At 71.3% G+C, this 41,138-nt stretch carries 38 protein-coding genes and 6 pseudogenes; 22 read left to right on the forward strand and 22 right to left on the reverse strand.

Annotation, left to right across the window (positions count from 1 at the left end):
• Positions 1-1,064, reverse strand: a 1,064-nt coding sequence (locus HUN59_RS11865) for a glycoside hydrolase family 6 protein (protein ID WP_174778463.1), incomplete at its 3' end; no start/stop codon positions are given.
• Positions 1,065-1,216: 152 nt separating this feature from the next.
• Between HUN59_RS11865 and HUN59_RS11870 the strand changes: the two genes are divergently transcribed.
• The 4 genes and pseudogenes from HUN59_RS11870 to pdxS (HUN59_RS11885) all read left to right on the forward strand — a co-directional run.
• On the forward strand, positions 1,217-1,759 hold the full coding sequence (locus HUN59_RS11870; RefSeq protein ID WP_058743030.1) for an adenine phosphoribosyltransferase: 543 nt from the start codon (positions 1,217-1,219) through the stop codon (positions 1,757-1,759).
• A gap of 94 nt (positions 1,760-1,853) precedes the next feature.
• Positions 1,854-3,842, forward strand: coding sequence for a threonine--tRNA ligase (thrS, locus tag HUN59_RS11875; protein ID WP_174779474.1), 1,989 nt, complete (start codon positions 1,854-1,856; stop codon positions 3,840-3,842).
• Positions 3,842-4,468, forward strand: a complete 627-nt coding sequence (locus HUN59_RS11880) for an HIT family protein (RefSeq protein WP_083520116.1) — start codon at positions 3,842-3,844, stop codon at positions 4,466-4,468. The genes thrS (HUN59_RS11875) and HUN59_RS11880 overlap by 1 nt, the downstream gene beginning before the upstream one ends.
• A gap of 13 nt (positions 4,469-4,481) precedes the next feature.
• Positions 4,482-5,393: pseudogene (gene pdxS, locus HUN59_RS11885) on the forward strand (pyridoxal 5'-phosphate synthase lyase subunit PdxS); the annotation flags it as partial.
• Here pdxS (HUN59_RS11885) and HUN59_RS19735 read toward each other — a convergent pair.
• Positions 5,382-5,624: pseudogene (locus HUN59_RS19735) on the reverse strand (pyridoxal 5'-phosphate synthase glutaminase subunit PdxT); the annotation flags it as partial. The pseudogenes pdxS (HUN59_RS11885) and HUN59_RS19735 sit on opposite strands and share 12 nt — an antisense overlap.
• Here HUN59_RS19735 and HUN59_RS11895 point away from each other — a divergent pair.
• The 10 genes and pseudogenes from HUN59_RS11895 to HUN59_RS11940 all read left to right on the forward strand — a co-directional run.
• Positions 5,617-5,910: pseudogene (locus tag HUN59_RS11895) on the forward strand (pyridoxal 5'-phosphate synthase glutaminase subunit PdxT); the annotation flags it as partial. The pseudogenes HUN59_RS19735 and HUN59_RS11895 overlap by 8 nt on opposite strands.
• A 115-nt stretch (positions 5,911-6,025) precedes the next feature.
• Positions 6,026-6,790 (forward strand): YebC/PmpR family DNA-binding transcriptional regulator, encoded by a 765-nt coding sequence (locus HUN59_RS11900; protein WP_058743032.1) that lies wholly within the window; start codon positions 6,026-6,028, stop codon positions 6,788-6,790.
• A 4-nt stretch (positions 6,791-6,794) separates the two neighbouring features.
• Entirely contained in the window at positions 6,795-7,463 is a 669-nt protein-coding gene (gene ruvC, locus HUN59_RS11905; RefSeq protein WP_083520117.1) for a crossover junction endodeoxyribonuclease RuvC, read from the forward strand.
• A 9-nt stretch (positions 7,464-7,472) separates the two neighbouring features.
• Positions 7,473-8,096: a Holliday junction branch migration protein RuvA gene (gene ruvA / locus HUN59_RS11910; protein ID WP_174778464.1), complete on the forward strand. Its 624-nt coding sequence runs from the start codon at positions 7,473-7,475 to the stop codon at positions 8,094-8,096.
• Complete coding sequence (gene ruvB / locus HUN59_RS11915) at positions 8,093-9,124, forward strand: Holliday junction branch migration DNA helicase RuvB (protein ID WP_058743034.1); 1,032 nt, start codon at positions 8,093-8,095, stop codon at positions 9,122-9,124. The genes ruvA (HUN59_RS11910) and ruvB (HUN59_RS11915) overlap by 4 nt, the downstream gene beginning before the upstream one ends.
• 127 nt (positions 9,125-9,251) lie before the next feature.
• The gene (locus HUN59_RS11920; RefSeq protein ID WP_058743035.1) at positions 9,252-9,662 is read left to right on the forward strand and encodes a preprotein translocase subunit YajC; all 411 of its coding nucleotides are present in this window, start codon (positions 9,252-9,254) and stop codon (positions 9,660-9,662) included.
• A 91-nt stretch (positions 9,663-9,753) separates the two neighbouring features.
• Positions 9,754-11,508 carry a protein translocase subunit SecD gene (secD, locus tag HUN59_RS11925; protein ID WP_174778465.1) on the forward strand — a complete coding sequence of 585 codons (1,755 nt, stop codon included), beginning with the start codon at positions 9,754-9,756 and terminating at the stop codon, positions 11,506-11,508.
• Positions 11,508-12,512, forward strand: coding sequence for a protein translocase subunit SecF (gene secF, locus HUN59_RS11930; protein WP_174778466.1), 1,005 nt, complete (start codon positions 11,508-11,510; stop codon positions 12,510-12,512). Before secD (HUN59_RS11925) ends, secF (HUN59_RS11930) begins: the two co-directional genes overlap by 1 nt.
• Entirely contained in the window at positions 12,512-12,877 is a 366-nt protein-coding gene (locus tag HUN59_RS11935; RefSeq protein ID WP_114851181.1) for a rhodanese-like domain-containing protein, read from the forward strand. The genes secF (HUN59_RS11930) and HUN59_RS11935 overlap by 1 nt, the downstream gene beginning before the upstream one ends.
• Before the next feature lie 57 nt (positions 12,878-12,934).
• Positions 12,935-15,274, forward strand: coding sequence for a RelA/SpoT family protein (locus tag HUN59_RS11940; RefSeq protein WP_231050742.1), 2,340 nt, complete (start codon positions 12,935-12,937; stop codon positions 15,272-15,274).
• 15 nt (positions 15,275-15,289) lie between these two features.
• Here the strand turns inward: HUN59_RS11940 and HUN59_RS11945 are convergent, their stop codons facing one another.
• Positions 15,290-15,844: a hypothetical protein gene (locus tag HUN59_RS11945; RefSeq protein ID WP_174778467.1), complete on the reverse strand. Its 555-nt coding sequence runs from the start codon at positions 15,842-15,844 to the stop codon at positions 15,290-15,292.
• 213 nt (positions 15,845-16,057) lie between these two features.
• Between HUN59_RS11945 and HUN59_RS11950 the strand changes: the two genes are divergently transcribed.
• The gene (locus tag HUN59_RS11950) at positions 16,058-16,552 is read left to right on the forward strand and encodes a hypothetical protein (protein ID WP_174778468.1); all 495 of its coding nucleotides are present in this window, start codon (positions 16,058-16,060) and stop codon (positions 16,550-16,552) included.
• A 15-nt stretch (positions 16,553-16,567) separates the two neighbouring features.
• On the opposite strand, the gene HUN59_RS11955 is transcribed toward HUN59_RS11950, so the two are convergent.
• The 10 genes and pseudogenes from HUN59_RS11955 to HUN59_RS12000 all read right to left on the reverse strand — a co-directional run.
• Entirely contained in the window at positions 16,568-18,907 is a 2,340-nt protein-coding gene (locus tag HUN59_RS11955) for a RelA/SpoT family protein (protein WP_231050742.1), read from the reverse strand.
• Between the two features lie 57 nt (positions 18,908-18,964).
• Positions 18,965-19,330 (reverse strand): rhodanese-like domain-containing protein, encoded by a 366-nt coding sequence (locus tag HUN59_RS11960; RefSeq protein ID WP_114851181.1) that lies wholly within the window; start codon positions 19,328-19,330, stop codon positions 18,965-18,967.
• The gene (gene secF / locus HUN59_RS11965) at positions 19,330-20,334 is read right to left on the reverse strand and encodes a protein translocase subunit SecF (protein WP_174778466.1); all 1,005 of its coding nucleotides are present in this window, start codon (positions 20,332-20,334) and stop codon (positions 19,330-19,332) included. Before secF (HUN59_RS11965) ends, HUN59_RS11960 begins: the two co-directional genes overlap by 1 nt.
• On the reverse strand, positions 20,334-22,088 hold the full coding sequence (gene secD, locus HUN59_RS11970) for a protein translocase subunit SecD (RefSeq protein ID WP_174778465.1): 1,755 nt from the start codon (positions 22,086-22,088) through the stop codon (positions 20,334-20,336). Before secD (HUN59_RS11970) ends, secF (HUN59_RS11965) begins: the two co-directional genes overlap by 1 nt.
• Before the next feature lie 91 nt (positions 22,089-22,179).
• Positions 22,180-22,590 (reverse strand): preprotein translocase subunit YajC, encoded by a 411-nt coding sequence (locus HUN59_RS11975; protein ID WP_058743035.1) that lies wholly within the window; start codon positions 22,588-22,590, stop codon positions 22,180-22,182.
• Between the two features lie 127 nt (positions 22,591-22,717).
• Positions 22,718-23,749: a Holliday junction branch migration DNA helicase RuvB gene (gene ruvB / locus HUN59_RS11980; protein ID WP_058743034.1), complete on the reverse strand. Its 1,032-nt coding sequence runs from the start codon at positions 23,747-23,749 to the stop codon at positions 22,718-22,720.
• Complete coding sequence (gene ruvA, locus HUN59_RS11985) at positions 23,746-24,369, reverse strand: Holliday junction branch migration protein RuvA (RefSeq protein ID WP_174778464.1); 624 nt, start codon at positions 24,367-24,369, stop codon at positions 23,746-23,748. Before ruvA (HUN59_RS11985) ends, ruvB (HUN59_RS11980) begins: the two co-directional genes overlap by 4 nt.
• A gap of 9 nt (positions 24,370-24,378) precedes the next feature.
• Complete coding sequence (gene ruvC / locus HUN59_RS11990; RefSeq protein ID WP_083520117.1) at positions 24,379-25,047, reverse strand: crossover junction endodeoxyribonuclease RuvC; 669 nt, start codon at positions 25,045-25,047, stop codon at positions 24,379-24,381.
• Positions 25,048-25,051: 4 nt separating this feature from the next.
• Complete coding sequence (locus HUN59_RS11995) at positions 25,052-25,816, reverse strand: YebC/PmpR family DNA-binding transcriptional regulator (RefSeq protein ID WP_058743032.1); 765 nt, start codon at positions 25,814-25,816, stop codon at positions 25,052-25,054.
• A 115-nt stretch (positions 25,817-25,931) separates the two neighbouring features.
• A pseudogene (locus tag HUN59_RS12000) lies at positions 25,932-26,225 on the reverse strand (pyridoxal 5'-phosphate synthase glutaminase subunit PdxT); the annotation flags it as partial.
• Here HUN59_RS12000 and HUN59_RS19740 point away from each other — a divergent pair.
• Positions 26,218-26,460 (forward strand): annotated as a pseudogene (locus tag HUN59_RS19740) (pyridoxal 5'-phosphate synthase glutaminase subunit PdxT); the annotation flags it as partial. The pseudogenes HUN59_RS12000 and HUN59_RS19740 overlap by 8 nt on opposite strands.
• Here HUN59_RS19740 and pdxS (HUN59_RS12010) read toward each other — a convergent pair.
• From pdxS (HUN59_RS12010) to HUN59_RS12025, 4 genes and pseudogenes are all read right to left on the reverse strand, one after another.
• Positions 26,449-27,360 (reverse strand): annotated as a pseudogene (gene pdxS, locus HUN59_RS12010) (pyridoxal 5'-phosphate synthase lyase subunit PdxS); the annotation flags it as partial. The pseudogenes HUN59_RS19740 and pdxS (HUN59_RS12010) sit on opposite strands and share 12 nt — an antisense overlap.
• Positions 27,361-27,373: 13 nt before the next feature.
• Complete coding sequence (locus HUN59_RS12015) at positions 27,374-28,000, reverse strand: HIT family protein (RefSeq protein WP_083520116.1); 627 nt, start codon at positions 27,998-28,000, stop codon at positions 27,374-27,376.
• Complete coding sequence (gene thrS / locus HUN59_RS12020; RefSeq protein WP_174779474.1) at positions 28,000-29,988, reverse strand: threonine--tRNA ligase; 1,989 nt, start codon at positions 29,986-29,988, stop codon at positions 28,000-28,002. Before thrS (HUN59_RS12020) ends, HUN59_RS12015 begins: the two co-directional genes overlap by 1 nt.
• Before the next feature lie 94 nt (positions 29,989-30,082).
• Positions 30,083-30,625 carry an adenine phosphoribosyltransferase gene (locus HUN59_RS12025; protein ID WP_058743030.1) on the reverse strand — a complete coding sequence of 181 codons (543 nt, stop codon included), beginning with the start codon at positions 30,623-30,625 and terminating at the stop codon, positions 30,083-30,085.
• Between the two features lie 152 nt (positions 30,626-30,777).
• Between HUN59_RS12025 and HUN59_RS12030 the strand changes: the two genes are divergently transcribed.
• Positions 30,778-31,797, forward strand: a complete 1,020-nt coding sequence (locus HUN59_RS12030; RefSeq protein ID WP_058743029.1) for a glycoside hydrolase family 6 protein — start codon at positions 30,778-30,780, stop codon at positions 31,795-31,797.
• Between the two features lie 125 nt (positions 31,798-31,922).
• Here HUN59_RS12030 and HUN59_RS12035 read toward each other — a convergent pair whose 3' ends face one another.
• From HUN59_RS12035 to ybaK, 3 genes are all read right to left on the reverse strand, one after another.
• Positions 31,923-32,156 carry a hypothetical protein gene (locus HUN59_RS12035; RefSeq protein ID WP_058743028.1) on the reverse strand — a complete coding sequence of 78 codons (234 nt, stop codon included), beginning with the start codon at positions 32,154-32,156 and terminating at the stop codon, positions 31,923-31,925.
• Positions 32,157-32,785: 629 nt separating this feature from the next.
• Positions 32,786-35,374 carry an ATP-dependent Clp protease ATP-binding subunit gene (locus tag HUN59_RS12040; RefSeq protein WP_174778469.1) on the reverse strand — a complete coding sequence of 863 codons (2,589 nt, stop codon included), beginning with the start codon at positions 35,372-35,374 and terminating at the stop codon, positions 32,786-32,788.
• A gap of 95 nt (positions 35,375-35,469) precedes the next feature.
• Positions 35,470-35,955, reverse strand: coding sequence for a Cys-tRNA(Pro) deacylase (gene ybaK, locus HUN59_RS12045; RefSeq protein WP_174778470.1), 486 nt, complete (start codon positions 35,953-35,955; stop codon positions 35,470-35,472).
• A 64-nt stretch (positions 35,956-36,019) separates the two neighbouring features.
• Between ybaK and HUN59_RS12050 the strand changes: the two genes are divergently transcribed.
• Positions 36,020-36,310: a hypothetical protein gene (locus HUN59_RS12050; protein WP_174778471.1), complete on the forward strand. Its 291-nt coding sequence runs from the start codon at positions 36,020-36,022 to the stop codon at positions 36,308-36,310.
• Positions 36,311-36,382: 72 nt separating this feature from the next.
• Entirely contained in the window at positions 36,383-37,123 is a 741-nt protein-coding gene (locus tag HUN59_RS12055; RefSeq protein WP_141861540.1) for a YidC/Oxa1 family membrane protein insertase, read from the forward strand.
• Here HUN59_RS12055 and HUN59_RS12060 read toward each other — a convergent pair.
• Positions 37,120-37,368, reverse strand: a complete 249-nt coding sequence (locus HUN59_RS12060; RefSeq protein ID WP_058743025.1) for a hypothetical protein — start codon at positions 37,366-37,368, stop codon at positions 37,120-37,122. The two genes, HUN59_RS12055 and HUN59_RS12060, sit on opposite strands and share 4 nt — an antisense overlap.
• Before the next feature lie 109 nt (positions 37,369-37,477).
• On the opposite strand from HUN59_RS12060, the gene HUN59_RS12065 reads away from it, so the two are divergent.
• Complete coding sequence (locus HUN59_RS12065) at positions 37,478-38,323, forward strand: hypothetical protein (protein ID WP_174778472.1); 846 nt, start codon at positions 37,478-37,480, stop codon at positions 38,321-38,323.
• A gap of 245 nt (positions 38,324-38,568) precedes the next feature.
• Entirely contained in the window at positions 38,569-39,930 is a 1,362-nt protein-coding gene (locus HUN59_RS12070; RefSeq protein WP_174778473.1) for an MFS transporter, read from the forward strand.
• Positions 39,931-40,094: 164 nt separating this feature from the next.
• Here HUN59_RS12070 and HUN59_RS12075 read toward each other — a convergent pair whose 3' ends face one another.
• Positions 40,095-40,568, reverse strand: coding sequence for a carboxypeptidase regulatory-like domain-containing protein (locus tag HUN59_RS12075; protein WP_174778474.1), 474 nt, complete (start codon positions 40,566-40,568; stop codon positions 40,095-40,097).
• A 72-nt stretch (positions 40,569-40,640) separates the two neighbouring features.
• Between HUN59_RS12075 and HUN59_RS12080 the strand changes: the two genes are divergently transcribed.
• The coding region (locus HUN59_RS12080; protein WP_174778475.1) for a carboxypeptidase-like regulatory domain-containing protein at positions 40,641-41,138 on the forward strand (498 nt) is incomplete at its 3' end.

Raw genomic sequence — 41,138 nt, forward strand, 5'->3', positions numbered from 1 at the left:
GGCGGGATGCCTGGTTCGACGTCGCGTTCGTGGTTCGGAGCGACGGCAGCCGGCGGCCGGCGGCCGCGACCGCGGGGCTCAGCGCCACATGCGCATGACGGCGCTGTGCACGAGCAGGTCCACCTCGCGCTGGCGCCGGGGGTCTTCACCCACAGCAGGGCGTCGAGCCGCGTGGTCCCGGCGGTGACCCGCGGCGACTGCCCGAGTCCGGCGCCCGTCGGGTTGCACCACGTGCCGCGCCACCCGCGGCCGTTCCGTGACACGTCGATCACGTAGCGCGCGCCGCCGACCAGTGCGCTGAGACGGTCGGCGTAGGCGCGCTCCCCGTCGACACCGTAGAAGTTCGCCACGTTCGTGTAGAAACCCCGTGCTCGGTCGATGCCCGCGCGCTGCAGCAGCGCCGCCTGCACGGCCGGCGGGTTCCAGTCCTCGTTCCCGCCGTCCAGGTAGGCGGGGACCCCGGCGTCGGCGAACGCACGGACCGCCGAGGCCACCAGTGCGGGACGGGTCGCGCTCTCGGACACGCACGAGGTCAGGTGGGACAGCGAGTCCGGTTCGACGAGGACGACGGCGCGGTGGCCGCGGAGCATCGTCGCGATCCGCTGGTTCCACACGGGGTACTCCGCTGCGCTGAGTCCGCCGGCCGAGTACCCACCGCAGTCCCGGTTCGGGATCGCGTAGGTCACGAACACCGGGGTCGTCCCGCTCTTCTCGGCCGCGGCGAGGTTGCGGGCCACGACGCGGTCCAGCTGGTCGCCGCGGAGCCAGTCGCCCAGCCAGGTGGCGATGGGCTGCGCGGCGATCGTCCGAGCAGCTGCCGCGTCGGCGGTCCTGCCCTGGGCGGCGAGTGCCGCGGCCGCGGCGGCGGGTTGGTTGTCCGGCTGCACGGTCAGTCCGCCGGCGAACACCGCACTCGCGGGTGCCGTCCTGATGGTGCCCGCCGCGATCGGCGCGCGGGCCGTCCGTGTGGCAGCCGTCGCACTGCTCGGCGCGACCGACAGGCCGACGACCACGATTGCCGCCGTGAAGGCGGCGGTGGCCAGGGTGCTGACGCGGTGGTGCACGGTTCCTCCCGACCAGGAGGGCGCCCCGTGCACCCGGTCGACCGGTCCTCGTCCAATGGGAACCCCTCACGGGCCCGCGCGTCGAGCACCAGAACGAGGGGCAGGGACCGCCCTCGGCGTGGTCCGCCCACGCGGTCGACTACCGTTGTGCGGTGACCGAAACCGCTGCTGCCCTCGTCGAACGTCTCACCGCGATCGTGCCGGACTTCCCGAAGCCCGGCATCCTGTTCCGCGACGTGACCCCGGTGTTCTCCGACCCCGTCGCGTTCGGCCGCGTCTGCGAGGCCCTCGCCGCACCGTTCGCCGTCGGCGCCGGGTTCCAGGCGGTCGCCGGCATCGAGGCCCGCGGGTTCGCCCTCGCCGGCGGGATCGCCGCGCAGCACCAGGTCGGCGTCCTGACCGTTCGCAAGGCGGGGAAGCTCCCCGGCGAGGTCCTCAGCGAGCAGTACGCGCTGGAGTACGGCGAGGCGGAGCTCGAGCTCCGCCCGGGCCAGCTGCCGCAGGGGACCCGGGTGCTCGTCGTCGACGACGTCCTGGCGACCGGTGGCACGGCGGCGGCCACCGTCACGCTGCTCGAGCGTGCCGGCTACGAGGCGATCGGCTTCGCGTCGCTCCTCGAGCTCGACGGCCTGGCCGGGCGCGAGCGCCTCGAGCCGCGCCTGCCGGTCACCACGCTCGGGCGCGTGCCCGCCTGAACCGGCGTGACCGCGCACTAGTCTTGACCCACCCCTGAACCAACCGAGGAGCACCACGATCGTGACCGACGCAGTCGCACCCGAGCCCGCAGACCTGCCCCAGGCACCCGAGCCCCGCACCGCGACGACGGCCACGACGGGCACCGAGCTCTTCGACGGCGAGCGCGGCGTCGTCGCCATCCGCGTCGGCGGTGTCCTGAAGGACCTCGACGCGGCCGTGCAGGACGGCGAGACCGCCGAGGCGGTGACGCTGCAGGAGCAGGACGGCCTCGACATCCTCCGGCACTCGGCCGCGCACGTGCTCGCACAGGCGGTCCAGCAGATCAACCCGGAGGCCAAGCTCGGCATCGGCCCGCCCGTCACCGACGGCTACTACTACGACTTCGACGTCGCCGAGCCGTTCACGCCCGAGGACCTCAAGGCGATCGAGAAGGGCATGGACCGGATCATCCGTCAGGCCCAGCGCTTCCGCCGCGTCGTCGTCACCGACGACGAAGCCCGTGAGCGCATGGCGGGGGAGCCCTACAAGCAGGAGCTCATCGGCCTCAAGGGCGCAGCGGCCGACGGCGACTCCGGTGAGAGTGTCGAGGTCGGCGCCGGCGAGCTCACCGTCTACGAGAACGTCGACCCGAAGTCCGGCAAGGTCGTCTGGCAGGACCTCTGCCGCGGTCCTCACGTGCCGCACACCCGCTGGATCGGCAACGCGTCGAAGCTCATGCGCGTGGCGGCGGCCTACTGGCGCGGCTCCGAGAAGAACCCGCAGCTGCAGCGCGTCTACGGCACGGCGTGGCCGGACAAGGAGCAGCTCAAGGCGTACCAGCTCCGGCTCGAGGAGGCAGCGAAGCGCGACCACCGCAAGCTCGGTGCCGAGCTCGACCTGTTCTCGTTCCCCGACGAGATCGGCTCGGGCCTGGCGATCTTCCACCCGAAGGGCGGCATCATCCGCCGCGAGATGGAGGACTACTCGCGCCGCCGGCACGAACAGGAGGGCTACTCCTTCGTCTACACGCCGCACATCACCAAGGGCGACCTGTTTGAGCAGTCGGGCCACCTCGGTTGGTACAAGGACGGCATGTTCCCGGCCATGCACATGGACCAGGCGACGGACGAGGACGGCAACGTCACGCGGCAGGGGGCGGACTACTACCTCAAGCCGATGAACTGCCCGATGCACATCTTGGCGTACCGCTCGCAGGCCCGCTCCTACCGCGACCTGCCGCTGCGGATGTTCGAGTTCGGCACGGTCTACCGCAACGAGAAGTCCGGCGTCATCCACGGACTCACGCGCGTCCGCGGCATGACCCAGGACGACGCCCACATCTTCACCACGCAGGAGAAGATGAAGGAGGAGCTCACCACGACGCTGCAGTTCGTGCTCTCGCTGCTCCGCGACTACGGCCTCGACGACTTCTACCTCGAGCTCTCCACGAAGGACCCGGAGAAGTACGTCGGCGACGACGAGGTGTGGGAGGTCGCGACGAACACCCTGCGCGAGGTCGCCGAGGAGTCCGGGCTCGAGCTCGTCCCGGACCCGGCGGGCGCGGCGTTCTACGGCCCGAAGATCTCGGTGCAGGCGCGTGACGCCATCGGCCGCACGTGGCAGATGTCGACCGTGCAGCTCGACTTCAACCTGCCGGAGCGCTTCGGCCTCGAGTACACGGCGCCGGACGGCTCGCGTCAGCGCCCGGTGATGATCCACCGCGCCCTGTTCGGCTCGATCGAGCGCTTCTTCGGCGTCCTCACCGAGCACTACGCGGGCGCGTTCCCGGCGTGGCTGTCCCCGGTCCAGGTCGTCGCGATCCCGGTCGCCGCCGAGTACGGCGACTACCTCGACGAGGTCGTCGCGAAGCTCCGCTCGCACGGGGTCCGCGCCGAGGTCGACCACTCGGACGACCGCATGCAGAAGAAGATCCGCACGCACACCAAGGCGAAGGTGCCGTTCCAGCTCATCGCCGGCGGCGACGACCGCGACGCCGGCGCCGTGAGCTTCCGCTTCCGCGACGGCCGCCAGGACAACGGCGTGCCCGTGGACGAGGCGGTCGAACGCATCCTCACCGCGATCCGCGACCGCACGCAGGTCTGATGGTCGCCGAGCAGCCGGGAGGCACGCCGTCGGTCCCCGGGACCGGTCACGTCGACGACGTGGTCGGTCCCGACCCGCTGGTCATCCGGGACGCCGCGACCGGCGCGGCCGTCCCGGACGCCTTCCAGCGGCTCTGGAACCCGCACCGGATGGCGTACATCGATGCCGGTCGAGAGGGGAAGGGCCGCGGGCACGAGGACGACTGCCCGTTCTGTGAGGCGCCCCGGAAGTCCGACGAGGACGCCCTCATCGTCGCCCGCGGCGAGCACGCCTACGTCCTGCTCAACCTGTTCCCGTACAACAACGGCCACCTGCTCGTCTGCCCGTACCGGCACGTCCCGCTCTACGACGAGGCGACGCCGGACGAGACCCGCGAGATGGCGGAGCTGACCCAGACGGCGATGCGCGTGCTGCGTGCCGTGTCGCACTGCGACGGCTTCAACATCGGCATGAACCAGGGCGAGATCGCGGGCGCCGGGGTGGCCGGGCACCTGCACCAGCACGTCGTCCCGCGGTGGGCCTCGGACTCGAACTTCTTCCCGATCATCGCCCGGACGAAGTCGATGTCCCAGCTGCTGGGGGACACCCGCCGACTCGTCGCGGAAGGCTGGCCGACGGCGCACTAGAGTGGAGGGCATCATGAGCGACAGCACCAGCACCTCGGGCACCAACGGCACCTCGATCACCGGCTCCGACCGCGTCAAGCGCGGTCTCGCCGAGATGCTCAAGGGCGGCGTGATCATGGACGTCGTCGACGCCGAGCAGGCCCGCATCGCGGAGGAAGCCGGCGCGACCGCCGTCATGGCCCTCGAGCGCGTCCCCGCCGACATCCGTGCGCAGGGCGGCGTCGCCCGCATGTCCGACCCGTCGATGATCGAGGAGATCATCGCCTCGGTGTCGATCCCCGTCATGGCGAAGGCCCGCATCGGCCACTTCGTCGAGGCACAGGTGCTCCAGGAGCTCGGCGTCGACTACATCGACGAGTCCGAGGTCCTGTCGCCCGCCGACTACGTCAACCACATCGACAAGTGGAACTTCACCACGCCGTTCGTCTGCGGCGCCACCAACCTGGGCGAGGCACTCCGTCGCATCACCGAGGGTGCCGCGATGATCCGCTCCAAGGGCGAGGCCGGCACCGGTGACGTGTCCGAGGCGACGAAGCACATCCGCACCATCTCGAAGGAGATCGCGGCGCTCCGGTACCTCAAGGAGGACGAGCTCTACGTCGCCGCGAAGGAGCTCCAGGCGCCGTTCGACGTCGTGAAGGAGGTCGCGCAGACAGGCAAGCTCCCGGTCGTGCTCTTCACCGCGGGCGGTGTCGCCACCCCGGCCGACGCCGCGATGATGATGCAGCTCGGTGCCGACGGCGTGTTCGTCGGGTCCGGCATCTTCAAGTCCGGCGACCCCGCGAAGCGCGCCGCCGCCATCGTCAAGGCCGTCACCTTCCACGACGACCCCAAGGTCATCGCCGAGGTGTCCCGCGGGCTCGGCGAGGCCATGGTCGGCATCAACGTCGCCGACGTCCCCGCACCGCACCGTCTCGCCGAGCGCCGGCATCGGGATGTCGGTCTCGAAGGAGTCGTTCTGGCTGCCGAACGCGTTGCGGCGCACCGTCGTGTCGAGCACGTCGAGCGTCTGCTGCCCCGGGATCCCCGCGGCGATGCGCGACGAGAGCATGATCATCCCCGCGCAGGTGCCGTACGTCGGGAGCCCGCCGCGGATCGCCGCGGACAGGGGCTCGGCCACGCCGAACGCCCGGGAGAGCTTGTCCATGACGCTCGACGTGCTCGACACGACGGTGCGCCGCAACGCGTTCGGCAGCCAGAACGACTCCTTCGAGACCGACATCCCGATGCCGGCGCTCGGCGAGGCCCCGGTGCACGCGGTGTTCATCCGCGCGCCCGTGGTGGAGCAGCACGGCACCGACGTCCAGGTCCTCGGCGCCCTCGCGGACGGACAGGTCGTCGCCGTGCAGCAGGGCAACGTCCTCGCGAGCGCGTTCCACCCCGAGGTCGCGGGCGAGGACCGCTTCCACCGTCGCTTCCTGGCGATGGTCCGCTCCGCCTGAAGCCTGCCCCGGATGCCGGGCGCGACCGGGCTGGGACGCGACCCGCGGGGCGGCGGCGATCCGATCCTCCCGGCCGGTAGACTGGTCCGGATCTTCAGCGAGACCAAGGAGCACCGTGTCCGGGCATTCCAAGTGGGCAACGACCAAGCACAAGAAGGCGGTCATCGACCAGCGCCGCGCGAAGTCGTTCGCCAAGCTCATCAAGAACATCGAGGTCGCGGCCAAGATGGGCGGGGCCGACCTGTCGGGCAACCCGACCCTGGTCGACGCGGTCCAGAAGGCCAAGAAGACCTCGGTGCCGAACGACAACATCGACCGCGCCATCAAGCGCGGCGCCGGTCTGACCGGTGAGTCGATCGAGTACACGACGATCATGTACGAGGGCTACGGCCCGAACGGCGTCGCGATGCTCGTCGAGTGCCTCACCGACAACAAGAACCGCGCCGCGGCCGAGGTCCGGACGGCGATGTCCCGCAACGGCGGCACCATGGCCGACCCGGGCAGCGTCGCCTACAACTTCTCCCGCAAGGGCGTCATCTCGGTGACGAAGGTCGACGGCCTCGACGAGGACACCGTCATGACGGCCGTGCTCGACGCGGGCGTCGAGGACGTCATCGACCAGGGCGGTGGCTTCGAGGTCATCACCGAGGCGACCGACCTCGTCGCTGCGCGCACCGCGCTGCAGGACGCCGGCATCGACTACGACTCCGCCGACGCCGAGTTCGTCCCCGGGGTCAAGGTCCCGGTCGACGCGGACACCGCGCGCAAGGTCTTCAAGCTGATCGACGCGCTCGAGGACTCGGACGACGTGCAGAACGTCTACGCGAACTTCGACATCCCCGCGGACGTCCAGGCCGAGCTCGACGAGGACGAGGACTAGTCCGATGCTCCGGGTGCTCGGGGTCGACCCCGGGCTCACCCGGTGCGGCGTCGGCGTGGTCGAGGTCGCACCGAACCGGCGTGCCCGGCTCGTGCACGTCACCGTCGTGCGCACACCAGCCGACATGGCGCTCGAACAGCGTCTGCTCCGCATCGCGGACGGCATCGCCGCCGAGATCGACGAGCACCGTCCGGACGCCGTCGCCGTCGAGCGCGTCTTCGCGCAGGCGAACGTCCGGACGGTGATGGGCACGGCCCAGGCCGCCGGACTCGCGCTGCACGCCGCGGCGGCGCGCGGTCTGCCCGTCGGACTGCACACGCCGTCCGAGGTCAAGGCCGCCGTCACCGGCTACGGCAACGCCGACAAGCGGCAGGTGCAGACCATGATCGCCCGGGTGCTCGGACTCGACGAGGCCCCGAAGCCGGCGGACGCCGCGGACGCGCTCGCGCTGGCCGTGTGCCATGCCTGGAGGCTCGGATCACCCGACCGGGTCGGCCCCGGTCCGGCAACGCTCACCCCGGCACAGCGCGCCTGGCGGGACGCGCAGGCCGGCACCGCGGACTCCCCGCTCGCCCGCGCGGCCGCCGCGGCGCGTCCGGGCGGTGGCGCACCGTTCGCTCGCGGCCGGGGCGGTGCCGCGCGGCGGGCCGGCTCCGTCGGTGGGCAGCCCTAGGCTCGGAGCATGATCGCGAGCCTCCGGGGAACCTGCATCGACATCGCCGGATCGGCCGTGGTGGTCGAGGTCGGGGGAGTCGGGTACGCCGTGACCGTCACCCCGGCGCACGCGCTGACGATGCGCCACGGGTCCGAGGTGTTCCTGCGCACGCGGATGATCGTGCGCGAGGACGAGCACCAGCTGTTCGGCTTCGAGTCGGCCGAGGCGCTGCAGGTCTTCGACTTCCTGCGCAGCGTGTCGGGCGTCGGCCCGAAGTCCGCGATGGGGGTGCTCGCACACCTCGACCCTGCCCAGGTCGCGAACGCCGTGGCCGCCGAGGACGACGCCGTCTTCCGCAAGGTCTCCGGCATCGGCCCGAAGACCGCCAAGCTCATCACGGTCGCGCTCTCCGGCAAGCTCCTCGCCTTCGAGCAGGCACCCGCCGGCGCCACGGTCGCGGGTGCCGCCGGGGCACACCCCGCCGCGATCGACGTCGTCTCGGCGCTCGTCGGCCTCGGGTGGCGCGAGGACGCCGCGCAGTCCGCCGTCGACTCGGTCGTCGCCACCGACCCGGGCGCCGCCGCCATGGGCACGCAGTCGCTCCTCCGCGCCGCGCTCGGGACCCTCCGTCCCGCGGGGGCCGGACGGTGAGCGGCATCACCTCCGCGGGCGCCGAGTCGCAGGAAGAGCTCGCGTTCGAGGGCGCGCTCCGGCCGAAGTCCCTGGACGAGTTCGTCGGCCAGCGCAAGGTCCGCGGGCAGCTCGACCTGCTGCTCAAGGCCGCCGCGATGCAGGAACGCACGCCGGACCACATCCTGATGGCCGGGCCGCCCGGCCTCGGCAAGACGACGCTCGCGATGATCGTCGCGCACGAGTCCGGCCGTCCGCTGCGGATGTCGAGCGGGCCGGCGATCCAGCACGCCGGTGACCTCGCGGCGGTGCTCTCGTCGCTCGTCCCGGGCGAGGTCTTGTTCATCGACGAGATCCACCGCATGGCGCGCTCCGCAGAGGAGATGCTCTACCTCGCGATGGAGGACTTCCGCATCGACGTCATGGTCGGCAAGGGTGCGGGCGCGACGAGCATCCCGCTCGACCTCGCGCCGTTCACGCTCGTCGGGGCGACCACCCGCGCGGGCCTCCTCCCGAACCCCCTGCGCGATCGCTTCGGCTTCACGGCACACCTCGAGTTCTACGAGAAGGACGAGCTCGAACAGGTCCTGATCCGCGCCGCGCACCTGCTCGACCTGCGCATCGACCGCTCGGCGCTCCGCGAGATCGCCGGGCGCTCCCGAGGGACCCCGCGCATCGCGAACCGTCTGCTCCGCCGGGTCCGGGACTACGCGCTCGTGCACGGCACCGCCGACGGCATGACGGCCGTCCAGGGGGCGCTCGACCTGTACGACGTCGACGAACTCGGTCTCGACCGCCTCGACCGGGCCGTCGTCGAGACGATGCTGACCCGCTTCGACGGCGGCCCGGTCGGCCTGAACACCCTCGCGGTGTCGGTGGGCGAGGAGTCCGAGACCATCGAGTCCGTCGTCGAGCCGTTCCTCGTCCGGGTGGGCCTCGTCACGCGGACGCCGCGCGGTCGGATCGCCACCCCGCAGGCCTGGCGCCACTTCGGCCTGACGCCGGGTGCCGCCACCGGGATGCAGCCGGACCTGTTCGACGACGAATAGCGGCATGCGGTATTCTGCATCCTGAGTCATGCGCCGGGTGCAGCACCCCGCGCGACCGGACGGGTGCAGACCCGTGCCCTAGACTGCTACGGCCCGAAGCCGAGCAACCAGAGAAGGCAACGCCATCATGGATCAATCCATCTTCCTCATCGTCATCATCGTCGCGTTCGCCGCCTTCATGTTCTACAGCAGCCGGAAGCGCAAGAAGCAGCAGGCCGAGCTGCAGACGAAGATGCAGCCGGGCGCCCGCGTCATGCTCTCCTTCGGCCTCTACGGCACGCTGCTCTCCGTCGACGACGAGAAGGTCACCGCCGACGTCGAGATCGCACCGGGCACCGTCGTGACGGTCCACCGTCAGACGCTCTCCCGCGTGGTCGACGACAACGCCTCCGACGTCGACGAGACCGTGACCACGGACGACGCAGCCGCGGCTCCGGTCCTGGACCTCGGCAAGGACGACCGTCGCGACGAGCCGGAGTTCGGGCAGCGCGTCGAGCCGACCGAGTCCGACGCGGCGAAGCGCAAGACCGAAGACTGACACCCCCGGGCCGCCGGGTCCTCGTGACCCGGTGGCCTCACTCCTGCCGCCGGCGTCGCCGTCGGTCCTGAACAGAAAGACGAGACGACCGGTGGCACGATCGACACCCGTCAAGAAGGCGTTGCGCTCGCTCACCTGGTTGGTGATCATCATGGCCGCACTCGCGGGCCTGAACACCGCCGCATCGGTGCTGGCAGCCAACACCAAGGACGACACCGACAAGTGGTTCGCCGGCGCGAGCTGGGTGCCGGAGCTGGCGCTCGACCTGCAGGGCGGCACGCAGCTGACGCTCGCGGCGCAGAACACGCAGGGCGGCTCGGTGACGTCGCAGCAGCTCAACCAGGCGGTCAACATCATCCGCCAGCGCATCAACGCCACGGGTGTCTCCGAGTCGCAGATCAACACGCAGGGCACGAACAACATCGTCGTGTCCATCCCGGGCAAGCCGGACAAGGCGACCATCGACCGCATCGAGGCCGCCGCCAAGCTCACCTTCCGCCCGGTCCTCTACACCGAGGCCGCGACGAGCACCTCGGTCGGAGGCGACAAGGGCTCTTCGGCGTCGCCGACGCCCTACACCCCGCCCGCGTCGCTCGAGGCCACGCCGACCGCGAAGGCGACGAACGGCAGCGACCTCTCGCAGGTGACGCCCGCGCTGCAGGACCTGTACAAGAACTACAACTGCAAGGCCCCGGACGACGTCACGACGGCACCCGACGACCAGCCCCTCGTCACCTGTGACCAGGACGGCGCCGCGAAGTACATCCTCGGCCCGGTCGAGGTCTCCGGCTCCGGCATCAGCAACGCGACCTCCGGGCTCGCCACCGACTCGCAGGGCGCGACGACCGGCCAGTGGGCCGTCAACCTGACCTTCAAGGGCAAGGCCTCGGACGACTTCCGCGAGGTCACCAGCCGCCTGGTCAAGCTCCAGCCGCCGCAGAACCAGTTCGCCATCGTCCTCGACGGCACGGTCATCACCGCGCCGGCGTCGAACGCGGCGATCACCAACGGCAAGGCGCAGATCACCGGCAACTTCACCGCGGAGACCTCGAAGACCCTCGCGGACCAGCTGAAGTACGGCGCGCTGCCGATCAACTTCCAGGTGCAGTCGAACGAGAACATCTCCGCGACGCTCGGCACCGCGCAGCTCGTCGGCGGTCTCGTCGCCGGTCTGATCGGTCTGATCCTCGTCGTGATCTACTCGATCATCCAGTACCGCGCGCTGGCGTTCGTCACGGTCCTGTCGCTCGGCGTCGCCGCGGTGATCACCTACCTGGTCATCGCGATCATGTCGTGGCGCGTCGACTACCGGCTCTCGCTCGCGGGCGTCGCGGGCCTCATCGTGGCCATCGGCATCACGGCGGACTCGTTCATCGTCTACTTCGAGCGCATCCGTGACGAGCTCCGGGACGGCCGCGGGCTCGAGAGCGCGGTGGAGTCCGGTTGGAAGCGGGCGCTCCGTACGATCCTGGCGTCCGACTCGATCAACTTCCTCGCCGCCGTGGTGCTCTACATCCTCGCGGTCAGCGACGTGAAGGGCTTCGCGTTCACGCTGCTCCTCACCACGCTCATCGACGTCGTCGTGGTCGTGCTCTTCACGCACCCGATGATGCAGCTCATCGCCCGCAGCCGGTTCTTCGGCGAGGGCCACCGGTTCAGCGGACTCGACCCGTCCGCCCTCGGCGCGGTCTACCGCGGTCGCGCGCAGTTCCGCGCTCCCGTGGTCGACGGCAAGCGCCAGCGCAGCGCGGGCGAGGCCCAGCGCCGCCAGACGATCGCGGAGCGGAAGGCCCAGCAGGCCTCCGGCGCGCAGCACGGCACGACGCCGGACGGGAAGGACGACTGATGGCCAGCTTCAGCCAGTTCGGCAGCGACCTCTACACGGGCAAGCGCTCGTACGACATCGTCGGCCGACGCAAGACGTGGTACCTCGTCGCGATCATCGCGATCGTGGTGTCCCTCGCCGTGCCGTGGCTCCGCGGCGGGTACCAGCTCGGCATCGAGTTCACCGGCGGCTCCGAGTTCACGATCTCGAACGCGGGTTCGACCGACCAGTCGATCGCGACCCGGACCGTCGAGTCGATCGTGCCCGAGGGCATCCCGCGGGTCTCGCAGGTCGGCCGGGACGGCATCCGCGTCCAGACCGAGCAGCTGACCGACCGCGAGACCACCCAGGTGCAGGACGCCCTCGCGAAGGCGTACGACGTCTCCGACGACCAGGTCGCGTCAACGTACATCGGTGCGACGTGGGGTGCCGACGTGCTCGCCCAGGCGATCCGCGGACTCGTGATCTTCCTCGTGCTCGCCGCCGTCGTCATGGCGCTGTACTTCCGCACGTGGAAGATGTCCGTGTCCGCCATGGTGGCGCTGCTGCACGACCTGCTCATCACGGCGGGCGTGTACGGCATCGTCGGGCTCGAGGTCACGCCCGCCGCGGTCATCGGCTTCCTGACGATCCTCGGGTACTCGCTGTACGACACCGTGGTGGTGTTCGACAAGGTGCGTGAGAACACGAGCCAGGAGTCGCACCGGACCTTCGTCCAGTCGGTGAACCTCGCGGTGAACCAGACCCTCGTCCGGTCGATCAACACCTCGGTCGTGGCCCTGCTGCCCGTCGCGGCGATCCTGTTCATCGGCTCCTACGTGCTCGGCGCTGGCACGCTGCGGGACATCTCGCTCGCGCTGTTCATCGGCATCATCGTGGGCACGTACTCGACGATCTTCATCGCGTCGCCGATGTACGCCCACCTGCGCGAGAACGAGCCGAAGATCAAGCAGGCCGACGCCAAGAAGCGCCAGGCGGCCGAGAAGCGGCAGCGCGAGGTCGACGCCACCGCCGAGGCCGTCTGATGGCGGTCGAGGTGCACGACGTCGACGTCGCCGAGGCCCGTCGACGGATCGACGCCGGTGCGCGGCTGTTCGACGTCCGCGAGCAGGGGGAGTGGGACGAGGTCCACGCTCCCGAGGCGACGCTGGTGCCCATGTCGGAGCTCGTCGCCCGCTGGCAGGAGATCGACGGGGGCGATCAGCCCGCGATCGTCGTCTGCCATTCCGGCGGCCGGTCCGCCCGGGTCGTCGCCGCGCTCGAGCAGTCCGGCGTCCCCGCGGTGAACCTCGTCGGCGGGATGACCGCGTGGGAGCAGGCCGGCGAGCCGGTCGTCCGCGCGGGTGCCACCGCCGAGGACGCCCAGGGCGAACCGCGTCACGAGCACTGACCGGACGCGCGTAGTCTTGCTGGACCGTACCCGGACACCGGTCGTTGGAGGCGCATCATGACGGACACCCGTGAGTCCACGCCCCAGGGTGCGACCGAGCCCGGTGCGAGCCGGCCCGGCTCGGCGCCGCGGCCGACGAGTCCGCTCGGTCCGAACACGACCGGGAACATCGGGTCGCTCCGGTCCCTGCTGCCGCGGCTCTTCTCGCGGGCGCAGCCGGCCGGCGCCGTCGACACGCTGATCCGGACGGTGCGGTCGCACCACCCGAAGGCCGACGTGACGCTCATCGAGCGGGCGTACTCGGTCGCGGAGCGTGCGCACGACGGGCAGAAGCGCAAGTCGGGCGAGCCGTACATCACGCACCCGGTGGCGGTCGCGCAGATCCTCGCCGACCTGGGGATCGGCACGATCACGATCGCCGCAGCGCTGCTGCACGACACCGTCGAGGACACGGACTACCAGCTCGACGAGCTCCGCGCCGACTTCGGCGACGAGATCGCGATGCTCGTCGACGGCGTCACGAAGCTCGACAAGGTCAAGTACGGCGACAGCGCCCAGGCCGAGACCGTCCGCAAGATGGTGATCGCGATGTCGAAGGACATCCGGGTGCTCGTCATCAAGCTCGCGGACCGTCTGCACAACGCCCGCACGTGGGGCTTCGTCGAGTCCGCCTCCGCAACGCGCAAGGCGAAGGAGACGCTCGAGATCTACGCGCCCCTGGCGCACCGACTCGGCATCCAGATGATCAAGCTGGAGCTCGAGGACCTGTCGTTCGCGGTCCTGCACCCGAAGCTCTACGTCGAGATCGACAGCCTGGTCAAGGAGCGCCAGCCGAAGCGCGAGCAGTTCGTGCAGAACGTGATCGGCACGCTCAAGAAGGACCTGAAGGCGTCGAAGATCCGCGGCGACGTGATGGGCCGGCCGAAGCAGTACTACTCGATCTACCAGAAGATGATCGTCCGCGGGCGCGAGTTCGACGAGATCTACGACCTGGTCGGCATCCGCGTGCTCGTCCCCACCGTGCGCGACTGCTACGCGATGCTCGGTTCGGTGCACGCCCGCTGGACCCCGCTGCCCGGGCGCTTCAAGGACTACATCGCCACCCCGAAGTTCAACCTGTACCAGTCGCTCCACACCACGGTGCTCGGACCCCAGGGCCGTGCGGTCGAGATCCAGATCCGCACGCACGAGATGCACCAACGCGCCGAGTTCGGTGTCGCGGCGCACTGGAAGTACAAGCAGCGTGCCCAGGGCCGTGACGTCGACACGAGCACCACCGACGACCAGGACATGGCCTGGCTCGCCCACATCACCGACTGGCAGGCGGAGACGAGCGACCCGGGAGAGTTCCTCGACTCGCTCCGGTACGAGATCGGCGCGAAGGAGACGTACGTCTTCACGCCGCAGGGCAAGGTCATCGGGCTGCCCGCCGGCGCGACCCCGGTCGACTTCGCCTACGCGGTGCACACCGAGATCGGGCACCGCACCATGGGTGCCAAGGTCAACGGCCGCCTGGTGCCGCTCGAGAGCCAGCTGTCCAGCGGCGACGTCGTCGAGATCTTCACGTCGAAGAACCCCGACTCGGGCCCGAGCCAGGACTGGCTGACGTTCGTCCGCAGTCCGCGCGCGCGGAACAAGATCAAGCAGTGGTTCACCAAGGAGCGCCGCGAAGAGGCGATCGAGCAGGGCCGCGACGCCATCGCTCGGGCGATGCGCAAGCAGAACCTGCCGCTCCAGCGCATCATGAGCCAGGACTCCATCTCCGAGGTGGCCTCGGCGATGCGCTACGAGGACGTCTCGGCGCTCTACGCGGCGATCGGCGAGGGACACGTCTCCACGCAGTCGGTCATCGAGAAGATCCTCGCGGGCGTCCAGACCGAGGCCGAGACCGACGAGCCCGAGCTCGCGTTCCCGCGGCAGGTCACGAGCCGGCAGCTCCGCAACAGCGACAGCGGGGTGCTCGTGCGCGGTGCGCCCGACATCCTCGTCAAGCTCGCCAAGTGCTGCACCCCGGTGCCGGGAGACCAGATCGTCGGCTTCATCACCCGCGGCCAGGGCGTCTCGGTGCACCAGGCCTCGTGCACGAACGTGAAGTCGCTCATGAACGAGCCCGACCGCATGATCGAGGTCGAGTGGGCACCGTCGTCCAAGTCGGTGTTCCTCGTGCAGATCCAGATCGAGGCGCTCGACCGCTCCGGTCTGCTCAGCGACGTCACGCGGGTCCTGACCGACCATCACGTCAACATCCTGTCCGCCACCGTCTCGACCTCGTCGGACCGCCTCGCGCTGAGCCGCTTCGTGTTCGAGATGGGCGACACGACCCACCTGGACCGGGTGCTCAACGCGGTGCGGCGCATCGACGCGGTCTACGACGTCTACCGCGTCAGCGCCGGCTGACGTGACAGCAGCCGATCACCCACCGAGCGGTGCGTCCAGGAGCGCGTCGAGCCGCCGGGCGGCCTGACGGACCATCGGGACGGTCCCGAGCGCGTCCAGCGCGGCCAGGACCGCCTCAGGCTCGGTCGCACCCACCGCGAAGAGCCCCCGCACGGCGTCCGCGGCGTCCGGGTCGAGGTCCCCGATGGCGCGGAGCAGGTCGACGACCGTGCGGACCGGTGTCGTCACACGCACGCCGTCGAGCGCCACGGTGTCCTCGGGCCCGATGCGTACCTGCCGCACGCGCACGGTCGTCACGTCGGCGACCCGGATGCCGAGGGGTGCGGCCGCCTCCGCCGGCTCCGGAGCACACGACCGACCGCCCCAGATCCACGCTGCACTGCCCCCGCACGCGACGAGCCGACGATCGGGCACGTCGACCGCCCAGGCTTCGGCACGGAGCGACGGTACCTGGGCCTCGGCGACGGAGGCCCAGCACGACCCCACCGGCACGAGCTCACCGGCGAGCACGGCGGCGCGGAGCTCCGCCTCCGGCCAGTCCGTACTGGTCAGGAGTCGGGACGACGGCACCCGGCCATCCTGCCGGAGCGCGCACCGGCAGGACAGCCACTGTGGACAACCGCCGGCGCCGTCGGCGCACGACGGCAGCCGCAGGACCTCAGCGCAGGACGTCGGCGCGGTGCACGAGCGCGGCGGCGCCGATCAGCGGGCCATCCTGCGACAGCCCCGTCGTCCCGACTCCTGACCAGTACGGACTGGCCGGAGGCGGAGCTCCGCGCCGCCGTGCTCGCCGGTGAGCTCGTGCCGGTGGGGTCGTGCTGGGCCTCCGTCGCCGAGGCCCAGGTACCGTCGCTCCGTGCCGAAGCCTGGGCGGTCGACGTGCCCGATCGTCGGCTCGTCGCGTGCGGGGGCAGTGCAGCGTGGATCTGGGGCGGTCGGTCGTGTGCTCCGGAGCCGGCGGAGGCGGCCGCACCCCTCGGCATCCGGGTCGCCGACGTGACGACCGTGCGCGTGCGGCAGGTACGCATCGGGCCCGAGGACACCGTGGCGCTCGACGGCGTGCGTGTGACGACACCGGTCCGCACGGTCGTCGACCTGCTCCGCGCCATCGGGGACCTCGACCCGGACGCCGCGGACGCCGTGCGGGGGCTCTTCGCGGTGGGTGCGACCGAGCCTGAGGCGGTCCTGGCCGCGCTGGACGCGCTCGGGACCGTCCCGATGGTCCGTCAGGCCGCCCGGCGGCTCGACGCGCTCCTGGACGCACCGCTCGGTGGGTGATCGGCTGCTGTCACGTCAGCCGGCGCTGACGCGGTAGACGTCGTAGACCGCGTCGATGCGCCGCACCGCGTTGAGCACCCGGTCCAGGTGGGTCGTGTCGCCCATCTCGAACACGAAGCGGCTCAGCGCGAGGCGGTCCGACGAGGTCGAGACGGTGGCGGACAGGATGTTGACGTGATGGTCGGTCAGGACCCGCGTGACGTCGCTGAGCAGACCGGAGCGGTCGAGCGCCTCGATCTGGATCTGCACGAGGAACACCGACTTGGACGACGGTGCCCACTCGACCTCGATCATGCGGTCGGGCTCGTTCATGAGCGACTTCACGTTCGTGCACGAGGCCTGGTGCACCGAGACGCCCTGGCCGCGGGTGATGAAGCCGACGATCTGGTCTCCCGGCACCGGGGTGCAGCACTTGGCGAGCTTGACGAGGATGTCGGGCGCACCGCGCACGAGCACCCCGCTGTCGCTGTTGCGGAGCTGCCGGCTCGTGACCTGCCGCGGGAACGCGAGCTCGGGCTCGTCGGTCTCGGCCTCGGTCTGGACGCCCGCGAGGATCTTCTCGATGACCGACTGCGTGGAGACGTGTCCCTCGCCGATCGCCGCGTAGAGCGCCGAGACGTCCTCGTAGCGCATCGCCGAGGCCACCTCGGAGATGGAGTCCTGGCTCATGATGCGCTGGAGCGGCAGGTTCTGCTTGCGCATCGCCCGAGCGATGGCGTCGCGGCCCTGCTCGATCGCCTCTTCGCGGCGCTCCTTGGTGAACCACTGCTTGATCTTGTTCCGCGCGCGCGGACTGCGGACGAACGTCAGCCAGTCCTGGCTCGGGCCCGAGTCGGGGTTCTTCGACGTGAAGATCTCGACGACGTCGCCGCTGGACAGCTGGCTCTCGAGCGGCACCAGGCGGCCGTTGACCTTGGCACCCATGGTGCGGTGCCCGATCTCGGTGTGCACCGCGTAGGCGAAGTCGACCGGGGTCGCGCCGGCGGGCAGCCCGATGACCTTGCCCTGCGGCGTGAAGACGTACGTCTCCTTCGCGCCGATCTCGTACCGGAGCGAGTCGAGGAACTCTCCCGGGTCGCTCGTCTCCGCCTGCCAGTCGGTGATGTGGGCGAGCCAGGCCATGTCCTGGTCGTCGGTGGTGCTCGTGTCGACGTCACGGCCCTGGGCACGCTGCTTGTACTTCCAGTGCGCCGCGACACCGAACTCGGCGCGTTGGTGCATCTCGTGCGTGCGGATCTGGATCTCGACCGCACGGCCCTGGGGTCCGAGCACCGTGGTGTGGAGCGACTGGTACAGGTTGAACTTCGGGGTGGCGATGTAGTCCTTGAAGCGCCCGGGCAGCGGGGTCCAGCGGGCGTGCACCGAACCGAGCATCGCGTAGCAGTCGCGCACGGTGGGGACGAGCACGCGGATGCCGACCAGGTCGTAGATCTCGTCGAACTCGCGCCCGCGGACGATCATCTTCTGGTAGATCGAGTAGTACTGCTTCGGCCGGCCCATCACGTCGCCGCGGATCTTCGACGCCTTCAGGTCCTTCTTGAGCGTGCCGATCACGTTCTGCACGAACTGCTCGCGCTTCGGCTGGCGCTCCTTGACCAGGCTGTCGATCTCGACGTAGAGCTTCGGGTGCAGGACCGCGAACGACAGGTCCTCGAGCTCCAGCTTGATCATCTGGATGCCGAGTCGGTGCGCCAGGGGCGCGTAGATCTCGAGCGTCTCCTTCGCCTTGCGCGTTGCGGAGGCGGACTCGACGAAGCCCCACGTGCGGGCGTTGTGCAGACGGTCCGCGAGCTTGATGACGAGCACCCGGATGTCCTTCGACATCGCGATCACCATCTTGCGGACGGTCTCGGCCTGGGCGCTGTCGCCGTACTTGACCTTGTCGAGCTTCGTGACGCCGTCGACGAGCATCGCGATCTCGTCGCCGAAGTCGGCGCGGAGCTCGTCGAGCTGGTAGTCCGTGTCCTCGACGGTGTCGTGCAGCAGCGCTGCGGCGATCGTGATCGTGCCGATCCCCAGGTCGGCGAGGATCTGCGCGACCGCCACCGGGTGCGTGATGTACGGCTCGCCCGACTTGCGCTTCTGCCCGTCGTGCGCACGCTCCGCGACCGAGTACGCCCGCTCGATGAGCGTCACGTCGGCCTTCGGGTGGTGCGACCGCACCGTCCGGATCAGCGTGTCGACGGCGCCGGCCGGCTGCGCCCGCGAGAAGAGCCGCGGCAGCAGGGACCGGAGCGACCCGATGTTCCCGGTCGTGTTCGGACCGAGCGGACTCGTCGGCCGCGGCGCCGAGCCGGGCCGGCTCGCACCGGGCTCGGTCGCACCCTGGGGCGTGGACTCACGGGTGTCCGTCATGATGCGCCTCCAACGACCGGTGTCCGGGTACGGTCCAGCAAGACTACGCGCGTCCGGTCAGTGCTCGTGACGCGGTTCGCCCTGGGCGTCCTCGGCGGTGGCACCCGCGCGGACGACCGGCTCGCCGGCCTGCTCCCACGCGGTCATCCCGCCGACGAGGTTCACCGCGGGGACGCCGGACTGCTCGAGCGCGGCGACGACCCGGGCGGACCGGCCGCCGGAATGGCAGACGACGATCGCGGGCTGATCGCCCCCGTCGATCTCCTGCCAGCGGGCGACGAGCTCCGACATGGGCACCAGCGTCGCCTCGGGAGCGTGGACCTCGTCCCACTCCCCCTGCTCGCGGACGTCGAACAGCCGCGCACCGGCGTCGATCCGTCGACGGGCCTCGGCGACGTCGACGTCGTGCACCTCGACCGCCATCAGACGGCCTCGGCGGTGGCGTCGACCTCGCGCTGCCGCTTCTCGGCCGCCTGGCGCTTCTTGGCGTCGGCCTGCTTGATCTTCGGCTCGTTCTCGCGCAGGTGGGCGTACATCGGCGACGCGATGAAGATCGTCGAGTACGTGCCCACGATGATGCCGATGAACAGCGCGAGCGAGATGTCCCGCAGCGTGCCAGCGCCGAGCACGTAGGAGCCGATGAACAGGATCGCCGCGACGGGCAGCAGGGCCACGACCGAGGTGTTGATCGACCGGACGAGGGTCTGGTTCACCGCGAGGTTCACCGACTGGACGAAGGTCCGGTGCGACTCCTGGCTCGTGTTCTCACGCACCTTGTCGAACACCACCACGGTGTCGTACAGCGAGTACCCGAGGATCGTCAGGAAGCCGATGACCGCGGCGGGCGTGACCTCGAGCCCGACGATGCCGTACACGCCCGCCGTGATGAGCAGGTCGTGCAGCAGCGCCACCATGGCGGACACGGACATCTTCCACGTGCGGAAGTACAGCGCCATGACGACGGCGGCGAGCACGAGGAAGATCACGAGTCCGCGGATCGCCTGGGCGAGCACGTCGGCACCCCACGTCGCACCGATGTACGTTGACGCGACCTGGTCGTCGGAGACGTCGTACGCCTTCGCGAGGGCGTCCTGCACCTGGGTGGTCTCGCGGTCGGTCAGCTGCTCGGTCTGGACGCGGATGCCGTCCCGGCCGACCTGCGAGACCCGCGGGATGCCCTCGGGCACGATCGACTCGACGGTCCGGGTCGCGATCGACTGGTCGGTCGAACCCGCGTTCGAGATCGTGAACTCGGAGCCGCCGGTGAACTCGATGCCGAGCTGGTACCCGCCGCGGAGCCACGGCACGGCGAGGGACACCACGATCGCGATGATCGCGACGAGGTACCACGTCTTGCGTCGGCCGACGATGTCGTACGAGCGCTTGCCCGTGTAGAGGTCGCTGCCGAACTGGCTGAAGCTGGCCATCAGTCGTCCTTCCCGTCCGGCGTCGTGCCGTGCTGCGCGCCGGAGGCCTGCTGGGCCTTCCGCTCCGCGATCGTCTGGCGGCGCTGGGCCTCGCCCGCGCTGCGCTGGCGCTTGCCGTCGACCACGGGAGCGCGGAACTGCGCGCGACCGCGGTAGACCGCGCCGAGGGCGGACGGGTCGAGTCCGCTGAACCGGTGGCCCTCGCCGAAGAACCGGCTGCGGGCGATGAGCTGCATCATCGGGTGCGTGAAGAGCACGACCACGACGACGTCGATGAGCGTGGTGAGGAGCAGCGTGAACGCGAAGCCCTTCACGTCGCTGACCGCGAGGATGTAGAGCACCACGGCGGCGAGGAAGTTGATCGAGTCGGACGCCAGGATCGTACGGAGCGCCCGCTTCCAACCGGACTCCACCGCGCTCTCGAGCCCGCGGCCGTCCCGGAGCTCGTCACGGATGCGCTCGAAGTAGACGATGAACGAGTCCGCCGTGATGCCGATGGCCACGATGAGGCCCGCGACGCCCGCGAGCGAGAGCCGGTAGTCGACGCGCCACGACATGATCGCGATGACCAGGTAGGTGATCACCGCGGCGACGCCGAGCGACAGGACCGTGACGAACGCCAGCGCGCGGTACTGGATGATCGAGTAGATCACGACGAGGATCAGACCGATCAGACCGGCGACGAGACCGCCGACGAGCTGCGCGGTGCCGAGCGTCGCGGAGATGTTCTCGTTCGACTGCACCTGGAAGTTGATCGGCAGCGCGCCGTACTTCAGCTGGTCCGCGAGGGTCTTCGAGGTCTCCGCGGTGAAGTTGCCGGTGATCTGCGCCTTGCCGTTGGTGATCGCCGCGTTCGACGCCGGCGCGGTGATGACCGTGCCGTCGAGGACGATGGCGAACTGGTTCTGCGGCGGCTGGAGCTTGACCAGGCGGCTGGTGACCTCGCGGAAGTCGTCCGAGGCCTTGCCCTTGAAGGTCAGGTTGACGGCCCACTGGCCGGTCGTCGCGCCCTGCGAGTCGGTGGCGAGCCCGGAGGTCGCGTTGCTGATGCCGGAGCCGGAGACCTCGACCGGGCCGAGGATGTACTTCGCGGCGCCGTCCTGGTCACAGGTGACGAGGGGCTGGTCGTCGGGTGCCGTCGTGACGTCGTCCGGGGCCTTGCAGTTGTAGTTCTTGTACAGGTCCTGCAGCGCGGGCGTCACCTGCGAGAGGTCGCTGCCGTTCGTCGCCTTCGCGGTCGGCGTGGCCTCGAGCGACGCGGGCGGGGTGTAGGGCGTCGGCGACGCCGAAGAGCCCTTGTCGCCTCCGACCGAGGTGCTCGTCGCGGCCTCGGTGTAGAGGACCGGGCGGAAGGTGAGCTTGGCGGCGGCCTCGATGCGGTCGATGGTCGCCTTGTCCGGCTTGCCCGGGATGGACACGACGATGTTGTTCGTGCCCTGCGTGTTGATCTGCGACTCGGAGACACCCGTGGCGTTGATGCGCTGGCGGATGATGTTGACCGCCTGGTTGAGCTGCTGCGACGTCACCGAGCCGCCCTGCGTGTTCTGCGCCGCGAGCGTCAGCTGCGTGCCGCCCTGCAGGTCGAGCGCCAGCTCCGGCACCCAGCTCGCGCCGGCGAACCACTTGTCGGTGTCGTCCTTGGTGTTGGCTGCCAGCACCGATGCGGCGGTGTTCAGGCCCGCGAGTGCGGCCATGATGATCACCAACCAGGTGAGCGAGCGCAACGCCTTCTTGACGGGTGTCGATCGTGCCACCGGTCGTCTCGTCTTTCTGTTCAGGACCGACGGCGACGCCGGCGGCAGGAGTGAGGCCACCGGGTCACGAGGACCCGGCGGCCCGGGGGTGTCAGTCTTCGGTCTTGCGCTTCGCCGCGTCGGACTCGGTCGGCTCGACGCGCTGCCCGAACTCCGGCTCGTCGCGACGGTCGTCCTTGCCGAGGTCCAGGACCGGAGCCGCGGCTGCGTCGTCCGTGGTCACGGTCTCGTCGACGTCGGAGGCGTTGTCGTCGACCACGCGGGAGAGCGTCTGACGGTGGACCGTCACGACGGTGCCCGGTGCGATCTCGACGTCGGCGGTGACCTTCTCGTCGTCGACGGAGAGCAGCGTGCCGTAGAGGCCGAAGGAGAGCATGACGCGGGCGCCCGGCTGCATCTTCGTCTGCAGCTCGGCCTGCTGCTTCTTGCGCTTCCGGCTGCTGTAGAACATGAAGGCGGCGAACGCGACGATGATGACGATGAGGAAGATGGATTGATCCATGATGGCGTTGCCTTCTCTGGTTGCTCGGCTTCGGGCCGTAGCAGTCTAGGGCACGGGTCTGCACCCGTCCGGTCGCGCGGGGTGCTGCACCCGGCGCATGACTCAGGATGCAGAATACCGCATGCCGCTATTCGTCGTCGAACAGGTCCGGCTGCATCCCGGTGGCGGCACCCGGCGTCAGGCCGAAGTGGCGCCAGGCCTGCGGGGTGGCGATCCGACCGCGCGGCGTCCGCGTGACGAGGCCCACCCGGACGAGGAACGGCTCGACGACGGACTCGATGGTCTCGGACTCCTCGCCCACCGACACCGCGAGGGTGTTCAGGCCGACCGGGCCGCCGTCGAAGCGGGTCAGCATCGTCTCGACGACGGCCCGGTCGAGGCGGTCGAGACCGAGTTCGTCGACGTCGTACAGGTCGAGCGCCCCCTGGACGGCCGTCATGCCGTCGGCGGTGCCGTGCACGAGCGCGTAGTCCCGGACCCGGCGGAGCAGACGGTTCGCGATGCGCGGGGTCCCTCGGGAGCGCCCGGCGATCTCGCGGAGCGCCGAGCGGTCGATGCGCAGGTCGAGCAGGTGCGCGGCGCGGATCAGGACCTGTTCGAGCTCGTCCTTCTCGTAGAACTCGAGGTGTGCCGTGAAGCCGAAGCGATCGCGCAGGGGGTTCGGGAGGAGGCCCGCGCGGGTGGTCGCCCCGACGAGCGTGAACGGCGCGAGGTCGAGCGGGATGCTCGTCGCGCCCGCACCCTTGCCGACCATGACGTCGATGCGGAAGTCCTCCATCGCGAGGTAGAGCATCTCCTCTGCGGAGCGCGCCATGCGGTGGATCTCGTCGATGAACAAGACCTCGCCCGGGACGAGCGACGAGAGCACCGCCGCGAGGTCACCGGCGTGCTGGATCGCCGGCCCGCTCGACATCCGCAGCGGACGGCCGGACTCGTGCGCGACGATCATCGCGAGCGTCGTCTTGCCGAGGCCGGGCGGCCCGGCCATCAGGATGTGGTCCGGCGTGCGTTCCTGCATCGCGGCGGCCTTGAGCAGCAGGTCGAGCTGCCCGCGGACCTTGCGCTGGCCGACGAACTCGTCCAGGGACTTCGGCCGGAGCGCGCCCTCGAACGCGAGCTCTTCCTGCGACTCGGCGCCCGCGGAGGTGATGCCGCTCACCGTCCGGCCCCCGCGGGACGGAGGGTCCCGAGCGCGGCGCGGAGGAGCGACTGCGTGCCCATGGCGGCGGCGCCCGGGTCGGTGGCGACGACCGAGTCGACGGCGGACTGCGCGGCGTCCTCGCGCCACCCGAGGCCGACGAGCGCCGAGACGACGTCGATCGCGGCGGGGTGTGCCCCGGCGGCACCCGCGACCGTGGCGCCGGCGGGTGCCTGCTCGAAGGCGAGGAGCTTGCCGGAGAGCGCGACCGTGATGAGCTTGGCGGTCTTCGGGCCGATGCCGGAGACCTTGCGGAAGACGGCGTCGTCCTCGGCGGCCACGGCGTTCGCGACCTGGGCAGGGTCGAGGTGTGCGAGCACCCCCATCGCGGACTTCGGGCCGACGCCCGACACGCTGCGCAGGAAGTCGAAGACCTGCAGCGCCTCGGCCGACTCGAAGCCGAACAGCTGGTGCTCGTCCTCGCGCACGATCATCCGCGTGCGCAGGAACACCTCGGACCCGTGGCGCATCGTCAGCGCGTGCGCCGGGGTGACGGTCACGGCGTACCCGACTCCCCCGACCTCGACCACCACGGCCGATCCGGCGATGTCGATGCAGGTTCCCCGGAGGCTCGCGATCATGCTCCGAGCCTAGGGCTGCCCACCGACGGAGCCGGCCCGCCGCGCGGCACCGCCCCGGCCGCGAGCGAACGGTGCGCCACCGCCCGGACGCGCCGCGGCGGCCGCGCGGGCGAGCGGGGAGTCCGCGGTGCCGGCCTGCGCGTCCCGCCAGGCGCGCTGTGCCGGGGTGAGCGTTGCCGGACCGGGGCCGACCCGGTCGGGTGATCCGAGCCTCCAGGCATGGCACACGGCCAGCGCGAGCGCGTCCGCGGCGTCCGCCGGCTTCGGGGCCTCGTCGAGTCCGAGCACCCGGGCGATCATGGTCTGCACCTGCCGCTTGTCGGCGTTGCCGTAGCCGGTGACGGCGGCCTTGACCTCGGACGGCGTGTGCAGTCCGACGGGCAGACCGCGCGCCGCCGCGGCGTGCAGCGCGAGTCCGGCGGCCTGGGCCGTGCCCATCACCGTCCGGACGTTCGCCTGCGCGAAGACGCGCTCGACGGCGACGGCGTCCGGACGGTGCTCGTCGATCTCGGCGGCGATGCCGTCCGCGATGCGGAGCAGACGCTGTTCGAGCGCCATGTCGGCTGGTGTGCGCACGACGGTGACGTGCACGAGCCGGGCACGCCGGTTCGGTGCGACCTCGACCACGCCGACGCCGCACCGGGTGAGCCCGGGGTCGACCCCGAGCACCCGGAGCATCGGACTAGTCCTCGTCCTCGTCGAGCTCGGCCTGGACGTCCGCGGGGATGTCGAAGTTCGCGTAGACGTTCTGCACGTCGTCCGAGTCCTCGAGCGCGTCGATCAGCTTGAAGACCTTGCGCGCGGTGTCCGCGTCGACCGGGACCTTGACCCCGGGGACGAACTCGGCGTCGGCGGAGTCGTAGTCGATGCCGGCGTCCTGCAGCGCGGTGCGCGCAGCGACGAGGTCGGTCGCCTCGGTGATGACCTCGAAGCCACCGCCCTGGTCGATGACGTCCTCGACGCCCGCGTCGAGCACGGCCGTCATGACGGTGTCCTCGTCGAGGCCGTCGACCTTCGTCACCGAGATGACGCCCTTGCGGGAGAAGTTGTAGGCGACGCTGCCCGGGTCGGCCATGGTGCCGCCGTTGCGGGACATCGCCGTCCGGACCTCGGCCGCGGCGCGGTTCTTGTTGTCGGTGAGGCACTCGACGAGCATCGCGACGCCGTTCGGGCCGTAGCCCTCGTACATGATCGTCGTGTACTCGATCGACTCACCGGTCAGACCGGCGCCGCGCTTGATGGCGCGGTCGATGTTGTCGTTCGGCACCGAGGTCTTCTTGGCCTTCTGGACCGCGTCGACCAGGGTCGGGTTGCCCGACAGGTCGGCCCCGCCCATCTTGGCCGCGACCTCGATGTTCTTGATGAGCTTGGCGAACGACTTCGCGCGGCGCTGGTCGATGACCGCCTTCTTGTGCTTGGTCGTTGCCCACTTGGAATGCCCGGACACGGTGCTCCTTGGTCTCGCTGAAGATCCGGACCAGTCTACCGGCCGGGAGGATCGGATCGCCGCCGCCCCGCGGGTCGCGTCCCAGCCCGGTCGCGCCCGGCATCCGGGGCAGGCTTCAGGCGGAGCGGACCATCGCCAGGAAGCGACGGTGGAAGCGGTCCTCGCCCGCGACCTCGGGGTGGAACGCGCTCGCGAGGACGTTGCCCTGCTGCACGGCGACGACCTGTCCGTCCGCGAGGGCGCCGAGGACCTGGACGTCGGTGCCGTGCTGCTCCACCACGGGCGCGCGGATGAACACCGCGTGCACCGGGGCCTCGCCGAGCGCCGGCATCGGGATGTCGGTCTCGAAGGAGTCGTTCTGGCTGCCGAACGCGTTGCGGCGCACCGTCGTGTCGAGCACGTCGAGCGTCATGGACAAGCTCTCCCGGGCGTTCGGCGTGGCCGAGCCCCTGTCCGCGGCGATCCGCGGCGGGCTCCCGACGTACGGCACCTGCGCGGGGATGATCATGCTCTCGTCGCGCATCGCCGCGGGGATCCCGGGGCAGCAGACGCTCGACGTGCTCGACACGACGGTGCGCCGCAACGCGTTCGGCAGCCAGAACGACTCCTTCGAGACCGACATCCCGATGCCGGCGCTCGGCGAGACGGTGCGGTGCGGGGACGTCGGCGACGTTGATGCCGACCATGGCCTCGCCGAGCCCGCGGGACACCTCGGCGATGACCTTGGGGTCGTCGTGGAAGGTGACGGCCTTGACGATGGCGGCGGCGCGCTTCGCGGGGTCGCCGGACTTGAAGATGCCGGACCCGACGAACACGCCGTCGGCACCGAGCTGCATCATCATCGCGGCGTCGGCCGGGGTGGCGACACCGCCCGCGGTGAAGAGCACGACCGGGAGCTTGCCTGTCTGCGCGACCTCCTTCACGACGTCGAACGGCGCCTGGAGCTCCTTCGCGGCGACGTAGAGCTCGTCCTCCTTGAGGTACCGGAGCGCCGCGATCTCCTTCGAGATGGTGCGGATGTGCTTCGTCGCCTCGGACACGTCACCGGTGCCGGCCTCGCCCTTGGAGCGGATCATCGCGGCACCCTCGGTGATGCGACGGAGTGCCTCGCCCAGGTTGGTGGCGCCGCAGACGAACGGCGTGGTGAAGTTCCACTTGTCGATGTGGTTGACGTAGTCGGCGGGCGACAGGACCTCGGACTCGTCGATGTAGTCGACGCCGAGCTCCTGGAGCACCTGTGCCTCGACGAAGTGGCCGATGCGGGCCTTCGCCATGACGGGGATCGACACCGAGGCGATGATCTCCTCGATCATCGACGGGTCGGACATGCGGGCGACGCCGCCCTGCGCACGGATGTCGGCGGGGACGCGCTCGAGGGCCATGACGGCGGTCGCGCCGGCTTCCTCCGCGATGCGGGCCTGCTCGGCGTCGACGACGTCCATGATCACGCCGCCCTTGAGCATCTCGGCGAGACCGCGCTTGACGCGGTCGGAGCCGGTGATCGAGGTGCCGTTGGTGCCCGAGGTGCTGGTGCTGTCGCTCATGATGCCCTCCACTCTAGTGCGCCGTCGGCCAGCCTTCCGCGACGAGTCGGCGGGTGTCCCCCAGCAGCTGGGACATCGACTTCGTCCGGGCGATGATCGGGAAGAAGTTCGAGTCCGAGGCCCACCGCGGGACGACGTGCTGGTGCAGGTGCCCGGCCACCCCGGCGCCCGCGATCTCGCCCTGGTTCATGCCGATGTTGAAGCCGTCGCAGTGCGACACGGCACGCAGCACGCGCATCGCCGTCTGGGTCAGCTCCGCCATCTCGCGGGTCTCGTCCGGCGTCGCCTCGTCGTAGAGCGGGACGTGCCGGTACGGGCAGACGAGCAGGTGGCCGTTGTTGTACGGGAACAGGTTGAGCAGGACGTAGGCGTGCTCGCCGCGGGCGACGATGAGGGCGTCCTCGTCGGACTTCCGGGGCGCCTCACAGAACGGGCAGTCGTCCTCGTGCCCGCGGCCCTTCCCCTCTCGACCGGCATCGATGTACGCCATCCGGTGCGGGTTCCAGAGCCGCTGGAAGGCGTCCGGGACGGCCGCGCCGGTCGCGGCGTCCCGGATGACCAGCGGGTCGGGACCGACCACGTCGTCGACGTGACCGGTCCCGGGGACCGACGGCGTGCCTCCCGGCTGCTCGGCGACCATCAGACCTGCGTGCGGTCGCGGATCGCGGTGAGGATGCGTTCGACCGCCTCGTCCACGGGCACGCCGTTGTCCTGGCGGCCGTCGCGGAAGCGGAAGCTCACGGCGCCGGCGTCGCGGTCGTCGCCGCCGGCGATGAGCTGGAACGGCACCTTCGCCTTGGTGTGCGTGCGGATCTTCTTCTGCATGCGGTCGTCCGAGTGGTCGACCTCGGCGCGGACCCCGTGCGAGCGGAGCTTCGCGACGACCTCGTCGAGGTAGTCGCCGTACTCGGCGGCGACCGGGATCGCGACGACCTGGACCGGGGACAGCCACGCCGGGAACGCGCCCGCGTAGTGCTCGGTGAGGACGCCGAAGAAGCGCTCGATCGAGCCGAACAGGGCGCGGTGGATCATCACCGGGCGCTGACGCGAGCCGTCCGGCGCCGTGTACTCGAGGCCGAAGCGCTCCGGCAGGTTGAAGTCGAGCTGCACGGTCGACATCTGCCACGTGCGGCCGATGGCGTCACGCGCCTGCACCGAGATCTTCGGGCCGTAGAACGCCGCGCCCGCCGGGTCCGGGACGAGCTCGAGCCCGGACTCCTCGGCGACCTCGCGCAGGGTGTTCGTCGCGACCTCCCACACCTCGTCGTCGCCGACGTACTTCTCCGGGTCCTTCGTGGAGAGCTCGAGGTAGAAGTCGTCGAGGCCGTAGTCGCGGAGCAGCGAGAGCACGAACTGCAGCGTCGTGGTGAGCTCCTCCTTCATCTTCTCCTGCGTGGTGAAGATGTGGGCGTCGTCCTGGGTCATGCCGCGGACGCGCGTGAGTCCGTGGATGACGCCGGACTTCTCGTTGCGGTAGACCGTGCCGAACTCGAACATCCGCAGCGGCAGGTCGCGGTAGGAGCGGGCCTGCGAGCGGTACGCCAAGATGTGCATCGGGCAGTTCATCGGCTTGAGGTAGTAGTCCGCCCCCTGCCGCGTGACGTTGCCGTCCTCGTCCGTCGCCTGGTCCATGTGCATGGCCGGGAACATGCCGTCCTTGTACCAACCGAGGTGGCCCGACTGCTCAAACAGGTCGCCCTTGGTGATGTGCGGCGTGTAGACGAAGGAGTAGCCCTCCTGTTCGTGCCGGCGGCGCGAGTAGTCCTCCATCTCGCGGCGGATGATGCCGCCCTTCGGGTGGAAGATCGCCAGGCCCGAGCCGATCTCGTCGGGGAACGAGAACAGGTCGAGCTCGGCACCGAGCTTGCGGTGGTCGCGCTTCGCTGCCTCCTCGAGCCGGAGCTGGTACGCCTTGAGCTGCTCCTTGTCCGGCCACGCCGTGCCGTAGACGCGCTGCAGCTGCGGGTTCTTCTCGGAGCCGCGCCAGTAGGCCGCCGCCACGCGCATGAGCTTCGACGCGTTGCCGATCCAGCGGGTGTGCGGCACGTGAGGACCGCGGCAGAGGTCCTGCCAGACGACCTTGCCGGACTTCGGGTCGACGTTCTCGTAGACGGTGAGCTCGCCGGCGCCGACCTCGACACTCTCACCGGAGTCGCCGTCGGCCGCTGCGCCCTTGAGGCCGATGAGCTCCTGCTTGTAGGGCTCCCCCGCCATGCGCTCACGGGCTTCGTCGTCGGTGACGACGACGCGGCGGAAGCGCTGGGCCTGACGGATGATCCGGTCCATGCCCTTCTCGATCGCCTTGAGGTCCTCGGGCGTGAACGGCTCGGCGACGTCGAAGTCGTAGTAGTAGCCGTCGGTGACGGGCGGGCCGATGCCGAGCTTGGCCTCCGGGTTGATCTGCTGGACCGCCTGTGCGAGCACGTGCGCGGCCGAGTGCCGGAGGATGTCGAGGCCGTCCTGCTCCTGCAGCGTCACCGCCTCGGCGGTCTCGCCGTCCTGCACGGCCGCGTCGAGGTCCTTCAGGACACCGCCGACGCGGATGGCGACGACGCCGCGCTCGCCGTCGAAGAGCTCGGTGCCCGTCGTGGCCGTCGTCGCGGTGCGGGGCTCGGGTGCCTGGGGCAGGTCTGCGGGCTCGGGTGCGACTGCGTCGGTCACGATCGTGGTGCTCCTCGGTTGGTTCAGGGGTGGGTCAAGACTAGTGCGCGGTCACGCCGGTTCAGGCGGGCACGCGCCCGAGCGTGGTGACCGGCAGGCGCGGCTCGAGGCGCTCGCGCCCGGCCAGGCCGTCGAGCTCGAGGAGCGACGCGAAGCCGATCGCCTCGTAGCCGGCACGCTCGAGCAGCGTGACGGTGGCCGCCGCCGTGCCACCGGTCGCCAGGACGTCGTCGACGACGAGCACCCGGGTCCCCTGCGGCAGCTGGCCCGGGCGGAGCTCGAGCTCCGCCTCGCCGTACTCCAGCGCGTACTGCTCGCTGAGGACCTCGCCGGGGAGCTTCCCCGCCTTGCGAACGGTCAGGACGCCGACCTGGTGCTGCGCGGCGATCCCGCCGGCGAGGGCGAACCCGCGGGCCTCGATGCCGGCGACCGCCTGGAACCCGGCGCCGACGGCGAACGGTGCGGCGAGGGCCTCGCAGACGCGGCCGAACGCGACGGGGTCGGAGAACACCGGGGTCACGTCGCGGAACAGGATGCCGGGCTTCGGGAAGTCCGGCACGATCGCGGTGAGACGTTCGACGAGGGCAGCAGCGGTTTCGGTCACCGCACAACGGTAGTCGACCGCGTGGGCGGACCACGCCGAGGGCGGTCCCTGCCCCTCGTTCTGGTGCTCGACGCGCGGGCCCGTGAGGGGTTCCCATTGGACGAGGACCGGTCGACCGGGTGCACGGGGCGCCCTCCTGGTCGGGAGGAACCGTGCACCACCGCGTCAGCACCCTGGCCACCGCCGCCTTCACGGCGGCAATCGTGGTCGTCGGCCTGTCGGTCGCGCCGAGCAGTGCGACGGCTGCCACACGGACGGCCCGCGCGCCGATCGCGGCGGGCACCATCAGGACGGCACCCGCGAGTGCGGTGTTCGCCGGCGGACTGACCGTGCAGCCGGACAACCAACCCGCCGCCGCGGCCGCGGCACTCGCCGCCCAGGGCAGGACCGCCGACGCGGCAGCTGCTCGGACGATCGCCGCGCAGCCCATCGCCACCTGGCTGGGCGACTGGCTCCGCGGCGACCAGCTGGACCGCGTCGTGGCCCGCAACCTCGCCGCGGCCGAGAAGAGCGGGACGACCCCGGTGTTCGTGACCTACGCGATCCCGAACCGGGACTGCGGTGGGTACTCGGCCGGCGGACTCAGCGCAGCGGAGTACCCCGTGTGGAACCAGCGGATCGCGACGATGCTCCGCGGCCACCGCGCCGTCGTCCTCGTCGAACCGGACTCGCTGTCCCACCTGACCTCGTGCGTGTCCGAGAGCGCGACCCGTCCCGCACTGGTGGCCTCGGCGGTCCGTGCGTTCGCCGACGCCGGGGTCCCCGCCTACCTGGACGGCGGGAACGAGGACTGGAACCCGCCGGCCGTGCAGGCGGCGCTGCTGCAGCGCGCGGGCATCGACCGAGCACGGGGTTTCTACACGAACGTGGCGAACTTCTACGGTGTCGACGGGGAGCGCGCCTACGCCGACCGTCTCAGCGCACTGGTCGGCGGCGCGCGCTACGTGATCGACGTGTCACGGAACGGCCGCGGGTGGCGCGGCACGTGGTGCAACCCGACGGGCGCCGGACTCGGGCAGTCGCCGCGGGTCACCGCCGGGACCACGCGGCTCGACGCCCTGCTGTGGGTGAAGACCCCCGGCGCCAGCGACGGGACCTGCAACGGCGGACCGGCGGCTGGGACGTGGTTCCCGGCGTACGCGGTCGCCCTCGTGGCGAACCGGAAGCGGTAGCGCGGACGGTTCGACGCGCGTCGAACCGTCGAAGCGACGTCGAACCAGGCGGGATGCCTGGTTCGACGTCGCGTTCGTGGTTCGGAGCGACGGCAGCCGGCGGCCGGCGGCCGCGACCGCGGGGCTCAGCGCCACATGCGCATGACGGCGCTGTGCACGAGCAGGTCCACCTCGCGCTGGCGCCGCTCGCGCTCGAGTCGCAGCCGGGTGGCGTGGTCGACGGCGTGCCGCACGTGGTGGGTGCGCCGACTCCAGATGATCAGGGACATGCCGACCCGGAGGGCGATGCGGTCGGCGAGGGAGACCCGGCGTCGGAGCGCACGGGTACTGGGAGGGCGGACGTCGAGGTCGTTCGACACGGTGGTGCCTTTCTGGCAGGAGGGCAGGACGGAACAACCCGCAGGAGCGGGCAGGAATGCAGTGCCGGAGCGCGCCGGAAATGCACGCGACGACATTCCGCGCGGCGACCGAGAATGTCGGCACGCGGTACTGGAGGATCGTGGGGACGTCGTCCGCTCAGCCCACGGGACGCGCCGCGCGCGTCCGGTCAGGACCGGATCTGCGACGGGCGGTCGCGCCCCGGACAGGACCCGCGGAGCGCGCCCGCAAGGCGGGTTCGCAGGGCGGAACCGACGAGCGCGTCAGCCGCGTGGATCAGCAGCGCTGCGCCGAACTCCTCGGGCGCAGCTGATCGAGCGCAGCCTCCTCGGCACGGCCGGGTGGGCTGGAGCGGACGTCCCGCGTCAGCGGTGACGGATCGGGGAGCCGCCGATCCCACGGACTCCACGGAACGGGTTCATCGCGGTGATCATCATCTTGTCGGCCCCCTTTCATCGTCGTTCAGCCGGTGGTGCTCGTGAACACTATCCATCCCGGGAATGCGAGCGCAACCCTTTTCTCGAAGAAATCCGGAAGAAGTTCCAGATCGCATTCCGCACACGACGACGGCCCGGTACCGAAGCGGTACCGGGCCGTCGTGTGGCGAGGGTCAGACCAGGGCGGTGTCCACGACACCGACCACGAGCGCGCCGTCGACCACGTCCACGCGGACGGTGTCGCCCTCGTGCACGGCCTCGTCCACGACCAGGCTCGCGATGCGGTCGTCCACCTCGCGCTGGATGAGCCGACGGAGCGGACGGGCGCCGTACTCCGGTTCGGCACCGTGCTCGGCGAGCCAGGCGGCCGCAGCGTCGGACACCGACAGGGTCATCCCCTGCGCGAGCAGCCGCAGGGACGTGTCCCGCAGCAGCAGGTCGACGATCGACCGGAGCTGGTCCTGCTCGAGCTTGCGGAACAGCACGATGTCGTCGATGCGGTTGATGAACTCCGGACGCACGGCCTCGCGCAGCCGCCCCATCACGCGGCGCCGCAGGTCGTCCTCGTCGAAGCCGCCGTCCCCCGCGGCCGAGAAGCCGAGCGCACCGGACCGCGAGGCGAGGAACTCCGACCCGATGTTCGACGTCATGACGACGACCGTGTTCCGGAAGTCGACGGTGCGTCCCTGTCCGTCGGTCAGACGCCCGTCGTCGAGCACCTGCAGGAGCAGGTTGAACACGTCCGGGTGCGCCTTCTCGACCTCGTCGAGCAGGATCACCGAGTACGGGTTGCGCCGCACGCGTTCGGTGAGCTGCCCGGCCTCGCCGTAGCCGACGTACCCGGGAGGGGCACCGACGAGCCGCGAGACCGTGTGGCGCTCGCCGAACTCGCTCATGTCGAACCGGAGCATCGCCGACTCGTCGCCGAAGAGCGACCCGGCGAGGGCCTTCGCGAGCTCGGTCTTGCCGACACCCGTCGGGCCGAGGAACAGGAAGCTCCCGACCGGCCGACGAGGGTCGCCCATGCCGGTCCGGCTGCGCCGGACGGCCGTCGCAACGGCGCGCACCGCGTCGTCCTGGCCGACGACCCGCTCGTGCAGCTCGTCCTCCAGGTCGGCCAGTCGGCTCCGGTCACCCTGCGTGAGGCGGGTGGCGGGGATCCCGGTGGCCCGGGACACCACCGCGGCGACGTCGGCCTCCGTGATCGTGCGGTCACCCGGTGCCGGACGGGAGGCGCGGCTACCGTCGTCCTGCGAGGCGGCGGTGATCCGCGCCTCCAGTTCGTCGATCTCGTCGCGCAGGCGCGACGCCTCCTCGTAGCGCTCCTCGGCGACCGCGGCGTCCTTCGCCGTGGCGAGGGACGCGACCTGCTCCCGCAGGGCGGCCACGTCGACGTCGCCCGAGCGGGCCAGCCGCCGGCGGGCGCCGGCCTGGTCGATGAGGTCGATCGCCTTGTCGGGCAGGTGCCGGTCGGTGACGTAGCGGTGCGAGAGCTCGACGGCGGCGCGGAGGGCCTGGTCGGTGTACTCGACGTCGTGGTGCTCGGCGTAGCGGGGCGCCAGGCCGGTCAGGATCGCGACCGCGTCCTCGACGCTCGGCTCCCCCACGGTGACGGGCTGAAAGCGGCGTTCGAGGGCGGCGTCCTGCTCGATGCGGCGGTACTCGGCGAGCGTCGTCGCACCGACGAGGTGCAGCTCGCCGCGAGCCAGCCGCGGCTTGAGGATGTTGCCGGCGTCCATCGAGCCGCCCTCGCCGCCACCGCCGGCGCCGACGACGGTGTGCAGCTCGTCGACGAAGACGATGAGTTCGTCGGCGTGCGCAGTGATCTCGTCCATCGCGTTCGTCAGGCGCTCCTCGAAGTCGCCGCGGTAGCGCGTGCCGGCGAGCATGCCGGCGAGGTCGAGGGCGACGACCCGCTTGCCCTGGAGCAGCACGGGGACGTCGCCGTCGGCGATGCGCTGCGCGAGCCCCTCGACGACGGCGGTCTTGCCGACGCCGGGCTCACCGATCAGGACGGGGTTGTTCTTGGTGCGGCGGAGCAGGATCTCGACGGTCTGCTCGATCTCGTCGGCGCGCCCGATCACCGGGTCGATGCCGCCCTGGCGGGCGCGCTCGGTGAGGTCGGTGCCGAACTGGTCGAGCGTCGGGGTGTCCGACTGCTGCTGCTGCTCGTCGGTGTCGGTGGTGCCGGGCACGGGTCGCCCCTCTCGCGCCGCCGCGGCGGCCTGCTGTGCGTACGACGACATGACCTGCGGGGTCACGCCGGCGCTCGCCAGGAGCTGACCGGTGACGGTCTCCTGGTCCATGACGAGCGCGAAGAAGACGTGCTCGGGGTCGGTGTAGGTGCTGCCGAACCCGCGCGCCGCCTGGGTGGCCTCGACGAGGATGCGCTGCGCGCTCGGGGTGAGGGCGGGGCGGTCGACGACGGGTGCGTCGGACGGGGCGGGCAGGCGCTGCTCGACCTCGTGCGCGAGGTGCTCGGGGTCGACGCCGGCGGAGCGGACGACCGCGTCGAAGGGTTCGGTGGCGACGAGCTCGTGCAGCAGGTGCAGCGCGTCGAGCTCGCGCTGTCCCTGGGACACGGCGTACGTGGCGGTGCGCTGGAGCAGCTCGTGGGTGCGACGGCTGAGCAGTCGCGTGATGTCGACCGGGCGTCCGAGCGGGACGGACCGCCGGGCGCCGGTCTCCTGGGCCGCGAGGAGTCGTGCAAGGAACTCGTCGAACGAGTCACTGCCGCTGGTCGGGCCGAACGTCTCTGGCAACGGGACCTCCTGGGAACTTGAGTGCCTTCGACTCAATGGAACGCAGGAGGAGCGGGGTCATTCCCGTTCGTCGGAGAAAGTTGCGGCGACCCGACTCAGGTCCGCGCGATCGCCGCGGTCCGGGCGTCCGTGGCGGTGATCAGGTCCGTGGGCGCGAGCTCGATGTCGAACCCGCGGCGGCCGCCCGAGACGAAGATGCTCGCGTACGTCAGGGCGGACTCGTCGAGGACCGTCCGCAGCCGGGCCTTCTGGCCGACCGGGCTGATCCCGCCGACGACGTAGCCCGTGCGCTTCTCGGCGAGGGCCGGCAGCGCCAGCGACGCCTTCTTGCCGCCGAGGGCCGCGGCGATCGCCTTCAGGTCCAGCCGGTTCGCCACCGGGACGACCGCGACCGCGAGCTGGCCGTCGACCGACACCACCAGCGTCTTGAAGACCTGCTCCTCGCGCAGGCCGAGCGCGGCCGCTGCTTCTTCGCCGAAGTTCGTCGCCGTCTCGTGGTGCTCGTAGACGTGCGGGGTGTACGGGATCCCCGCCCGCTCGAGGGCGAGGGTCGCTGGGGTGCTCGGCGATCCTGCGGTCATGGCGTCGATCCTGCCCGTCCGCTCCTGCCGGTCGGCTGCGGCGCGCGGGCGTTACGCTGAACGGGTGATCACGCTCGTCGAGGGACTGCTGCGCATCGTCGCGGCGCTCGTCCTCGGCGACCCCGCGGTCGGACCGGCCCCGCTGCTCGCGGTGGCCGCCCTGGGGCTGACGGCCGTCGCGATCGGTGTCGTCGCCGTGCACCTGCTCGCGGTCGTCCTCGGCACCGCACGGCTCCCCCGCCCGGGTCCGGCCGCTGCCGAGGCCGCGGAGCTCGTGACGCGGATCGCGTGGAGCCACCCCGACGCCGACGGACACGTCCGCGGTCGGGCACCGGGAGCACCCGTCCCGGCCTGATCCCGGACGGTGACGACCACCGACGGTGACCGGGCCGCACGCACCCGTGCCCCTCCCACCGATCGGAACCCCGTGGACACCACCACCCTGCCCGTCGTCGGCCCGCTGCTGCACGGCGGCGCCGACCTGCTCACCGCGCTCACCGGCGCCCTCACCCCCGTCGGCGGCGGGTTCGCCGCCGCCCTGGCCGTCGTCGCGCTCACGCTCGCCGTCCGCGTCGCGCTCGTACCGCTGTCCGTGCTGCAGGTCCGGGCCGAACGGGACCGCCGCCGACTCGCCCCGCAGCTCGCGGCCCTGCGGCGACGGTACGGATCCGACCGCGAGCGCCTGCAGCGTGCGGCCCAGGAGCTGTACACGTCCGAACGGGTCTCGCCGCTCGCCGGGTGCCTGCCGGTGCTCGCGCAGGCACCGGTGCTGTCGCTCGTGTACACACTGTTCACGCACGCCACGATCGACGGCGCCGTCAACGTGCTGCTCGACGCCACACTCGTCGGGATCCCGCTCGGGCACTCGCTGCTCGTCGTCCTCGCCGGGCCGCTCTGGACGCACGCGTGGGTCGTCCTCGTCCTGCTCGCCGTCCTGACCGTCGTGGTTGAGGCGTCCCGTCGCGCAGCCCTGCGCTGGAACCCGGTCACGCAGGACGGCACCGCACCGGCCGCCACGGTCCGCGTGGGGACGGCCGTCGCCCGGTGGGCACCGTTCGTCTCCGTGGTGTTCGCCGCGGTCGCTCCGCTCGCCGCGACGCTGTACGTCGTGACGAGCGCGGTCTGGACGCTCGGCGAACGCGCCGTGCTGCGCCGGGTGCTGCGCTAGCCGCCCTGCCCCTCCTGCTGCGGGCCCTGGTCGACGGGGTCGTACTCGGACCCGCGGCCCTGCTCCTCGTCGGCCGTCGGGACGTGGCGCTCGGTGCCGCTGCCGCCGGGGCTCGTCGCGACGTAGTCGGCCTCGCCGGACTGGGTGTCGTGCGACAGCGCCTCGAGGGTCTCCGGGTCCGCGTCGTGCCGGACGGCGTCGTGGCGCTCGGCGTCGGCTCGTTCGTGTTCGTGCTGGTCGGTCATGCGTCCCGTCTACCCGTCGCCGACTGGACAGTGCCCGCCGCGACCGGACGCGCGGGGCGCTCCGGTGGGAACATGGCGGACGTCCGGTGCGTCCGGACCGGGAGCGCACATGGCCGACGACGACGTCGCGACGGAACGGGCGCGGCTCGAGGCACTCGCGTGGGGTGCCGAGACGCCGCCGGACGAGGCTGCGCGGGCGCGGCTCGCCCTGCAGGCCCTGGCGGGCAGCACCGCGGACCACGGACGGGAGGCACGCCCCGCGCCCGCCCCGCCGGCCGAGCCCGACGGCCGGTCACCCCGCGTGGCCAGCCCCGGCGCGGTGCCGGACCGCGCGGCCGCACCGGTCGCCGCCGTGGCGACAGCCGCGCCGGAGGCGACCACGGACGGACCGGAGGCGCGGGACGGCGGTGGGGCGGGCCTCCAGGCCGGTGCACCGCAGACGGTCCGCAGCCGCCTCGCCGGGCTGCTGTGGACGGCCAGGCCGCGCGTCTGGATCGCGCTCGGCGCGGCGGCGACCATCGCGGTCGCCTTCGCCGCCGGCACGCTCGTCGGCACCGCGCGCGACCAGCCGGCCGCCGGACCGAGCACCACGCCGACGCCGGGGACGGTCACGCTCGAGGAGCTGCTCGACATGCCGCAGACGTACGCGGACCAGCTGCCGGGCCCCGTCGAGGCGCCGGTGAGCCTGCGGACGACGCGACTGGTGTTCACGAACCGGGCGCTCGACGGGAGTGCCTTCGAGACACCGTGGAACGTCTGGGCCGGCATCGGGACGGACCGCTCGACCATCTGCCTCGTCGCGACGGCGAACCGGCTCGAGTCGACGACCGCGTGCTACCCGCGCGAGGAGGCACTGCACGGGTCGGTGTCCCTGTCCGCGCAGTCGATGAGCGGGACGCTGACGCTGACCCTGCGTGGCGGTGGCGTGCAGGGCACGGTGACGAACGAGAACTGATCGCAGCCGATCGGGAATGCCCGCACGGGCACTGCGTTGGAGCGCTCCTAGGACTTTCTCGGCGAACCCCCTCGCGCGATCTGGATGCACCGTGCAACACTGGTTGAGCGCACTCGCCGTGGAGTCGTCCACAACACCCCGGGTCGTCCGACCCGGTCCACACCACCGCGAGCGCGCATCGCGCACCACCGTCACGACGGTCGGTCCGACGCGTGCTCCGCCGTTCCCCGGAGGAGGTCAGCAGCGTGTCCACGAACACCACCACCTCGGCCGTGTCGACGAACACGAGGCCGATCACCGTCACCACGCAGTCCGTCGTCGGCATCGCCGTGCTCGGGCTCGCCACGTTCTTCGCGATCACGACCGAGCTCATGCCGGTCGGTCTGCTCGGCACCATGAGCCGCGACCTCCGGGTCAGCGAGTCCACCATGGGCATCGTCGTCACCGTCTACGCCGCGGCCGTCGCCCTGCTCGCGCTCCCGCTGACGTCGTTCACCGCGCGGCTCCCCCGGAAGACCGTGCTCGTCGCGACGCTCGTCGGGTACGCGGTGTCGAACGTCCTCGTCGCCACGGCGCCGTCGTTCGCGGTCGTCTGCGCGGGCCGGGTCGTCGGCGGCGTCGCGCACGCGCTGTTCTTCTCGGTCGCGTCGGCCTACGCCACGCGCATCGTGCCGCCGCGGCTCGCCGGCCGGGCGATCGCGTTCGTCTACTCGGGCAGCTCGCTCGGGTTCGTCCTCGGCGTCCCGATCGCGACGTGGGTCGCGCAGACGATCGGGTGGCGTTCGGCCGTCGGCGCCGTCGCCCTGGCCGCCGCGGCGCTCGCCGTCGTCGCCGCTGCGTTCCTGCCGGCCGTCCGCGGCAGCTCGTCGCCGCACATCGGTTCACCGCGCGCCTGGGCGCGGACCGGGCTGCTCTCCGTCGTCGTCGCCGACCTGCTGCTGTTCGCCGGTCACTACGTCGTCTACACGTACATCGGCCCGTACGCGATCGACGCCGGGCTCGACGCCGGCATGGTCAGCGGCGCGCTCCTCGTGCTCGGCGGCACCGGGGTCGTCGGCCTCTGGCTCGCCGGGATGTTCGTCGACCGGGCACCCCGCCAGACGCTGCTCGCAGCGATCGCCGTGATGGCCGCCGCGTTCGCCACGATGCCGTTCGTGCACGGCTCGCTCGTCGGCACGATGGTGGTCGCCGGGATCTGGATGGCGGCCAACGGCACCACCGGCACGCTGTTCATGGCGGCGGCGATCCGCACCGGCGGAGTCTCCCCCGACATCGCGGGCGCGCTCGTCAACGGGGCGTCGAACATCGGCATCGCGGGCGGCGCGGCGATCGGCGGGCAGGCACTCGGGGTCGTCGGGCTGCAGTGGCTGCCGTTCGCGGGTGCGGTCGTGCTCGTCGGCTCCCTCGGGGTCGTCGTCGCCGCTCGCCGCGGGTTCCCCGTGCACACCCACGCGCAGGAGCACCTGTCGACGTCGTCGATCGAGGCGATCACGTCCTCGCTCGCGGTCGTCACCACGTCGGTGCCGGTCGTGAGCCGGGCGATCCAGACGCTCACCGGGTCGGTCGCCGTCGCGACGGGCTCGGTGCCCACCCGCCGGCGGCGCTGAGGGGCGCGGGGCGGGTGCCGAGCGGGCCAGATCTGTCACGCTCGGCGTCGTCCGCCGACACGGCCTGCACGGTCGGCGATCGACGGGCGGGGTGTCGTGCGCGCTCGGTGCACGCACGAGGACGGGCGGGTCGACTGGTGCCGGCCCGCCCGTCCTCGTGTGCGTCAGTCGCGCTGCTGTGCCGGGCGTCGCCGGGAGCGGACGCCCCGGGCGGTCAGCACGGCACCGCCGAGGAGCACGAGTGCGCCGGCGGCGACGAGCGCCGGGGTGGGCTCGGCGCCGGTGTACGCGAGCGGACCGGCCCCGCCGCCGCCGGTGGTCGTCCCACCGTCGGCGACCGGCTGGGCCACGGGCGTGCTCGGGGAGGGCGTCGTGGTCGGCGTGACCGCGGCTGCCGGCAGCGCGATGATCAGCGGGACGGGCGTCCCACCGACGGCGACCGTGGTCACGGTGACCGGTTCGCTGTCGACGTCGCCGGTGGAGGCGACGACGGAGTACTCGGTCTCCGGCCGCAACCCGGAGAGCACGAACGCGCCGTCCTGGTCGGTGGTCACGGTCACCGCGGCACCGTCGGCCGGGTCGGTCGGGGTGGCCACGACCTCGAGGTCCGGTGCGGGCGTGCCGTCGGCCTCGGTCACGGTGCCCGGCTGGTCCACCGTCGGCAGCGGCAGGACGAAGTCGACCGGGGTCGACGCGGCGCCGGATCGGTCGTGGTCGTCCCGACGAACGCTGACGGCAGCTACGACCTGGCGGGACTCACGCCGGGTACGCCGTACCGGATCACCGTCGACGGCGCGGCGGCGCAGGTCGTCACGACCGTGGACACCGGCGCCGCGTCGACCCCGGTCGACTTCGTCCTGCCGCTGCCGACGGTGGACCAGCCGGGCACCGTGACCGAGGCCGACGGCACGCCCGCACCGGACCTCGAGGTCGTGGCCACCCCGACCGACCCGGCCGACGGTGCCGCGGTGACCGTGACCACCGACCAGGACGGCGCGTTCGTGCTCTCCGGGTTGCGGCCGGAGACCGAGTACTCCGTCGTCGCCTCCACCGGCGACGTCGACAGCGAACCGGTCACCGTGACCACGGTCGCCGTCGGTGGGACGCCCGTCCCGCTGATCATCGCGCTGCTGTGCCGGGCGTCGCCGGGAGCGGACGCCCCGGGCGGTCAGCACGGCACCGCCGAGGCTGTCTCTTATACACATCTC

Source organism: Curtobacterium sp. Csp2 (assembly GCF_013347165.1).

Excerpts from the sequence above, each read along its gene's own strand:
- ybaK (WP_174778470.1), bottom strand. The coding sequence starts at position 35,955 with ATGACCGCAGGATCGCCGAGCACCCCAGCGACCCTCGCCCTCGAGCGG.
- HUN59_RS11935 (WP_114851181.1), top strand. The coding sequence starts at position 12,512 with ATGGCGGTCGAGGTGCACGACGTCGACGTCGCCGAGGCCCGTCGACGG.
- HUN59_RS12015 (WP_083520116.1), bottom strand. The coding sequence starts at position 28,000 with ATGGTCGCCGAGCAGCCGGGAGGCACGCCGTCGGTCCCCGGGACCGGT.
- secF (WP_174778466.1), bottom strand. The coding sequence starts at position 20,334 with ATGGCCAGCTTCAGCCAGTTCGGCAGCGACCTCTACACGGGCAAGCGC.
- HUN59_RS11955 (WP_231050742.1), bottom strand. The coding sequence starts at position 18,907 with ATGACGGACACCCGTGAGTCCACGCCCCAGGGTGCGACCGAGCCCGGT.
- HUN59_RS11975 (WP_058743035.1), bottom strand. The coding sequence starts at position 22,590 with ATGGATCAATCCATCTTCCTCATCGTCATCATCGTCGCGTTCGCCGCC.
- ruvC (WP_083520117.1), bottom strand. The coding sequence starts at position 25,047 with ATGCTCCGGGTGCTCGGGGTCGACCCCGGGCTCACCCGGTGCGGCGTC.
- HUN59_RS11880 (WP_083520116.1), top strand. The coding sequence starts at position 3,842 with ATGGTCGCCGAGCAGCCGGGAGGCACGCCGTCGGTCCCCGGGACCGGT.
- ruvA (WP_174778464.1), top strand. The coding sequence starts at position 7,473 with ATGATCGCGAGCCTCCGGGGAACCTGCATCGACATCGCCGGATCGGCC.
- ruvA (WP_174778464.1), bottom strand. The coding sequence starts at position 24,369 with ATGATCGCGAGCCTCCGGGGAACCTGCATCGACATCGCCGGATCGGCC.
- secF (WP_174778466.1), top strand. The coding sequence starts at position 11,508 with ATGGCCAGCTTCAGCCAGTTCGGCAGCGACCTCTACACGGGCAAGCGC.
- HUN59_RS11940 (WP_231050742.1), top strand. The coding sequence starts at position 12,935 with ATGACGGACACCCGTGAGTCCACGCCCCAGGGTGCGACCGAGCCCGGT.
- HUN59_RS11960 (WP_114851181.1), bottom strand. The coding sequence starts at position 19,330 with ATGGCGGTCGAGGTGCACGACGTCGACGTCGCCGAGGCCCGTCGACGG.
- HUN59_RS12060 (WP_058743025.1), bottom strand. The coding sequence starts at position 37,368 with ATGACCGACCAGCACGAACACGAACGAGCCGACGCCGAGCGCCACGAC.
- HUN59_RS12065 (WP_174778472.1), top strand. The coding sequence starts at position 37,478 with ATGGCCGACGACGACGTCGCGACGGAACGGGCGCGGCTCGAGGCACTC.
- HUN59_RS11920 (WP_058743035.1), top strand. The coding sequence starts at position 9,252 with ATGGATCAATCCATCTTCCTCATCGTCATCATCGTCGCGTTCGCCGCC.
- ruvC (WP_083520117.1), top strand. The coding sequence starts at position 6,795 with ATGCTCCGGGTGCTCGGGGTCGACCCCGGGCTCACCCGGTGCGGCGTC.